Origin of the sequence: Enterococcus sp. C46, assembly GCF_040887565.1 — a bacterium.
GTDB lineage: Bacteria > Bacillota > Bacilli > Lactobacillales > Enterococcaceae > Enterococcus_B > Enterococcus_B lactis.
On record NZ_JBFOGA010000003.1, the window covers coordinates 229,099 to 286,769 of the forward strand.

53 protein-coding genes, 1 tRNA gene, 3 pseudogenes and 2 other annotated features (2 of these 59 only partly in view) are annotated in these 57,671 nt (G+C 36.9%); of the genes and pseudogenes, 9 read left to right on the top strand and 48 right to left on the bottom strand.

The window, feature by feature from the left end:
- The 5 genes in view from AB3I27_RS06765 to AB3I27_RS06785 are tightly spaced (at most 20 nt apart) and all read right to left on the bottom strand, a layout consistent with a single transcriptional unit that may run on beyond the window.
- Positions 1–486, bottom strand: the 5' end (the start) of a protein-coding gene (locus AB3I27_RS06765; RefSeq protein ID WP_047927414.1) for a V-type ATPase subunit. 501 nt of this gene lie to the left of the window's left edge; only the first 486 of its 987 coding nucleotides appear in the window; its start codon is at positions 484–486; its stop codon lies off the left edge, out of view.
- 14 nt (positions 487–500) lie between these two features.
- Positions 501–1,085: a V-type ATP synthase subunit E gene (locus tag AB3I27_RS06770; protein WP_002308528.1), complete on the bottom strand. Its 585-nt coding sequence runs from the start codon at positions 1,083–1,085 to the stop codon at positions 501–503.
- A gap of 20 nt (positions 1,086–1,105) precedes the next feature.
- Positions 1,106–1,576, bottom strand: coding sequence for a V-type ATP synthase subunit K (locus AB3I27_RS06775; protein WP_002292848.1), 471 nt, complete (start codon positions 1,574–1,576; stop codon positions 1,106–1,108).
- A gap of 18 nt (positions 1,577–1,594) precedes the next feature.
- A complete protein-coding gene (locus AB3I27_RS06780) occupies positions 1,595–3,598 on the bottom strand; it encodes a V-type ATP synthase subunit I (protein WP_047927417.1) in 2,004 nt (667 codons plus the stop codon).
- On the bottom strand, positions 3,585–3,917 hold the full coding sequence (locus tag AB3I27_RS06785) for a hypothetical protein (protein WP_002312205.1): 333 nt from the start codon (positions 3,915–3,917) through the stop codon (positions 3,585–3,587). Before AB3I27_RS06785 ends, AB3I27_RS06780 begins: the two co-directional genes overlap by 14 nt.
- A gap of 99 nt (positions 3,918–4,016) precedes the next feature.
- Positions 4,017–4,064 (bottom strand) — a sequence feature (sodium ion sensor (DUF1646 type); this cis-regulatory element may regulate processes involved in with the transportation of sodium ions).
- Positions 4,065–4,253: 189 nt separating this feature from the next.
- On the opposite strand from AB3I27_RS06785, the gene AB3I27_RS06790 reads away from it, so the two are divergent.
- Positions 4,254–4,973: a gamma-glutamyl-gamma-aminobutyrate hydrolase family protein gene (locus tag AB3I27_RS06790; RefSeq protein WP_002308521.1), complete on the top strand. Its 720-nt coding sequence runs from the start codon at positions 4,254–4,256 to the stop codon at positions 4,971–4,973.
- A 298-nt stretch (positions 4,974–5,271) separates the two neighbouring features.
- Here the strand turns inward: AB3I27_RS06790 and AB3I27_RS06795 are convergent, their stop codons facing one another.
- The 8 genes from AB3I27_RS06795 to zapA all read right to left on the bottom strand — a co-directional run bounded on the left by AB3I27_RS06795 (position 5,272) and on the right by zapA (position 15,537).
- Positions 5,272–7,170, bottom strand: coding sequence for a fructose-1,6-bisphosphatase (locus AB3I27_RS06795; protein WP_368022955.1), 1,899 nt, complete (start codon positions 7,168–7,170; stop codon positions 5,272–5,274).
- A 160-nt stretch (positions 7,171–7,330) separates the two neighbouring features.
- A complete protein-coding gene (locus AB3I27_RS06800) occupies positions 7,331–8,593 on the bottom strand; it encodes an ABC transporter permease (RefSeq protein ID WP_002308517.1) in 1,263 nt (420 codons plus the stop codon).
- The gene (locus AB3I27_RS06805) at positions 8,586–9,485 is read right to left on the bottom strand and encodes an ABC transporter ATP-binding protein (protein ID WP_002290805.1); all 900 of its coding nucleotides are present in this window, start codon (positions 9,483–9,485) and stop codon (positions 8,586–8,588) included. The genes AB3I27_RS06800 and AB3I27_RS06805 overlap by 8 nt, the downstream gene beginning before the upstream one ends.
- 143 nt (positions 9,486–9,628) lie before the next feature.
- Entirely contained in the window at positions 9,629–11,407 is a 1,779-nt protein-coding gene (uvrC, locus tag AB3I27_RS06810; RefSeq protein WP_047927420.1) for an excinuclease ABC subunit UvrC, read from the bottom strand.
- Between the two features lie 181 nt (positions 11,408–11,588).
- On the bottom strand, positions 11,589–11,903 hold the full coding sequence (gene trxA, locus AB3I27_RS06815) for a thioredoxin (protein ID WP_002290803.1): 315 nt from the start codon (positions 11,901–11,903) through the stop codon (positions 11,589–11,591).
- A gap of 86 nt (positions 11,904–11,989) precedes the next feature.
- The gene (locus AB3I27_RS06820) at positions 11,990–14,350 is read right to left on the bottom strand and encodes an endonuclease MutS2 (RefSeq protein WP_222897048.1); all 2,361 of its coding nucleotides are present in this window, start codon (positions 14,348–14,350) and stop codon (positions 11,990–11,992) included.
- 143 nt (positions 14,351–14,493) lie between these two features.
- The gene (locus tag AB3I27_RS06825) at positions 14,494–15,042 is read right to left on the bottom strand and encodes a CvpA family protein (RefSeq protein ID WP_002308513.1); all 549 of its coding nucleotides are present in this window, start codon (positions 15,040–15,042) and stop codon (positions 14,494–14,496) included.
- 57 nt (positions 15,043–15,099) lie between these two features.
- Positions 15,100–15,537, bottom strand: a complete 438-nt coding sequence (gene zapA / locus AB3I27_RS06830) for a cell division protein ZapA (RefSeq protein WP_002290800.1) — start codon at positions 15,535–15,537, stop codon at positions 15,100–15,102.
- 201 nt (positions 15,538–15,738) lie between these two features.
- Between zapA and rnhC the strand changes: the two genes are divergently transcribed.
- Positions 15,739–16,656, top strand: a complete 918-nt coding sequence (gene rnhC / locus AB3I27_RS06835) for a ribonuclease HIII (RefSeq protein ID WP_002308512.1) — start codon at positions 15,739–15,741, stop codon at positions 16,654–16,656.
- Between the two features lie 375 nt (positions 16,657–17,031).
- Here the strand turns inward: rnhC and AB3I27_RS06840 are convergent, their stop codons facing one another.
- The 13 genes and pseudogenes from AB3I27_RS06840 to AB3I27_RS06900 all read right to left on the bottom strand — a co-directional run bounded on the left by AB3I27_RS06840 (position 17,032) and on the right by AB3I27_RS06900 (position 30,520).
- A complete protein-coding gene (locus AB3I27_RS06840; RefSeq protein ID WP_002312200.1) occupies positions 17,032–17,946 on the bottom strand; it encodes an N-acetylmuramoyl-L-alanine amidase in 915 nt (304 codons plus the stop codon).
- Positions 17,947–18,068: 122 nt separating this feature from the next.
- Entirely contained in the window at positions 18,069–20,360 is a 2,292-nt protein-coding gene (locus AB3I27_RS06845) for a glycosyl hydrolase family 18 protein (protein WP_002346085.1), read from the bottom strand.
- Positions 20,361–20,792: 432 nt separating this feature from the next.
- Positions 20,793–21,371: a TetR/AcrR family transcriptional regulator gene (locus AB3I27_RS06850; protein WP_104771446.1), complete on the bottom strand. Its 579-nt coding sequence runs from the start codon at positions 21,369–21,371 to the stop codon at positions 20,793–20,795.
- 19 nt (positions 21,372–21,390) lie between these two features.
- The gene (locus AB3I27_RS06855; RefSeq protein ID WP_002308499.1) at positions 21,391–22,059 is read right to left on the bottom strand and encodes an ABC transporter ATP-binding protein; all 669 of its coding nucleotides are present in this window, start codon (positions 22,057–22,059) and stop codon (positions 21,391–21,393) included.
- A 14-nt stretch (positions 22,060–22,073) separates the two neighbouring features.
- On the bottom strand, positions 22,074–23,144 hold the full coding sequence (locus AB3I27_RS06860; protein WP_222897044.1) for an ABC transporter permease: 1,071 nt from the start codon (positions 23,142–23,144) through the stop codon (positions 22,074–22,076).
- A 196-nt stretch (positions 23,145–23,340) separates the two neighbouring features.
- Positions 23,341–24,705, bottom strand: coding sequence for an NAD(P)/FAD-dependent oxidoreductase (locus AB3I27_RS06865; protein ID WP_104771448.1), 1,365 nt, complete (start codon positions 24,703–24,705; stop codon positions 23,341–23,343).
- Positions 24,702–25,691 (bottom strand): annotated as a pseudogene (locus AB3I27_RS06870) (M protein trans-acting positive regulator); the annotation flags it as partial. The gene AB3I27_RS06865 and the pseudogene AB3I27_RS06870, both read right to left, overlap by 4 nt.
- A pseudogene (locus tag AB3I27_RS06875) lies at positions 25,685–26,305 on the bottom strand (hypothetical protein); the annotation flags it as partial. The pseudogenes AB3I27_RS06875 and AB3I27_RS06870, both read right to left, overlap by 7 nt.
- A complete protein-coding gene (locus AB3I27_RS06880) occupies positions 26,289–26,624 on the bottom strand; it encodes a hypothetical protein (protein WP_002308491.1) in 336 nt (111 codons plus the stop codon). The gene AB3I27_RS06880 and the pseudogene AB3I27_RS06875, both read right to left, overlap by 17 nt.
- Positions 26,625–26,634: 10 nt before the next feature.
- Positions 26,635–27,672, bottom strand: coding sequence for a DUF916 and DUF3324 domain-containing protein (locus AB3I27_RS06885; protein WP_104771449.1), 1,038 nt, complete (start codon positions 27,670–27,672; stop codon positions 26,635–26,637).
- Positions 27,673–27,762: 90 nt separating this feature from the next.
- Positions 27,763–28,442, bottom strand: a pseudogene (locus AB3I27_RS06890) (WxL domain-containing protein).
- Positions 28,443–28,725: 283 nt separating this feature from the next.
- Complete coding sequence (locus tag AB3I27_RS06895; RefSeq protein WP_002308487.1) at positions 28,726–29,829, bottom strand: alpha-hydroxy-acid oxidizing protein; 1,104 nt, start codon at positions 29,827–29,829, stop codon at positions 28,726–28,728.
- A gap of 268 nt (positions 29,830–30,097) precedes the next feature.
- Positions 30,098–30,520, bottom strand: a complete 423-nt coding sequence (locus AB3I27_RS06900) for a DUF4809 family protein (protein WP_368022956.1) — start codon at positions 30,518–30,520, stop codon at positions 30,098–30,100.
- 332 nt (positions 30,521–30,852) lie between these two features.
- Between AB3I27_RS06900 and AB3I27_RS06905 the strand changes: the two genes are divergently transcribed.
- Positions 30,853–32,493: a malolactic enzyme gene (locus AB3I27_RS06905; protein ID WP_002308484.1), complete on the top strand. Its 1,641-nt coding sequence runs from the start codon at positions 30,853–30,855 to the stop codon at positions 32,491–32,493.
- Between the two features lie 154 nt (positions 32,494–32,647).
- Complete coding sequence (locus AB3I27_RS06910) at positions 32,648–33,970, top strand: 2-hydroxycarboxylate transporter family protein (protein ID WP_002308483.1); 1,323 nt, start codon at positions 32,648–32,650, stop codon at positions 33,968–33,970.
- Positions 33,971–34,030: 60 nt separating this feature from the next.
- Here the strand turns inward: AB3I27_RS06910 and AB3I27_RS06915 are convergent, their stop codons facing one another.
- From AB3I27_RS06915 to AB3I27_RS06945, 7 genes are all read right to left on the bottom strand, one after another.
- Positions 34,031–34,465 (bottom strand): GNAT family N-acetyltransferase, encoded by a 435-nt coding sequence (locus AB3I27_RS06915; protein WP_222897041.1) that lies wholly within the window; start codon positions 34,463–34,465, stop codon positions 34,031–34,033.
- 63 nt (positions 34,466–34,528) lie between these two features.
- Positions 34,529–35,365, bottom strand: a complete 837-nt coding sequence (locus tag AB3I27_RS06920; RefSeq protein WP_002313455.1) for a sulfite exporter TauE/SafE family protein — start codon at positions 35,363–35,365, stop codon at positions 34,529–34,531.
- A gap of 555 nt (positions 35,366–35,920) precedes the next feature.
- Positions 35,921–36,226 (bottom strand): DUF1292 domain-containing protein, encoded by a 306-nt coding sequence (locus tag AB3I27_RS06925; RefSeq protein ID WP_002308458.1) that lies wholly within the window; start codon positions 36,224–36,226, stop codon positions 35,921–35,923.
- A 25-nt stretch (positions 36,227–36,251) separates the two neighbouring features.
- On the bottom strand, positions 36,252–36,683 hold the full coding sequence (gene ruvX, locus AB3I27_RS06930; protein WP_002290886.1) for a Holliday junction resolvase RuvX: 432 nt from the start codon (positions 36,681–36,683) through the stop codon (positions 36,252–36,254).
- Positions 36,680–36,946 (bottom strand): IreB family regulatory phosphoprotein, encoded by a 267-nt coding sequence (locus AB3I27_RS06935; RefSeq protein WP_002290885.1) that lies wholly within the window; start codon positions 36,944–36,946, stop codon positions 36,680–36,682. The genes ruvX and AB3I27_RS06935 overlap by 4 nt, the downstream gene beginning before the upstream one ends.
- Positions 36,947–37,199: 253 nt before the next feature.
- Positions 37,200–37,925, bottom strand: coding sequence for a DNA/RNA non-specific endonuclease (locus tag AB3I27_RS06940; RefSeq protein WP_002313453.1), 726 nt, complete (start codon positions 37,923–37,925; stop codon positions 37,200–37,202).
- A 235-nt stretch (positions 37,926–38,160) separates the two neighbouring features.
- A tRNA-Gly gene (locus AB3I27_RS06945) sits at positions 38,161–38,231 on the bottom strand.
- 116 nt (positions 38,232–38,347) lie between these two features.
- On the opposite strand from AB3I27_RS06945, the gene AB3I27_RS06950 reads away from it, so the two are divergent.
- Positions 38,348–39,100, top strand: coding sequence for a threonine/serine exporter family protein (locus AB3I27_RS06950; RefSeq protein WP_002308449.1), 753 nt, complete (start codon positions 38,348–38,350; stop codon positions 39,098–39,100).
- Between the two features lie 15 nt (positions 39,101–39,115).
- Complete coding sequence (locus AB3I27_RS06955) at positions 39,116–39,595, top strand: threonine/serine exporter family protein (RefSeq protein ID WP_002308447.1); 480 nt, start codon at positions 39,116–39,118, stop codon at positions 39,593–39,595.
- 260 nt (positions 39,596–39,855) lie between these two features.
- Here the strand turns inward: AB3I27_RS06955 and AB3I27_RS06960 are convergent, their stop codons facing one another.
- The 5 genes from AB3I27_RS06960 to AB3I27_RS06980 all read right to left on the bottom strand — a co-directional run bounded on the left by AB3I27_RS06960 (position 39,856) and on the right by AB3I27_RS06980 (position 42,676).
- Positions 39,856–40,128: a LytTR family transcriptional regulator DNA-binding domain-containing protein gene (locus AB3I27_RS06960; RefSeq protein WP_235688745.1), complete on the bottom strand. Its 273-nt coding sequence runs from the start codon at positions 40,126–40,128 to the stop codon at positions 39,856–39,858.
- Between the two features lie 5 nt (positions 40,129–40,133).
- On the bottom strand, positions 40,134–40,400 hold the full coding sequence (locus tag AB3I27_RS06965; protein ID WP_235688803.1) for a hypothetical protein: 267 nt from the start codon (positions 40,398–40,400) through the stop codon (positions 40,134–40,136).
- A gap of 32 nt (positions 40,401–40,432) precedes the next feature.
- Positions 40,433–40,630, bottom strand: coding sequence for a hypothetical protein (locus AB3I27_RS06970; RefSeq protein ID WP_002308443.1), 198 nt, complete (start codon positions 40,628–40,630; stop codon positions 40,433–40,435).
- Between the two features lie 263 nt (positions 40,631–40,893).
- A complete protein-coding gene (locus AB3I27_RS06975) occupies positions 40,894–41,736 on the bottom strand; it encodes a TIGR03943 family protein (protein ID WP_104771453.1) in 843 nt (280 codons plus the stop codon).
- A gap of 10 nt (positions 41,737–41,746) precedes the next feature.
- Positions 41,747–42,676: a permease gene (locus AB3I27_RS06980; protein ID WP_104771454.1), complete on the bottom strand. Its 930-nt coding sequence runs from the start codon at positions 42,674–42,676 to the stop codon at positions 41,747–41,749.
- 192 nt (positions 42,677–42,868) lie between these two features.
- Here AB3I27_RS06980 and AB3I27_RS06985 point away from each other — a divergent pair, with 192 nt between their 5' ends.
- Positions 42,869–43,222 carry a thioredoxin family protein gene (locus AB3I27_RS06985; protein ID WP_104771455.1) on the top strand — a complete coding sequence of 118 codons (354 nt, stop codon included), beginning with the start codon at positions 42,869–42,871 and terminating at the stop codon, positions 43,220–43,222.
- A 73-nt stretch (positions 43,223–43,295) separates the two neighbouring features.
- Here the strand turns inward: AB3I27_RS06985 and AB3I27_RS06990 are convergent, their stop codons facing one another.
- Positions 43,296–43,952, bottom strand: coding sequence for a redox-sensing transcriptional repressor Rex (locus tag AB3I27_RS06990; protein ID WP_002287746.1), 657 nt, complete (start codon positions 43,950–43,952; stop codon positions 43,296–43,298).
- A 225-nt stretch (positions 43,953–44,177) separates the two neighbouring features.
- Between AB3I27_RS06990 and AB3I27_RS06995 the strand changes: the two genes are divergently transcribed.
- The gene (locus AB3I27_RS06995; RefSeq protein WP_104869267.1) at positions 44,178–46,112 is read left to right on the top strand and encodes an ABC-F family ATP-binding cassette domain-containing protein; all 1,935 of its coding nucleotides are present in this window, start codon (positions 44,178–44,180) and stop codon (positions 46,110–46,112) included.
- Positions 46,113–46,305: 193 nt separating this feature from the next.
- The gene (locus AB3I27_RS07000) at positions 46,306–47,919 is read left to right on the top strand and encodes an FAD-dependent oxidoreductase (RefSeq protein ID WP_104869266.1); all 1,614 of its coding nucleotides are present in this window, start codon (positions 46,306–46,308) and stop codon (positions 47,917–47,919) included.
- A 225-nt stretch (positions 47,920–48,144) separates the two neighbouring features.
- On the opposite strand, the gene AB3I27_RS07005 is transcribed toward AB3I27_RS07000, so the two are convergent.
- From AB3I27_RS07005 to AB3I27_RS07045, 9 genes are all read right to left on the bottom strand, one after another.
- A complete protein-coding gene (locus tag AB3I27_RS07005; protein WP_235688743.1) occupies positions 48,145–48,903 on the bottom strand; it encodes a hypothetical protein in 759 nt (252 codons plus the stop codon).
- A gap of 205 nt (positions 48,904–49,108) precedes the next feature.
- Positions 49,109–50,239, bottom strand: coding sequence for a 5-methyltetrahydropteroyltriglutamate--homocysteine S-methyltransferase (locus AB3I27_RS07010; RefSeq protein ID WP_002308430.1), 1,131 nt, complete (start codon positions 50,237–50,239; stop codon positions 49,109–49,111).
- Positions 50,240–50,299: 60 nt separating this feature from the next.
- Positions 50,300–50,527: a binding site (T-box leader), on the bottom strand.
- A 378-nt stretch (positions 50,528–50,905) separates the two neighbouring features.
- Positions 50,906–51,028 carry a hypothetical protein gene (locus AB3I27_RS07015; protein ID WP_262389375.1) on the bottom strand — a complete coding sequence of 41 codons (123 nt, stop codon included), beginning with the start codon at positions 51,026–51,028 and terminating at the stop codon, positions 50,906–50,908.
- Positions 51,029–51,109: 81 nt separating this feature from the next.
- Positions 51,110–52,807 (bottom strand): ABC transporter ATP-binding protein, encoded by a 1,698-nt coding sequence (locus tag AB3I27_RS07020; RefSeq protein WP_265328427.1) that lies wholly within the window; start codon positions 52,805–52,807, stop codon positions 51,110–51,112.
- Positions 52,808–52,887: 80 nt separating this feature from the next.
- Entirely contained in the window at positions 52,888–54,177 is a 1,290-nt protein-coding gene (locus AB3I27_RS07025) for a sensor histidine kinase (protein ID WP_002312174.1), read from the bottom strand.
- 1 nt (position 54,178) lies between these two features.
- Positions 54,179–54,886, bottom strand: coding sequence for a LytTR family DNA-binding domain-containing protein (locus AB3I27_RS07030; RefSeq protein WP_104869265.1), 708 nt, complete (start codon positions 54,884–54,886; stop codon positions 54,179–54,181).
- A gap of 494 nt (positions 54,887–55,380) precedes the next feature.
- Positions 55,381–56,157: an ABC transporter permease gene (locus AB3I27_RS07035; protein ID WP_002312172.1), complete on the bottom strand. Its 777-nt coding sequence runs from the start codon at positions 56,155–56,157 to the stop codon at positions 55,381–55,383.
- Complete coding sequence (locus AB3I27_RS07040; RefSeq protein ID WP_065763699.1) at positions 56,154–57,065, bottom strand: ATP-binding cassette domain-containing protein; 912 nt, start codon at positions 57,063–57,065, stop codon at positions 56,154–56,156. Before AB3I27_RS07040 ends, AB3I27_RS07035 begins: the two co-directional genes overlap by 4 nt.
- 377 nt (positions 57,066–57,442) lie before the next feature.
- Positions 57,443–57,671, bottom strand: partial view of a radical SAM protein gene (locus tag AB3I27_RS07045; RefSeq protein ID WP_235688741.1) — the 3' end only. It continues 1,022 nt past the right edge of the window; 229 of the gene's 1,251 nt are visible here — the last part of the coding sequence; its start codon lies off the right edge, out of view; its stop codon occupies positions 57,443–57,445.

Sequence of the window (57,671 nt, forward strand, 5' to 3'; positions counted from 1 at the left end):
ATCATAGATCACATCGATTCCCTGAAGAATGGTAGACTCTTCAAAATAATCGCGGACTTCTCGTATACTATCCATAATACTTTCAGGGAGTTCATTTGAAACTTGCGTATGAATGGCATCCTTCAAGGTTTCTAATGAATAAAACCCATCGTCGATATACAAATGGTCCAGATTTTGATTTGTCATCTCAGCCTTTGTTAAAGCTTTCAGATTATGGAAAGTATAACGCATCGTATAGATCCAAACGATTTCAGGCTCCGGTGCTGATTCCTTTAACCAGCGAAATAGACGGCTCTGCTCCTTTAAAAGATTCTGTTCAAAGTCATATTCATATCCGTCATAGATATATGGACTGTAAATCGTGGATTTCAATATCTCACCAAGTGCTTCGACAGAATTGGTTTGAATCATCCGTTCAAATGTCTCATTGGACAAAAGTTCAAGCTCTCTTCCGCGAATCAAGGGATTTAGTTCGTGGTATTCCATACACTGATCCCTCCTTATTCGAATAATTGATTGGCAATCTCAAAACTCATCGTTCCTTGGATATCTTGTACAAGGCTGCTGAAAAGAAAATTATACTGAACTCCTTGATCGTTTATCAGAAACCCAGCTTGACCAGCAACAGATTCATCGCTTAAAACCATCGTAAATGGAAGTTCATTGTTCCATTCATCCAACAATGTCTGAGAAAGATAAGCTGCTGATTTTTCTCCAGCAATGAATGTTACTTTGCCTGTCAAAGGTAATGAATACAATGAATTTTTGATAAACTGGATTTGTTCAGATTCATCCCAATTCTCCATTTCAGCTATTGCATCTGCAAACAATCGACGTAAAAATTCCTGCTTCGCGTTCAAATTTTCTTGTCGCACTTCTACTTGTTGGCGATTCCTAAGCTGACGGTATTTTTTTTCAAGTAATTCGATTTGTTTTTCTTTTTGTTTTTGATGTTCTGTTTCGATTTGCGTACGTTTTTGTTCAAAGTTTTGATCGATCTTCATTCGCTCTTCTTGCTCTAACGCCGCTCTTTCTTGCTCTGCTGCTTCATTCATCTGAGAGATGATTTTTTCAATGGCGTTCATCTGGTTTTCCTCCTTTATGCTTAGGCATTCAATACTAATAGGAAGGAAATAACGAAACCTAAAATCGCATATGTTTCAACCATCGCAGCAAAAATGATTCCTTTTGTAGCATGTTCAGGTTTTTTCGCTAAAATTTGGATACCTGCTGCTGCAACTTTCCCTTGGGCGATACCTGAAAACAAGCCTGTAAAAGCAATCGGCAGAGAAGCGCCTAAAAAGTTCAAACCTTGTACAACTGACATATCATTTCCTAAGTTGATAAAAATCAAAAAGGCGATAACGAATCCATACAACCCTTGCGTACCTGGAAGCAATTGCAGAATCAGAGCCTGTCCGAATTTTTCGGGTTGACTTGTTGTTAACGCTGCTGCTGCCTCACCTGTCATTCCAACACCTTTAGCTGAACCGATCCCTGAAAAAATCGTCGCTGTTGCCATCGCTAATACTGCAAATACCATTCCACCATTTTGACTAATTAAGTAATCCATCATTGTATAAAAATCCTCCAATTATCTATTGTTTTTTTTCTTATGATTGATGTTGACGTATTTTTCCGCCGTTTTCAGCGGGTCAAAGGCACGTCCGCCTCCTGTATAAAATTTTCCAAAAAATTCGACATACTGCAATCGTGCGCCATGGACATAGGCACTCAACAGTGTCAAAAACATATTCAGTGCGTGTAAAGCGATGATCAAAAGGATCCCTACACTGAATCGAGCGGCTGGCGGCATGAAAGCAACTAGCATATTGAATGCCGCGCCAATACTTCCGCCTGAAATACCTAGTGCCATCAAACGTGTATAACTGACTAAATCACCGATATAACCAGTCAATCCATAAAGATTATACGCTCCTTTAGCAGCACCTTTGACTTTAGACGGCGATTGGATAATCGGCACGATTAAGATACATAAAGCAGCAATGATCGATAGCCCCGCGCCAAGATAAACAAATGCTGTATTTTTTATCAACATGGCACCAATCAATGCAATAACGATTCCAATTAGGATTCCTTGCCAGGCAAATCCATCACTGACAGCACTCAAGTAATCTTTTCTCCTGATATTTTCCTTTGCTGCCACAAATAATCCAACCAAGATCTGTATTAGACCGAAAATCACGGATAAAATCAAAATCGTATTGACGTCATCCGTCGTAGATAGGATTGGGAAAGGCAAGCGAATGCCAAACAGTTCTTTTGGTAATGCCTGTCCGAAAAATGAACTGTAGATCAATCCCCAGATGATCGATGGTACCGAGAGAATCTCAAAGAATTTTACGAAACGTTTCATCCCACGTGGTAAAACAAGTAGTTTTTGAGCTAGTATTGTCCCAATGAGCATCAGCAATCCGTAACCAACATCTGCGACCATCATCCCGAAGAAGACAAGATAAAATGGTGTCATCCAAGGTGTTGGATCTACTTCTTCATATTTTGGCAGACTGTACATTTCAGTCAGCAATTCAAAAGGTTCGATAAGCGGATGGTTTTTCAATTTAGTAGGGACTTCCTGCTGAATCTCTTCTGAGTTTGGTGTTTCGAAACTAACATATATATCTTCTTCTGATACAGTTTCGTTTAACACATGCATCAAATTCTGTTTTTCTTCTGCATCTACCCAACCTTGCAAAACGATCAGATAAGTGGCATGGATAAACCGTTCTTTTACTTTTTCCCGTTCTGCAACGGCAAGTGTGACTTCTTCTACCCATTCAAATTCTTGGATATAGCCGCTGCACTGACCTAACGCTGTTGTTATCTTCTTTTGGTGCTCGTGAACAATGGATAATTGCCGTTTGGTTTCTTGCAGTTTTTCTTTAGGATTTTGTTCATAAGGATACGTTTCTTTATTGAACCCGTATTTCCCAGCAATTTCTTCTATAGCAGCAGCTGATTTGTTTAAAGCAACATACGAAAGATAAACTTGTTTTGGCGTATAATCTATTTCTTCCATATAAACGTCATCAAGTTTACTCAGTTCTTCCTTGAAACTTTCAAAATTTGCTGCACTCACAGTCCCCATCTCAAAAAGGGTCGTCTTACTTGCATACATACTTGGAGCAATATCCAGCTGTTGCCAATGAAGAAGCCATTCTTCCTCTTCTTCTAAACGATCGCGTTTTTCAGTTAGCTGTTCCCACTTTTCTTTTAAATCAAGGACTTCTTCTAATTTGTTCATGAAATTTTCTTCGGAATAATTTGCTTCCAAATCTTGTAAGGAAAGTTCTTGACGTTTCAAATGGAGTTTCTTTTGACGGCTATCGCCGTGGTGTTGTATGAATTGGATAGCTTCTTGGATGTCTTTCAGTCGATTGCCTAAAGCGCTTAATTTTGCTTCTTTATCAATAATCGTGGTATCTGGAAAATATTTTTCTACCCACTGGTTATTTGTTCTATTTTGATACAGATCCCGGATTTCAACATTTTGGATTCCTTGTACTGCTTGTAAAATCCTCTCCTGATTTCTTTTATCTGAAATGAGGGTCACTTTTTCCATCTTAGTGACGGCCATAAGTTTCTTTCACCCTTTCAATGATTGCACCGATTGCTTGACTCTGATGCTTTTGATATTGGTCTTTCAAAGTAGCTTGCACCTTGTCTGCTTCTGCTTTCAATTTCATTTTTTCTTTTTCTAATTCTTGCTTTTCGAATTGTTCTTTTTCTTCTACCAACTGTTTCAGCTGTTGCCGATTGTTTATTTGGATTATCTCCAATTCTTGCTCTTTTTCTTCTGCATAGGTCTTCAACTGCTGTCGTAGGGTTCGGGCACGCTTCTCATTTTCTTCTTCTGCTTTTCGGATTTGTTCCAATGCTTCTAACACTTGCTTCACTTCCTTTCGATTTAAAAAAGAGGTACATGCTTTCTTTTTTCATTGAAAGTATGTACCTCTAAAGATAACTTAGTATAGGCAGGCCCCTTCAATAAAATGTCCTTCTCACCCCTTGAAGAACTAGATCCTTGAAGCTTACGCCCAACCTTTTTATTTCTGCTTACTTTTTATTATAACAAATTAAGCAATATTTTCAACTATCGTCATGAATTTCACACGAAAATTCTCTTTACAGATAGTAACACAGCAAGAACAGATAAGTATAGGGGCAAGTCTTACATAGTTTAAATTTTTTTAAATCCTTGTTACAATTAGTCTACTTTAGGGGGAATAAAAATGAAACCAATCATCGGCATTGCCGGGAATCAACTGATTCGAGCAACAGATATTTTCCAAGGAAATCAAGTAAGCTACACACCGCAGGGATTTGTGGATGCAGTTTTAGATGCTCAAGGATTGCCTCTTATTCTGCCAGTCATGTCTCCAGATTCAGCGCCTCAACTAATTGAGAAAATCGACAAACTTATTCTTGCAGGCGGTCAGGATGTTAGTCCGCAACTTTACATGGAAGACCCTCATCCAAAACTGACGGAAACAAATATTCAACGAGACCAATTCGAACAGGCATTGATTTTGGAAGCATTGAAACAAAGAAAACCGATTTTTGCAGTCTGCCGAGGACTTCAGCTATTGAATGTCGTGTTGGAAGGAACACTTTATCAAGATCTTTCATTATATCCAAAATGGTCCGTAAAACACGAACAACAGCCCACTGCCCCGCAGTTTGCGACTCACGAAGTCAAAATCGTTTCGGACAGTTTATTAAGTGACCTTCTCCCTGATTCATACTTTGTGAATTCCTATCATCATCAGGCAGTCAAAGATCTTTCTCCTTTGTTAAAAGCCATCGCCTTTTCCAACGATGGACTCATTGAAGCAGTCCAAAGTAAAGATAATATGCACAAAATTCTTGGTGTCCAATGGCATCCGGAACTTTCTCATCGTGTAGATTCATCTGAACAGCGTTTATTCGATTTCTTTGTGAATGAATTTTAACCGTTTTTCTGAGGAAGTTGTGAAAAAGCTGTCCTGCATCAAGTAATAAGAACAGTTAAACAAAAATAGCTTCTCATATTTTTCGTTTGGCTGGGCTTATTACCGCAGATGCAAGCTTTTGAACACCGTGAATCAGAGGTCGTGAAATCAGCGCCCTGACCTGAGTATTAGAGAAATAAAACGGAAAAATCGCTTCTTATATTTTACCGTTTTTTGAGCTAATACCGAAGGAGACAGTGGCACGCCTTTTGTTGCAGTCGCTTTTTAGTCTATTGAGCAATGTTGGCTAGCATTTTTCTCAATCGTCCTTTCGATAGTCCAACAGCCTTTGGAGCTGAGTAATCTGTTGCTGTAATTCCATTCCTTTTGTCGTATCTCGATTAAGTTTGCGTGGGAGCTGCTGCTCGATCACTTTTTTTACATTCGTTTGATCAGATTTTTTTGCAAATTGTTGTTCAATAGGCAAGAACGGATAATGTGTCACGATTTGGAAACCGTAAGAATTGCATAGTAGTGAGTAGCCAGCAATCCCGGTTGTTTTTTGATAAGCTTTGGATAGACCTCCGTCAATAACAAATGCTTTTCCGTTTGCTTTGATCGGTGACTCCCCTTTTTTTACTTTTACTGGCGTGTGCCCATTGATGATTGCTGAACCTTCTTCTTTTGCATCGAATTCTGCCAAAATTTTTTCACTGAACCACTCTTCATCTCGCAAGTGATAATAGGGATTGCTTTTTTCGACGTGCGTATGAGGCTCTGTGAGAAAATAGCGCTCAAAAGTTGCCATTTTACTCTTGCCGAATAAAGGCGAAAATGGCCCGCTCCACGCATACCAAATCAAATCGGTCGCCAAATCTTCTTTTGCAGTCAAATCTTTTGCGCTTTCAGTTATCTGTTTTTCAAAAAATCCCAGTAATTCTTTTCCGCGATAAGATTGGTCTAATTCAAATGCTAAGAGCTGCCCCTTTTCATCTACAGGTATACAGCCATGAAACAGTACATGCTGATTATTCGTGAGATACATTCCCCCTTTTTTGATCAAAAACGTCATGTGTTTTTGCATTCTTAACGAGTGCTGGAATGAATACACCAAACTATCGATCACTTTTTGTTCCTCTTCCAAGAACTTTTTAGGATCATCTGGCTGGATCGTTTGAAAACAAGTCCCTTTCAACTCATAGAGCTGACCTTCTAAATCGATTGTTGATTCCTCGTAGTTGATTTTTTCCAACAATTTACGATCGTCCATTTTAAATTCAGGTCGTCGATCCAACAACTGATGTTCTGATTTGAATTGGAGGATAGAAAGTGCTTGATGGATCTTTTCTAATTCTTCTTGTTCTCTTTCAGATAGATCTTTCCCGTTTTTAGGTGTAAATACAGGATTCTTCTGGTAAGTTTGATGGGCAAAAGAAAATAATGGACGTAAATTTAATCCATATTCTTTCTCTAATTCAAATAAATAGTTGTAGCGTGCGGCAATCCGTAAAAGCGTCAATAAACATGCCTCAGAGCCGCAATACGCACCAATCCACAAAATATCATGATTCCCCCACTGGATATCTACAGAGGAAAAATCCATGATTCGATCCATCACTTTGGCTGCTTGAGTTCCCCGATCAAAAATATCACCCACGATATGCAAATGATCGATGACAGATTTTTGGATCGTCTGCGCAAGTTTTGTTAAAAATTTTTCTTCTTCCTTCATCAAGACAAGCTGTTCAATGATTTTTTTTACATAGTCTTTTTTCCCGTTGATACGATCATCGATATACAAGAGTTCCTCAATGATATAGCTATATTCTTTCGGCAATCCTTTTCGAACTTTTGATCGAGTGTATTTGACTGTCGTAAACCGTAAAAGATCGATCGAACGATGGATCAGCTGGGATTTATCTTGTTTTTTGTACCACTCAGTCGTCAATGCATATTCTGGATAAGCCGTAAAAATAGTGAATTGGCTAATCTCTGTTTCCGTCATTTGTTCAGAGAAAAGGTCTTTGATCTTTTCTTTAAGATTTCCTGAACCGATACGCAGAATATGATCAAAAGCAGGAAATTCGCCATGTATATCGCTCAAAAATAACTCTGTTCCTTTTGGAAGCTGTAAAATTGCTTCGAGATTGATGATTTCCGTGATGACATCTTCCGTTGTGGGGAATTTCTCTGAAAGTAAATCTAAATAGCGGTCCATTAAAACGCCTCCAAAAATTGGTATACTCAATATTATAAAGTTGTTATACACTATTTTCAATGGATATATATCAAATATAATAAAAAAATAGAAATAGGTCTATACAAAAAAGAAGCTGAGAACAATAAATGTCCAGCTTCCTTCTATATTTTTTTATATTTTATGCTTTTTTTCGTTCATTTCTCATAATTGAAATCGATTGTTTCAATGAACTCCATAATCCGCCTTCGCTATACACGAGTACATTCGATTTGTACATGTTTGCAGACAAAATCATCAATAAGAATGTCACGGCTACAAGTACCAACAAGGAAATCAATGCTCCACCCATACCGACTGTCTCATTTGCCAAGCGAACCGGCATAATATAGGAAGATAAAAATGGAATATACGAAGTGATTCGAATAACGATATTATTTGGATCTGACGCACCTAATATCAACCCAAGCATGTATCCGCCTAAAGATAAATAAGTCACTGGCAAGATTGCTTTTGCTGTATCTTCTGCTTTGTTGACCAAAGAGCCACATAAAGCTGCCAAAACAGAAAAAATCAAAATGCCAAAGATCATAAATAGAAGAGAATACCACAAGAATGGTCCAATCAAATTATCTAATGAGATACCATCCAATATATTCTTGACCATTTCCATATCTTTGAATTGATTGTATCCTACACCAAAAATAATGCCGTATAATGCCATTTGCGTTAATGCAACAAGCAAAACACCAGTTAGTTTCCCGTAAAAATGCTTTTGTGCAGTCGTACTGGACAGGATCACTTCCATGATCCGCGTGCCTTTTTCAGAAGCAATCTCTTGTGCAATGATTTGTGCATAAGTCAGAATGATAATGAACAAGACAATCGTCGCCACATAGCTGACAACATATTGGACTGTCGAATTATCTTCTCCTACCGACATTTTTCCTTTTGAATCAAAGTTGACTTTTTGTCGAGTCAAACTTGCCTGTTGGCTCAAACTTGCTACTTCTTCTGGAGAAATACCTAATTCGCTTGCTCGAAGCATCGATTGCAAGCCTGTCAATTGTTGTTGTATCAGCAGTTGTGTACTTTGTCCCAATGAATTTTCACTATAAAGCGTCCCATTTACTTTATCTTTATCAGTTGAGACTACTAAATAAGCATCAATTTTTTCTTCCGAAAGGTCTTTTTGTGCGTTTTCTTCAGAATCCACTGCTTTGAACTCAAAATCATCTGTTTTGACTTGGCTCATTTGCTGACTGATTTGCTCATTATCAGCCAATACGCCGATTTTATTGACATCACTATTTTGCTGGGCAAAGTTTCCTGCTACATAAATAATACCTAGCATGATGAAAGGGACTAATATCATAATCAAGAAAGAAATCGACTTGACATTTTTTAAATAGACATCTTTGGTAATAATCCAAAACTTACGCATCGATTTCACCTGCTTTCAATTTGAAAATCTCTTCCAAAGTTGGCGGCTGCTGGTTGAACATAGGAATATAGCCGAATTGAGTCGCACGAGTAAAGATTTCTTTCCCTGCTTCAGGATCTTCTAATGTAATCTCTAACGTATTATCCTCACGAAGGATCACTTTTTTCACGCCTTCGATTTCTTCTACTTCCTGTTGGCTTAACCCAGATTCCAAGAATAACTTCGTACGGCCAAATGATTCACGGATCTCATGGACTTTTCCATTCAAAACCATTTTTCCGTTTCGCAGCATGATCAAATGATCACAGATTTTTTCTACATTATCCATATTATGGCTAGAAAAAATGACACACGAACCATGTTTCTTCAATTCCAATATTCCATCTTTCAGTAATTCCGCGTTTACCGGATCTAACCCGCTAAATGGTTCATCCAAAATGATCAATTTAGGTTCATGGATCAATGTGGCGATGAGCTGGACTTTTTGCTGATTCCCTTTAGACAAAGATTTTACTTTATCCGTCTTTTTCCCTTTTACCTGAAATTTTTCCATCCAAAAATCGATTTTTGGTTCAATTTCTTTTCTTGATTTCCCTCTAAGTTCTGCAAAATAAAGCAGTTGGTCTTGAATCGTTACTTTTGGATAAAGTCCTCGTTCTTCTGGAAGATAACCGATGATATCATAATCTTTCTCCCCAAGATGATGACCATTCCATAACACTTCTCCTTGGTCTTGTGTCAAAAAATCCAAGATCAAACGAAAAGTCGTTGTCTTCCCAGCACCGTTTTGACCAATCAGCCCCATGATTTTTCCGTCTGGGATTTGGAAAGAGACATGATCGACAGCTGTGTAGTTCCCAAAAGTTTTAACAAGATTCTTGACTTCTAACATTTCTTCACTCCTTCTTCAATAAATCCATATATCCTAAAACACCAGATGTAAGCGATTTATTATTTACCAACAAAACGTATACTCTCTTGTTGTTGTAAATAAAATGATAGGACACTTTACTTTCTTTGTAAAGTGCCCTTTTCTCATTCCTGATGTAATTTATCAAATACGTTTTGTGCGACATTTTTCGGTAGTCCGATTTCTTGTAATTCTTCTATCGTAGCTGCTGTGATATTTTTCAATGATTTGAACTCTTTAAGCAACATTTTTTTTCGTTTCGGTCCTAGCCCTTCGATTTCATCTAATCGGGAAGCAAAACTGTTTTTACTACGCAGCTGCCGATGGAAAGTAATCGCGAATCGATGGACTTCATCTTGGACCCTCTGGAGCAAGAAAAACTCAGGTGAATTTCGCTCAAGTGGTACTACAACCAAATCTGTACCGAATAGCAACTCATTTGTTTTATGTTTATCGTTTTTTGCCATACCAGCAATAGGAATATCGATTCCTAATTGATTTTCTAAGACATCTTTTGCTACATCGACTTGTCCTTTTCCTCCATCAATCAAGATTAAATCAGGTAAAGGCAACCCTTCACGAATCACTCGTGAATATCTGCGATAGATGACTTCTCTCATCGATGCATAATCATCCGGTCCGTTGACTGTTTTTATTTTATATTTCCGATATTCTTTTCTTGCTGGTTTTCCATCAATGAATACGACCATCGCAGCCACAGGATTCGTCCCCATGATATTGGAGTTATCAAAAGATTCGATGCGTATTGGGGTCGGGATATTCATTGCGTTTCCTAAACGTTCAACTGCTCCAATCGTCCGCTCCTGCTTTCTAGCAATCAAATCAAATCGTTCATTCAAAGCAACTGAGGCATTCTTATTCGCCAATTCCACTAATTTTTTCTTTTCGCCTCGTTTTGGTTGTAGAACTTTCGTATCCAACAAAGCTTCTACACTTGGTTTGTCGATCGTATCAGGAATCAAGACTTCTTTAGGAATGAAATGTTCATTTTCCTGATAAAACTGGCCAATATAAGTCAAAAAATCTTCTTCTGCTTCGTTATAGAAAGGAAACATTGAAACATCTCGTTCAATTAACTTTCCTTGTCTTACAAAAAACACTTGGACACACATCCAGCCTTTATCAATCGCATAACCAAATACATCTCGATCCAGTAAATCAGTATTTGTCATTTTTTGGCGAGTCATGATTGTTTCGATAGCACGGATCTGGTCTCGGTATTCTGCAGCTTTTTCAAATTCCATGTTTTCAGCAGCTTTTTCCATTTTCTGATGGATCTCTGACTCGATTTTTTCGTGTCCTCCGTTTAAAAAGTTTTTCACTTCATCAACGATTTTCGTATAGACTTTCGGATCTACATCGAAATAATAAGGACACAGACATTGCCCCAAATGATAGTAAAGACAAGGCTCCTTTGTCTGACTAGGTTTGCATTTTCTCAGAGGAAATAATCGGTCGAGAATTTTCTTTGTCTCATTCGCCGCACCGACATCAGGATATGGTCCAAAATACAGTGCTTTGTCTTTTAGTACTTTGCGAGTAATCACCAAACGGGGATATTTTTCATTCGTTATCTTAAGGAAAGGATAGGTTTTATCATCCTTTAACATAATATTGTATTTAGGATCATTTTTCTTTATCAGATTGATTTCTAAGAGCAATGCTTCGATATTCGATTCTGTAACGATGTATTCAAAGTCTTCAATTTCACTAACAAGCCGTTCCGTTTTCGTATTATGGCTGCCAGTAAAATATGAGCGGACGCGATTTTTCAATATTTTGGCTTTTCCGACATAAATGATCGTTCCATTTTTATCTTTCATCAAGTAACAGCCGGGCTGATCAGGAAGTAAAGCTAGTTTGTTTTTGATTCGTTCGTTCATCTGGTACTCCCCTTCATATTCAATTAAAGTTATTATAGCATGTCTGTCAAAAAAACAATCCAGCCTGACAACGTAATTATACTCAAAAAATGTTAATTTGAATAACCTTAACTCAACCGCAAAAAAACCGAGGACGGAACTGAATTCAGTCCCATCCTCAGCTTATTTTTGCTTTAAGCTTTTATAAATATTGATCGATCATTTGACGTAGTTGTTCTTTTGAATGAACACCAACAGCTTTTTCTACTACTTGACCATCTTTTTTCAACATTAATGTTGGAATACTCATGATTCCGAATTGTTGAGGAGTTTCTGGATTTTCATCCACATCCATTTTAGCAATTCTGAATTCTTCTTCATCATATTCTTGTTCCAATTGATCCAAAATCGGTGCTTGCATACGACATGGACCACACCAAGTTGCCCAAAAATCAATTAATACAAGTCCTTTGTCTGTTTCTTCGTTAAATGTCTTATCTGTAATTACTTGTGACATATCAAAGACCTCCATTTTTAAAATCTATGACCAGTATAGCATTTCTATCCTTGGATAGCGAACCATCTGCTTACCTTTAGTAAGCTTTACTTAAATTTAACAATTGTCGCACCATTTCCGCCTTGATTTGCCGGTGCAAACTCAAAGCTTTTGACGCTCCGATGGTTTTTAAGATAATCAGTAATTCCCTTGCGAAGTGCGCCTGTTCCTTTTCCGTGGACAATAGTCACTTGAGGATAACCTGCTAGGATAGCAGAATCCAAATACTGATCTACTTCACTTAGCGCTTCCTCATAACGTTTTCCTCGAAGGTCCAATTGATTCGGCACATGACTGCTAGATTCAGAACGTACAGCATGGACAACTCGTTGTGTCGGCTCTTTTTGAGGAGCGACAGGCATCAGTTCGTCTTCGGACACATTCATTTTTAGTATGCCGATTTCTACTTGCCACTGATTCCCGTTTTTACGTAAAAGCGTCCCTCTTTGGCCGTAAGTCGTAACCAACACTTCGTCTCCCGGTTTCAATATTTTTTGTTCTTTCGCCTTCTTCAATACTTTATTTTTCTTCAAAGTTTCTTCTTGATGTAGATTTGCTAATTGGGTCTTTGCATCGATCAACTGATGCTCTTTCACATTTCCTTGCCCGATCTGCTGTTGCATTTTACGAATATCAGCAATGATTTTTTCTGCTTTTTCTTCCGCCTCTGACACGACTTCATTTGCTTTTTTCTTTGCTTTCTCTATTTCTTTTTCACGTTCTTCAAAGAAATAGCTGTAAGCTTCTTTCAAATCATGATGAAGTTCTTGTGCCTCAGAAACAAAATGTCGCATTTCCAGATATTCGGTCTCTGCCATTTTCCGGCGATTCTCTAAATCTGTGATCATTTCATTTAAATCTTGGCTCTCATCATTCATCAACTGCTTTGCTTCATTAATAACATCTGTATCAAGGCCTAATCGACTGGAGATTTCAAATGCATTGCTTCGTCCAGGCACACCAATCAGTAAACGATACGTTGGACTTAGTGTATCCACATCGAACTCCATGCTGGCATTAATCGTATTTGCCCGATTGTATCCATAAACTTTCAATTCAGGATAGTGCGTAGTTGCCATCACATAAGCAGACTTTTTACCAAGATCATCTAAGATTGCGATGGCTAGAGCAGCACCTTCTTGTGGATCTGTTCCTGCACCAAGCTCGTCAAATAGTACCAGACTTTTTTCATTGACTTTTGATAAAATATCTACGGTGTTCGTCATATGAGAAGAAAAGGTCGATAGACTTTGCTCAATCGATTGTTCGTCACCTATATCCGCAAATACTTCTTCAAAAATACCGATTTGGCTTTCTTCTCCTACAGGAATCGGCAACCCGGCTTGCCCCATCAGCTGTAATAGACCTAAAGTCTTCAACGTGATCGTTTTCCCACCTGTATTAGGTCCTGTAATGACGATGGCTTGATAGTCTTTTCCAATTGCGATGTCATTAGGAACTACTTTTTCCTGATCAATCAGCGGATGTCTTGCTTGTTTCAAGACGACATGATTGTCTTCACTGATTCCCGGCACGATGGCTTTTACTTCTTTACCAAATCGTGCTTTTGCATTCATCAGATCCATTTTACCAATCACATAAGCATTGTGGATGATTTCTTGACGATGTGGAACAAGTTCTGCAGAAAGTTCACTTAAAATACGTTGAATCTCATTTCGTTCAGCGATTTGGTATTGACGCAAACGATTATTCAAATCTACCACTTGTTTTGGTTCAATAAATAAAGTCTGTCCTGAAGCACTTTGATCGTGAACTACACCGCCAAATACACCGCGGTATTCTTGTTTGACTGGGATAACGTAGCGGTCATTTCGCATGGTGATGATTGCATCGCTCAAATATTTTGCGTTCTTCCCACGGACGATTCCGTCTAACTGTTCACGAACAGCTTGTTCACTTCGACGAATGTTCTGTCTTATGATTTTTAGCTCAGGAGAAGCATCGTCGGTCACGCGTCCGTCTTCATCAATTGCTTCCTTTAAACGACGACTTAAAACAGGAATCGTGACTAGCTGATCTGCCCACATATACAAACGCGCAAATTCGATTTCACTGTCAGAAAGATCATCAATGAACCGATGCAATTCACTTGTCGTAGATAACACTCTGGAAACTTGTGCAAGCTCCACTCCATTCAAATCTGCCCTGATTTCGATCCGTTTCATATGAGGGCGGATATTTTCAAGTTTTGGTATAGGAACCCCGCCTCGCAGACGTTGTACTTTCAACCCATCCTCAGTTTCTTGAAGCCATTCTGTGATCGTTTGTTTCTCGCTCACTGGTACCAATTCTGCCAGTTCTTCTTTTCCTTGTGCAGTCACTACAAATTGTTTGACCATCTGTTTGACTTTTTCAAATTCCAATGTTTCAAGGATTCGGTTATTCATTTTATCACCTTATCTTTCACTATGAAAAAAGGGCTGTGCCGGACATACGTTGCGCAGCCTTCTTAAATAAACTACTGTGTACAAAAAACAAAACATTCTTGTAAAAGTTTTTCTAAAAAAATATTTTTCTAGCCCTATTTTCCTTAATTCAAAATATTCGTTACCCAAAGCTCATACATCTTGTTGGTAAGAAAGGGCGTTCTCTCAACGATAAGACGAGCGAAACTATGCTCGCCGAATTGGTTTTGGACCACATCTAATGGAACAAAGGCAAGTAACTGCAAAATCAAAAATATAGTAACGTAAGCCATGATTAGTGACAGGATACCTCCTGCAATCCAGTCTACCTGTCTCAAGATTGGCACATATGTCAATCCATGGACAAAGACCCCCACAAATCGGGTGATCAGCCAGCCAATCAGCAAAATGATCAGAAAAGCCGTTCCTGCATAAAAAGCTTCATCTAGGTGAAAGGCAAATACTTGATCAAAAAATGCTAACTTTGATGTCGGGGTGACAGCTGGGTATGGAATGTATAATTCCAAATGACTTGCTAATGGTTTGTAAAAATGCTGGGCAGCAATAAATGACAACACATATCCGATTGCGAATATGACTTGTAAAGCAAACCCGCGACGTGCTCCAGAAAAAAACGCAATTAGCAATAAAAATAAAATCAGCAAACTCAGCATGCTACGTTCCTTTCTCTTCTAACTTTTTTAAATTTTTCTTATTTTAATAAAAGGATCTTAATTAGAAGATTTTTGTTTGATTTGTCCTTTTCGTTTTTCATTTAAAATCTGTTGTGCTTCCACATGATTTTTAATAGTATAATCTGCTTGACCATTTTCTTTCAGTACTTCTCGAGCTTCATTCTCGATTGCTTCCATGCGTTTTACGCGATTTTCAAGCTCTGTAAATTTGATCATTTTTTTCTTTAATTCTGCTGTTTCTTCTTCTAGTTCCAAGATTCTTTCTTGTTTCTTCAATTGATCCGAAAGCGCATTGACAGCCATCAAGATCGCTGCTTGTTCATTATCCATTTGTGGTGATAATTGTTTCAATTCTGCTAACTGCTCATTAATCAGCTTCGTTACGATATCCATATGATGCTTGGTTTCCCGTCCGATAATAGTATATGTTTGGTTGGCAATCACTGCTTTGTAGCGTGTTTTTTCGTGCGCCATACGAATCATTTCCTCCTATTTGATGAAAGTTTTATTTAGTGTACCATGAAGTTGGTTCTTTCACCGTTCTCCACAAATATTTTTCACATACTTAACTATTATATGATAAACTTTAAAAAAATGCTATGTCTCGCAACCTCTTAGAAAACGAAAAGTCAGGAGTTGCGGTATAGATTTATGTATAAAAACGAGGAGAATTTTATGAGCAACGTCATTATCAAAGCAACGAACGACCAACTTAGTCAAATGAAAGCATACTATCGCTCTTATTTGTTAAATAAACAGATTCCTTATACTATCTTTGCTGCAAAAAAAGACGGGACGACCATCACTGCTTACACATCAGGAAAAGTGATGTTCCAAGGGGCAAACGCAGAAACGGAAGCTCAGCGCTGGGGACAGGCACAGGATAAACAGGCCAAACCAGCAAGAACGGTCTCTTCTTTGCCAAAAAATATCAGTCAATTATCCGTTTTAGGCAGCGATGAAGTCGGAAATGGTAGCTATTTCGGTCCACTAACAGTATGTGCTGCTTATGTGAAACGTGATCAGCTTGCAGAATTACGTAAACTTGGTGTTCGAGATTCAAAAGAGTTAAAAGATAGCCAAATCATCCAACTTGCTGATATCTTAAAAGAAACTATCCCTTACAAACTACTTGTCTTGCCCCCAGAAAAATACAATGAGATCCAGCCAAAATACAATGCCGTTCGGATGAAAGTCGCTTTGCATAATCAAGCAATCCATTTGCTGCTAAAAAAAATCGCACCAGAAAAACCAGAAGCGATTTTGATCGATCAGTTTACGCCAGAAGCAAATTTTAAAAAATATGCGCGTTTAGAAAAAAATCACTTGCAAGAAAAACTGTACTTCGTTACTAAAGGTGAACAATATCATTTAGCTGTTGCTGCTGCTTCTATCATCAGTCGTGCCAGCTTTTTAGAAGAGTTAGACAAAGCATCAGCTGAAGCTGGAATCACCCTTCCCTCAGGAGCTGGAACGAAATCTGATCAAATAGCGGCAAAACTATTAGAAAAAGGCGGCATGCCTATGCTTGAAAAATATGCCAAACTTCACTTTGCCAATACAGAAAAAGCGTTGAATCTACTAAAAAAATAAATGGTGTTCAAAAACTTGCATCTGCGGTAATAAGTCCAACCAAACGAAAAATAGGAGGAGCTATTTTTGTTTGGCTGTTCTTATTACTTGATGCAGGACAGCTTTTTCACAACCTCTTTCCTTAAACGGTGTTCTCCTGCCAACTCCTCGGTCACAAGTCACAATATTCATCAAACATGAGAAGCTGTTTTTTGAAATTGCTCCTTGTGACTCGGAGCTGAACGGCAGGCTCACAACCTCTTTCCTTAAACGGTGTTCCAGAAGTAGCTTCTTCGAAAAATAAGCCGAAATTTCACAAAAATTTGAGAAGCAAATTTCGTCAATTCCTTCTTATTTCTTGAAGCTGACCACTTCTGTCACAACCTCTTTCCTTATTTATTGCTGAAAATAGGTGGTCAATGCTTGTGTCAAACTTGCAGCGATTTGCTGCTGATAACTGTCTGTTACTAATTCCTCTAAATCACTATCATTATTCATATAACCCATCTCGATTAAAATAGAAGGTTGAAGATTTTCTCGAAGAACTTGATAGTTCCCAGTGGAGATTCCTCTTGAATCCAGAGGCAGATCAGTGAAGGAATCAGCGATTGTTTGTGCTAATGTTTCCTCTTGTCCATAGTAATAATATGTCGTGATCCCAGTTGCTTCATTCGCATATTCCGTAGAGTCTGCGTGTAAACTGATAAAGACATCTGCCTTTTTTTCTTCACTGTAGTCGCATATATCTCCAAGCTGTACTAATTCATCTGTAGTGTGGGTCAAATAAACCGTTGCTCCAGCATCCTCTAGCGCCTTTTTTACTTTTATGGCTGTACTTAATGTTATATCCTTTTCTTCTGTTTGTTCATCATTGCTTAATGCCCCAGTATCATTTCCGCCATGCCCAGGATCTAATACAATCACTGCATCAGATAACTCTTTCGGTTTTGTTTGTATATTCTTTGTGACTTTGGTTCCATCTACGAGGGCTAAATATCCAGTATAGCCATCATTAGTCTTAATCTGATAAGCATTTTTTGTTTCGGAAAGAAACTCCGTCAGTTCTCCGCCGTTTATAGTTGCTAATGGGGTCGTTAGCGAGTCATCTGTATATAGTGTACGGTCATTTTTTCCGATTTTGACTAATGTCTCTTGTTCTGTGTCATCAGATGATTCCTTTGTCTTTGTAACCGTGCTGTTCGTACTGTTGACCGTTTGTTCAACTATCTTTTTTTGACCAAAAACATCTATTCGAAAACAGATAATAATGATAATGATTGCACATACAAAAGCTCCAATTATTTTTTTCATGTTTGACTCTCACCTCGTAGATTCAGACTAAGGGGCAAAACTTAAAATCAGCTTAAGTACGCAAAAAAGGAGCTGCGACAAACATTTTGTCACAGCCCCGTGTTTTCAAATAAACAGCAAATTTAACCAATCAGTTCCCATGCGCCCCACTCATTAGAACCTGGTTCTTCTCCTTGATTCCACCACTTTGCCTGATAAACTTTCCCTTGATAAGTGACGATGTCTCCCTTGACATAAGCTTTTTCTGGATTCCATTCTTCATATCCTGGAGCAGGGTCTTCGCTTTCCGTTGTGATCGTTATCGGCAAGCTTTTCTCAGATACATTTCCAGAAGCGTCAAATGCACTGACTGTATAAGTGTACGGTGTATTTGTCTCCAAACCTGTATCTGTATATCGAGTATGAGTTGTTTGTGCTACACGCTGACCATCACGATAGATGTAATAACCTGCCACCTGATTATTGTCTGTTGATTCTTCCCAACTCAAAGTAACTTGTGTTCCTTGAATATCTGAAACAGCTAGATTTTCGGGTACAGATGGGGGCTGCGTATCGGATGGATCTGGTATCAGTTCTTTTCCATAGATGACTTGCCGATTGATTTCCGCTCCTTCATCTCCGATTCTTTGGACTAACGCAATATGGCCAATTCGATCGACTGTTGGATTCTCATCACTTGATCTTAATCTAAATTCATAAGAAGCATCTGGCTCGATATGTTTACCATCATATACAGAAGCTAAATCAATCACGACATACCCATTTTCTATCGTTACTGTTCCAGCTTTGTAATCTCCGGCACTTAGACTTTCAGCTGAGTGGATTGGAATATACAGTTTAGGGAATTTGATTGTTTCTTGGGCTAATTCCACTGCACTCAATACACTAGAAGTTTCGTTAAGCTGCTCGTTGTTCTTGATAGTGATGTTATAACCATTCGCACCATATTCACTATAAGTAGAAATATCCACATCAATCGCTAACGGGGAGGAAACTATTTCTTGTTCTGACAGTTTTTCGTCACCGAATAATCCTTGTTTGATCGCATTAGTCAGCTCGTCTCTCTTACTACTGTTGGTTTCCTTATCTTGTGATTGCATCCAGGAGATTACTCCACCTAATTCATTTTCTTTTACATATTCTGCTTTGTAGCTGACAGATTTGACATTGTCATAAGTAAAGAATTCTCCTGTTGTTTTACTGTACATATAAGGTGCTTTCGCTACATCATCCCAATATTCTTTTAAGTCTGCTGTTTGATCAATCAAATCAGCGATATTCCGATAAGGCCAGACACCGCCAGCTCTACCACCATTTCCTGAAACAAGATCGTTTTTGTTTTTGGCACCGTAAGAAGGTGTTTGATCGGCATCTTGGTTGCTTGCTTTTGCTGATTGGAACAAACCAGGTAGCTCTTTGTTATCCCCGCTTTCTACCTCATGCCAGCCGCGTGTATAAAAAGCTGCACCAATCACGATTTTGTCGGAAGGAGCTCCTTCTTTTTGTAAAAATTTGACTGTCTGATCAACAGAAAGACCTTCTTCATAATTAGGATCAGCTGGATTACCATAAAGTGCCGTATGATGAGCACTGTTTGGACTCCATGCCCCATTCAAATCATAGGTCATGATATTGGCAAAATCTACCACAGAGAATAATTTAGGAATGTCAATCCCATCATTTAATTTTTCTCTTGAAGAAGGAAGCGCTACAGATAATTCATATGTTTTCCCTAACTTTTCTCCTTGTTGATCAATTGACTCGCGAATCTCTTTTAAAAGCGTGATGTAATTCTCTTTATCTTCCGGTTTTGCATGTGGTGTTCCTTCATCGTTTACATTATCTACTAGATCTGGCTGACGGACATCAGCTGGATATTCCCAATCGACATCGACAAAATCCATATTGGTATACTTAATAAATTTCGTGATATTTTCTACTAGATTTTTACGTTTTACTGGATCAGCTGCAACTTCTGAAAAGTCTCCTGATTTTGACCATCCACCTAAAGATACGCCTATTTTTAGATTTTTATTTTTGCCGCGTAAATCTTGGATTGCATTCAAAATCCCGGAACTTGGTGTGTTCCATCCTACGCCAGGTTGTTCTAAAGAAGCACCTACAGCAGCATCTGCATCTGTAAATTTCAGATTCCCCTCGCTATCAAAATCTAAAAAGGCAAAGTTCAAATGTGTTAGCTGATCCGCTGGAATATCTTGAGGAAGAAATTTCCCTTCACCATCCCAGATGGACCAATCTCCATAATACATGACATTCCGGTATTCTTTTGCTTGAACAACTTGAGCTGTTTCTTCGGCATAGACAGAGTCTTTTTGTCCTAATAACGGAGATGTGACAGACATCACCGAAGAAAATAACATTACGGCTAAACTGATTTTTTTCATTTTTGACATATTTTGAAACCTCCTTTTGTCTATTCGTTGTGATTCATCCACCAAATAAATAGTTTCTTTCATCCTACAAATAATTAATTATTTATGTTATTAAATAAAAACACCTCCTAGATAACCGACAGAACAAACGAACCAGAAACATTGACTTTATAATTACAACTAAATAGTAACATTCTGAAATTACGTTTGCAATCGTTTTCTTTTATGTTTCATACGTTATTTATAAGCAAACAAAAACTACTTTTTAGTTAAATCTCTTTTGATAACGATTCAATTAGAATGAAATAATAAATAAAATATCCCTTGATAATTATGAGAGAATAACAAAGTTCTATACATGAAAACCTAGCCGTATAAAAAAGAAACAAGATACAACGATTTTCGTCATATCTTGTTTCTTTACCTAACTATTTTTCTCAACATATAACAGCGTTACGTTTGTCCTAATACACCATTCAAATATAAATCGATCAATTGTTCCACATTCAACGGTTCTTCTACAGATCTTTTTGATCGAGTGATGTACGGTGCCAACACTAAGAAAAAATGCCTTGCTGCAATTTCTTTGGAAATCCCACTTCTTAACACGGATTGGTTTGTTGAAAAAATTTCTTCAAATGGTTCACGATAATTTTTCTTCCATAGAAAGAAAAGATAATCTCTCGTTTCATTGGAAAGATTGCTCTCAAGGTCGTGAAGCATCAGAAATAAATCAACAAGATGCGTCTCAATCAAAAATTGAGCCATTTTTGTCAACATCACTTGAAATGTCGTTTCGCTTGTTTGGACGATTTCTCTCAACGCTTTCCCAACATCTTCTAAGTGCTTTTCTAATACTGCTGTATATAACTTTTCTTTATCACTAAAATAGTGATAAAGATTGGGCTGGGTGATCCCAACTTTTTGTGCGATCTCTCTTGTTGAAGTACCAAGATAGCCCTTGGACATGAACAAGTCAGTCGCTTCTTTTAAAATTTTTTGTTGCGTGTCTTTATTGTATCGATGGACCATTTTTCCACCTACTTTTTGGTTATTCTTTTTCTTTCAATACACCATCTTCCATCATAAATATTCTATCGCATTTGTCAATCAACCGTGTGTCGTGCGTCACCATGATTGTTGCTTTATTTTTTTCTTTTGATTCTTTTGCCAAAATATCGACTACTTCTCTTGCCTTTTCTGAATCCAAACTGGCAGTTGGTTCATCTGCTAGAATAATAGACGGATCATTGTACAATGCACGAGCAATTGCCACCCTTTGTCTTTCACCACCAGATAGTTCTTCTGGATACTTGTTGATTAGCTTATCCACGCCAAGCTGCTCAAATAATTCTTTTGCTTCTTTTTGCCGACGTTCATGTTTGATTTTATCTACTAATAATAACTGCTTTTTTACTGTCAGAAAAGGAACCAGATTTGATGCTTGCAAGATAAAACCAATTTCTTTGAAGCGGAGTTTAACACGTTCGCTTTCTTTTTGATTACTGAATTCCTGATCATTGATAAATACAGATCCGCTGCTAGGTGTCTGCAATCCACCTGCTAAAGTCAAAAAGGTACTTTTTCCTGATCCCGAAGGACCGATGATTGCAACAAATTCCCCCTTATCGATACTCATTGTTGTTTCTTTCAATGCTTTTACTACTTGGTCGCCATCTTGGAAACTTTTTTCTACTTCTTTAAATTCTATTGCTTTCATGTTCTTCCTCCTTCTTATCCAATGGCCTTCAGCGGATCGATTTTCACGATCGTCCGAACAGAAAATAGTGCGCCTAACACAGCCACTACCAACATCAACAAGCTAATGACGCCAAAAAATAGCCAATTGCTTTGGAATGGAACCGCATCAGGTAGAACAAGAGATGTTCCCACTGTTCCCACTAGACCAAGAAGAATACCAACAAAGGATAAAATGAATGTTTGTGCCACTACAGAGCGTGCAATAAATCCTCCCGTGATTCCTTGGGCTTTCATTACACCAAAGATATTGATTTTTTGCATCGTCAGTACATAAATAAAAATCCCGATCACGATAGCCGCAATAACAATCAAAAAGCCAATCATAAACCCAAAAGTCAATACTTGTGCATTGTATCCAGGTAATTCATTGATGAATTTAGAAATTTTGATCTGTTCCAAGTCTTCAGGTAAATCGTTGATTTTTCCTCTGACAACTATTGCATTGATCCGTGCATTCTCACTTGTGTCTTCTTTTTCGAAGCGGATTTGTTGGTAAGCATTGATGGTCATATAAAGAACCGGTGAAACATTAAACTTGGCATGATCCGTAAAACCAGTTAGTTTAAACGTCTTATCACTACCAGATAACTTAACCGTATCTCCTACGGCTAGACCATATTCTTCCTTCAGGCTAATATCGCCTATTGCCTCATCATCGTTATTAAAAGCTTTTCCTTCAACAAGATTCGGCATGATGAACTGATCTTTATCGATACCAAAGAAGCTAACATTGATTTTTCCTTCTTCTGTACTGTCTTTACTAGTCACGACTCCTGGAGTTTGGGCAAGATAGGCCACTTTTCCACCTTCAACTTCTTCTGCGGTCTTCTTAGTAATCATGGACATCCCTAGATTTGAATTTGCATCTTTCGATAGAACGATCGAATCTGCCTCCCACTTGTCAACCGCCGTTCGATTGTCTTGAGCTAAGCCATAAGCTAACCCGGTCAAAAAAAATACCAAGTAGGCGATTAAAAACATCACCCCTGCAACTAATGCGTAACGTAACTTTGAATGCATAATTTCATTTAATGCTAAAAACATTTAATTCCTCCTCTTGAAATAATTATTTTATACAATAATTTTATCACTTGATAAATTTTTGGCGAATATTATGCTCAAAATACATTTTCGCTTTTTTATTATATCTCCTTATGATGTCTAAACGCTTTTTAGTTAGTATTTTCAGTTTTTTTATTATAAAAATAGCATTTCACATAATAAAAGACCGTGATGTTTCTCACGGTCTTTTTTCTACTCTATTGCGATTGGCTCTCTTAGCTAGTACTTTAAAAGCTAACTCATTGAGATAGTGAAAACGTGGGGTATATTCAGCCAAAAATCCAAAGTTTTCAACTGCTAACTGTGGAATCGTGTTTTTTTGTTTCACGATATCAGCAAGCAAGTTCAAATCTGATAATAAAAATTCTTTGCTTATCAGCTGTCCACCAATGATTTCTAATGTATCTGGATGATAGATCAGCTTTGCATTTACTGTTTTATTTTCTTCATAGTATTGTGGAAATAGGTCAAACTCTCCTGAACAAGAACAGGCACTTTGTTCCAAAAATGGTGCTTCGTCTTCTGTCAACCCAACAGTTCCTAAAAAGTGGTCGGTAATGACCGTTGCTGTTATTTTTTGTTTGAGATCATAAGCAGTCGGCTGCTCGCACAAAGTCAACGCTACCGCTCTCGCCATATGTACAGCTCGAGTAACTAAGGGCAAAAAGAGATGCCGTTCTTTTTTGTCAAAACTGACTGGAACGATATCGCCAATCGCATAGATATCCGAATCACTTGTCTGCAGGTATTCATTGACCATCACAGTGTCGTCCTCATACAATGCCACTTTGTCTTTTAACAATGACGTATTTGGACAAGTTTGAGCAGAAAAAATGACGATATCTGCCTTCAGTGTTTGAGACAAAAGTTGTACGGATACTACTTCTTCTCCTGATTTTTTCCAATCAATCAAAAATTCATTTGGATGAAAGTTGATTTGCTTGGTTTTCAGCTGATTTTGAAAACTGCCAATCATATCTTTATCGAAATATCTTGATAAAACATTCGGCATGTAATCAACTAAATGAATCATATGTCCCTTATTTCTCAAAGCATCTGCTAATTCTAACCCAATATAACCAGCACCAAAAATTACTACTTCTTTTGCTTCTTTCAAAGCGGCAAGTACTTGTTTAGATTGCACTAGATTTTTATAGGTGTAGACATTTTCAGCTTCAATTTGTTTATATAAAGTGGCAGGAGATGAACCTGTTGCCACGATTAGTTTATCATAGGTTAGGGTTTCTTTTTTTCCTTCCTCAGAAGTGAGGATGAGCTGATGTTTGTCTGGATCAAGTTCAGTTACTCTCCATTCGGTGATCAGTTTTGCACCACTTGCTTGAAGAGTCTGCTCGTTGTTTGCAGCTTCAGCTAAACTATGTATCTTTCCTTTTAAATAAAGATTGATCCCATTTGAAACATAGCCTAATCCATCTTTGTGATTTTCATCGATCAACAGAACTTCTGCCTCCGGTTGAAGTTTGCGTATATTTAGGGCAGCGGTGATGCCTGCATGGGAAGCACCAATGATCACGATTTTCATGTTTTATTCATCCTTAAATTCAATTTTTCTAAATAGCATTCTTTTAAAAATTGGTTCAAATAGGGAAAATCATAGTTAAATTCATTACTCGTAAATACAAAAACTTTAGCGGACTTCTGTGACGGGTATTCTTTCAATTGGCTAGTCAAAATGACATCATATTGCTTGTCTTTCTCGTATTCCACTAAATCATATTTGATCGTATTCAACAACTGTTCTTGAATGATTTCTTTCACGATATCCGCCATTAGCCTTTCGTACGGAAGATCATAAGCAATTTGCAAGCGCAATTCCAATTGCTTGATTAGCGTTCGTAAAATAGATGCATAGCGAGCAAATAATTCAAAACGGGCATTTCCCTCGTCTGCTTCAGTAAAATCCACAATAGCAAATGTTTGTCTGACCAGCCTTTCACATAAAACAAGGAATTGTTTATCTTCTACTTCAGTTAACCGTTGTTTCAATCCTTCTTGACCAAAAATATTCATCCATCCTCTAAAATAGGCAAAATGAGCGTGATTTTGCATCACTGTCAACGCAATCTTTTGCGAAATCTCTTCTGGAAAAGCATAGAAAGAAAAATATTCTTCTATCGATTGTTTAAACGTTCGATTCAATTGAGCCACTACGTCATCTTTGTATTTTTCGCTTATCAAAAATTCCTGAACATGTGAATTATGTGTATCTAATGTAAAGTTACTGATCATGAAAAGATAAAAAACCAACGTTTCGTTTTGATCCCAAGGAAAGGCATATTGAAAGAAATAACGAGTCAAAAATGTATGGAGCTCCAATAAAAATTGTGTCGTTTGAAACAATCCAACAGGAAGATTACTATAATCTGGTTTGGCTTTTTTCGTACAGCGCATCCGTTTCTTCATAATGGAAAGCCATATTTCAAATTTCAGTCGCCCTTCTTCTGTAATGGCAAAACTGAACTCTTTTTGTAGCAGATCTAAAAAAGTGTTTCCTGATAAATCGCTGTAATATCAAATTGAAGCGGGACATCGTCAACATTGAACTCGCCTCGCGTAATAATAGCGATGATATCTGGCAGGAGAGTATTTGTATCCCACGAACCCATCCCGAAACGTAAGGTATGGCTTCCTGCTGATAATAAACTCCCGCTAGTAACCTTGATGGGGGCACCGGCAATATACAAGTAGGCGTTGTTCCAGTCAATTGCTTTTAATACATCACTGCTTGATACATGTTCCGGTAAATTGATGATTGCAACGAAGGCAAAACCTTGTGCAGTGATATTCACCAAATCAAGTACATTTGTTAGTTTCACATGACTTTCCCAATGAAAACGGACCGTGCCACCTTTCCAAGGATCATTTGAACCATCGTTTAAATAAGTAGCAGTCAATTTAGGCAACTGGTTAGCCCCAGTTAGTTGGACAAGCTTCCCGCCATTCACTGCACTACGTCCACCATTTGGAGGTACGATGTTTTCGTATGTGGACGGATCATAAGAAATGGTAGGAGGCGTTGCTCCAACAGCTTTTGCCGAAGGTGAAAAGATAAATATACTTAAAACAAAAAGTGAAGTAAAAAAGAAGGAGCGAAAAAATGTAAATTTATTTTGTAACAACATGTTCATCCTCCTTTTCCTTTCTTCTCCATAACAACAACCACGCAAGAAGCCATAATTCTATACCAATAATCAAATAAAGAACACGGATCCTTTGTTCATTCGTCTCTGGGAATACGCCATGTTGATTAGCTTCTTTATAAATCGATGGCTGTGTCTGTTGTTTTGAGGCGCCATTGACTGAACCACTTGGATGAGGAACTGGACTTAGATCATAAAATGTAATCGTGCCTGAACTTTTGGTATCTGCTTGGACTGGCTCTTGCCAGCTGAAGAACAGCAAACTTGCAATAATCCCTCCTAATAAGATTGATGTTTTCAACGAAATCACCTCATCGTATTGTTTCTCCTTTTTTCTTTTTCTTGTGGAACCACAAAAACAGCAAAATCAACAGTAACACTAGAACTGCAACAACCAATCCTACATAAAGCCATGGGAAAGATTGTTCTTGTACTTCAAAAACGGAATTTTCATTTACTTTCTGTGCTTTTTCTTTTTTGATCGTAAAGTTTTGTGTAAATCGCCATTCATTACTGTCACCTGATTTTGCTATGATTTCTGCGCGGTAATCACCGGCTTTTGCTTTATCACCAGCTAAATCAAGATTCAAGTGAAAATTCGAATTTGGTGCAACTAAAAATGCATTAGACGTATTTTCAATATAAAGCTGATTTTCATAATAGATCTTGCTCGTAAATATCAAATTACTGATAATCGTAGGCTGAGGATTTTGGAAACGAAGCTGGACAGTGGGCTTTGCATTGACCTCGTTCAAATCTCCTGATAAAAGTTTCAGATCCGGTTCTATCGTCTCTTGACTTTCTTGTAAAACGACTGCGAGATTATAAGCAATACGATTTTTGATTTGTGCTCCTTCTGTAGCATTTTCTGCTTCAGCTTCTTCTTTAGGTGAAACATGAATACCCGCTAATACACGTCCCTTAAAGCTTTTAGCTGGGATTTTTACTTCTACAGGTACAGTTGTTTCAGCATGCGCTGGTACATTGACTTCCTTTTTGGCAACGGTCAAAACGTCACGGACATCAAACGGCAAGGTCCCATCTAGCGTTGGATTTTTTTGACTATAATCGATTGTTCCACCATCACTCGTTACCGCCGGATTAACAGAGACCTCAAATGTTCGTTCTTGATCTAAAGAATTGCTGATAATTACTTCCAGTGTCTGATTTTGGTCCGGTGCCACTAATAAATCAAAATAACCGATTGCTTTATCTATTTGATTCTCTGGAAATACCGGTTTGATCCCAAAGTCTCCTGCTGAATCCTCTGCTTGACTGATTGACGGAAAAATGAAAAATAGACTTAAAATAGAAAAAAACGAAACAAACAGTCGTTTACTTTGATTCATTGTCCACCACATCCTTTCAACAACAACTGCGGTAAAAAGATTCTTCATCCATAGTATTTTCACCGCAGTTTGTTGAATTTATTTCATATTCTATGCTACTGGGCCAGCCACGAGGTTCCAAGTCAAATCAGCCGTGAATGTTCCAGCTGCTGCTTTAGGTACTTTCAGCGTGATATTTGCTGGATCATAAACAGAAAGCCATGTTCCTAGACCTTGGTCTTTTGCTGCTGTAAATATTGGTGTCGCTGCACTTGCTTTACTTAATCCAGTCACAGCTTGACTAGTTGGTGCAGTGGCTTCGTTATCTGAGGTACTTTTCACAGTGGATGTCCCAAAATCCAATTCAGCCCCTTGCAAAACTTGTGAACCGTTTACAAAATCTGAAACCGAAACTGTCACGTTCCATCCTTGCGCTTGCCCGTCTGCACCTACACCTCGACGATCTGATACTTGAAGATAAGGTGTATCATTTTTTGAAGCGTCTATTTGATATGTCTTTGTTCCACTTTCAATCTCGTGTGTACCAAACGGCAATTCGGGAACTACATCCAGTGTTAAAGGACCTGTCTGGCCAGTTCCTGGATTTTCCGGATCTGCCGGCTCTACTGGTTTAGAAGGATCAGTAGGGTTAAGAGGCTCCACGGTATTTGTTGGTTCAGTAAAGGTAATATCTCCTTTTGAAGTTGCTTGACCTTCAGCAAAAGCTGGGGTTGCCAAGCCGCCTAGAAGAAGTGTTGAAAGTAATAATGTCCAATCATGTTCTTTTTCATAATAAATCACTCCTTTTTCTTAGTGACCTAAGTATAGTAGACACAGCATGCAAAAAATCCTCATGAATTCATACGCTTACTTGAAATTCTGACCCTTTTTGTATAAAAGAGAAAAAAGCAATAAAATCGTTTACATGAATATTCTTCTTTTTTTATTAAGTTTGAAAAAACATTTCAATTTTCTTTTTTTCGTTTCAACTTATTCTATTAATGCATCTCTGACCCATATAAATAGGAGTACGGCATCAACTGCCGCACTCCTATTGTTTTCGTCATTTGTATCTTAAATAAAACGATTCTCACGCAATTTTATTTTTTTGATATCTTCTACTGTTTGCGTTCCAGCTAATTGCATGACCATTTCCAATTCTGTTTTAAAGAAATCAAACACTTGACGGACTCCTGTGCTTCCTCCTAAAGACAATCCATAAATAACGGGTCTGCCAATAGCAACAAGATCTGCACCTGATGCGATTGCTTTGAAAACATGCTGTCCGCGTCGTACACCGCTGTCAAACACGATTGGTACACGTTTATCTACTGCTTCTGCCACATATTGCAACGAATCAAACGCTGCAGGACCACCATCTAGTTGACGGCCACCATGATTAGATACCCAGATTCCGCCAGCACCAGATTCTAATGAACGATAGACATCTTCTTCTGACTGGACACCTTTCACATAGACTGGCAAATCAGAATGAGCAGCAATAAATTCTACATCTTTTGGACTAAGCTTCTGTTTGGAAGATTTGTACACAGCATCCATCGTTTGGCCTACTCCTGATTGATAAGCCTGAACGATCGGCATTGGCAGTGGGAAGGTAAACCCATTTCTGCGGTCTGTTTCACGGTTTCCGCCAACTGTTGCATCCGCTGTCAATACGATTGCTTTTGCTCCATTGCGTTTGGCCACTTCAAGAATATCCAAATTGATTCCATCATCTTTACTCATATAAAATTGAAACCATTGCGGTGCTTTCTCCCCGCCTGCTTCTCTTATTTCTTCTAAAGTACAAGAAGCGTAAGAACTTGCTGTATAGATCGTCCCAAAATCTGCTACACCTTTTGCAGAAGCTTTCTCCGCCTTCACATGAGCTAAGCCATGAGCAGCAACTGGTGCCATGATGATTGGTGCAGTCAGCGTTTCTTCGTCAAAATGTGTAGTTGTATCGGGTAATTCTACATCTCTTAATATATGAGGAATAATCAGCTGATGATTGAATGCCCGTTCATTTTCTTGATAAGTAAATAAGTCGCCAGCCCCACTGCTGATGTAACCATAACCACCAGCCGGAATCACTTGTGAAGCCGCTATTTCTAAATCTTCCATATTGATAAAATCCACTATTCCTTCATTTGTACCTGCTTGATACGTTTTTTCCATTTCAATGCCTTCCCTCTATAAAAAATTGAATGAACAATATGATAGCGTTTACACATTTTATATTACTCTTCCGTATTGATACAGGCAAATAATCTGTTTACATTTCAATCATTCCAGTTGTACTACTCTGAAAGAAATGTTTAGAACACAAATAGATAAAAAACGATGGGACTTTGACAAAAGTCGTGTCAAAGTCCCTTTTACGAAATACTGTGGATGCCTATTGAAATAAGTGCGGGTTGTTTCTTTGTGTTTCAATCGTTTCTTGCTATTCTTCGTTTAATTTTGGATTACCGTTTTCTTCCTTGAACGCATAAGGTCCCAATCCAAAAAGCTCAGTTAGTATTTGATTCACGATTTCATATAGCTCGGTGTGATTGGACACATGATTATTGAAAATCATCTCATTATCACCACGTTTAAATCTCACATTCGGGCTCTCATGATGAACCTCTATGCAGTTTTCCTCTTTTTTTAACTGACGGACTTCTGAAAACATCTCATAAATATCTTCTCCAATAAAACCTTCAGCAAGCGCCAGACTGTCCACAAGACCGCCTACTGTCAACTCAGAGATTATCGCTTTGTTGGAACCAAGCTTTAATGTATAGCTTGTTGCTTCTACTACGCCGCATGCATTGCAACCGCCTTCTGATAGTTCACTTTTTCTGATCAATTGAACTTCTTTCATTTTCTGTTCCTCCTCTTAGTTTTCTACTTATGTATTTTTTATCACCTGACATAAGTGAACTTTATCGTCACGATCACGTGATTTATTCTTCAGAGATTCTATTTATCTATCTAACATATCTTTTAATCTTCTACTTTTCTTTCTTTAGCATATAAGAGATACGCATAGTAATCAAGCAAGGATTGTTGATATAAAAAGAACAAATACCGCTATTTTGATTTCTTTTGACTCTATTACTCATATAAATAAAATTTATTATACCTGCTCTTTTTGACTATATCCTCATCTGACTCCTATACTTCGTTTGTATTAAAACTTAGGAGGAATCATTCATGCTTACAGGGTTAAACTTATTAAATAATCCTTTTCTAAATAAAGGAACAGCTTTTACAAAAGAAGAACGGGCAAAATACGGAATCACTGGTATGCTTCCAAGTACTGTCCAAACATTGGAACAACAATCTGTCCAAGCTTACGGTCAATACTTAAGCAAACAGACCGATTTGGAAAAACGTATCTTCTTAATGAATCTATTCAATACGAACCGGACATTGTTTTATAAATTGATGGGCGAACATTTAGTTGAATTCATGCCTGTCGTTTATGATCCTGTCGTTGCGGATTCAATCGAACAATACAACGAAATTTTCTTGAAACCACAAGATGCTGCATTTCTTTCAATCGACGAACCAGAAAACATCAAAGCAAGTTTGAAAAACGCAGCAGATGGACGCGACATTCGTTTGATCGTTGTGACAGATGCAGAAGGAATCTTAGGTATGGGTGACTGGGGTGTGAACGGTGTTGACATCGCTATCGGTAAATTGATGGTCTATACTGCTGCGGCTGGTATCAATCCTGCACAGGTCTTACCTGTATCGATCGACGCTGGTACTAATAACGAAGAATTATTGAATAATCCATTATACTTAGGGAATCGTCATGCTCGTGTAGAAGGCGAAACTTACTACGAATTCATCGATCAATTCGTTCAATCAGCTACTGAATTATTCCCAGAATTGTTATTACATTGGGAAGATTTTGGACGAGGAAATGCTGCAACGATCTTAGAAAAATACGAAGATAAAATCACTACTTTCAATGATGATATCCAAGGCACAGGAATCGTTGTACTAGCTGGTGTATTAGGTGGATTGAATATATCAGGTGAGCAATTGAAAGATCAAACAATCTTGACATTTGGTGCTGGTACTGCTGGTGTAGGTATCGCAAACATCCTTTTAGATGAAATGATCCGTCAAGGTGTACCTGAAGAAGAAGCACGCCAACATTTCTATCAAGTAGATAAACAAGGTTTATTGTTTGAAGATACAAAAGGATTGACTCCTGGTCAAATCCCATTCGCTCGTAAACGCTCAGAATTCACTAATGCTGATGAATTGACAAACTTAGAAGCAGTTGTAAAAGAAATCCATCCAACGATCATGATTGGTACTTCTACCCAACCTGGAGCATTCACTGAAGAAATCGTGAAAGAAATGGCGGCTCATACCCCACGTCCAATCATCATGCCTTTGTCTAATCCAACAAAATTGGCAGAAGCAAAAGCAAAAGATTTGATTGAATGGACGGACGGAAAAGCTTTAGTTGGAACTGGTATCCCTGCTGCTGATGTGGAATATAACGGTGTAACTTACCAAATCGGTCAAGCAAATAATGCGTTGATGTACCCAGGATTAGGGCTTGGTTTGATTGCTTCAACAGCTACACGAGTAAATGCTGAAATCATTTCTCAAGCTAGTCGAGCATTAGGCGGAATCGTTGATGTAACAAAACCAGGAGCAGCTATCTTGCCTCCAGTAGCAAAAATCACTGAATTCTCTCAAACGATTGCTGAAACTGTCGCAAAATCAGTTGTTGCACAAAAATTGAATCGTGAAGAAATTACGGATATCAAAGAAGCAGTTGAATCTGCTAAATGGGTTCCTGAATATAAATCTTTAGAAGATTAAGATTGTTATAGTAAAAGAACATACAGAAACTTTGTATGACGTCTAAAAAGAAAAAAGCGACTGCGGCAAAAGAGCAGCCAGCCAACTACTGCTCTTTTGCCGCTTCTCTTTGGCCTTTTTTCATACGATACAGAATAAGAAAGGATCTGTAAAAATGGCACAAAAAACAACAACTGCAACTGCAGTTGAGGAAAAGAAAAAAGAAGGATTTTGGTCAACAAAAATTACCGGCGTAAGTTTGCCCCTTTATTTGATCATGGTCCTTGTCCTGATCATTGCAATGGCTTTAGGAAAATTACCGACGAATATGATTGGCCCAATCGCTGTTTTGGTCATTTTCGGTAATTTATTTCATTTTATCGGGACAAAAATCCCTATCGTCAAAAGTTATTTAGGTGGTGGCTCCGTCTTTGCGATCTTTGCCTCTGCTGCAATCGCTACATTTGGGATCTTACCTGAGTATGTAGTGAAATCCACAGAAAACTTTGTCAGCAATATGGGCTTTTTAGACTTTTATATTGCTGCCTTGATTACTGGTAGCATCCTTGGTATGAACCGTAATCTATTGATGAAAGCTTCTGTTCGTTTTATTCCTGTTGCACTTATTTCAATGGTCGTCTCCTTTTTTGCCGTAGGACTCGTAGGTATGCTTATCGGAAATGGTTTTGCAAATTCCGTTTTATATATCTCATTGCCCGCAATGGCTGGTGGTGTTGGAGCCGGAGCTGTACCTTTATCAACGATTTATGCAAATGTTTTAGGTACGGACGCTTCTTCTATCATTTCCCGCCTGATTCCTGCGACAGCAATGACAAATGTCCTAGCTATCATTGGTGCAGCGTTAGTTGCTCGTGCGGGACAATCAATGCCAAAATTCAACGGTAATGGTAAATTAATGGAAAAAGGCGACCTTGGCGATGGAAAACCTAGAAATGTAAAACCTTCCATTCCACAATTAGGTGTTGGTCTGATGGTATCATTGACTTTCTTCATCTTAGGACAAATCGGTAACTATTTTGTTCCTAAAGTCCATGCGTACGCATTCATGATCATTATCGTTGTTATCTGCAAAATCGCAAACCTATTACCAGAATATTACGAAGATGCAGCTATCATGTTCAACAACTTGATTGTCAAAAACTTGACAGCAGCTGTTCTTGCCGGTATCGGTATTGCGTTATTGAATCTGAATGTATTGGCTTCTGCTTTGACATGGCAATTTGTTGTCTTATGTTTGACAAGTGTTATCGCGATTTCAGTGGTTTCAGGATTTGTCGGTCGTTTGTTTGGTTTATATCCAATCGAATCAACTATTACTGCTGGCTTATGCAACAACTCGATGGGTGGTACAGGAAATGTAGCTGTCTTATCTGCAGCTAATCGGATGGAACTTATTGCTTTTGCTCAAATGGGCAATCGGCTTGGTGGTGCCATCGTTTTGATCATCTCAGGTTTCTTGATGCAATTACTTTCTTAGTCAAAAAAATACCTGATCATCAAGTATCGACTTGATGACCAGGTATTTTTTGATAAAAATTTACAGGATTTTCAAAAATCTTTTTTGCATTTTATCGGAATGATAACCGATGTGTTCATAAAATCGGTGTGCTTCTACTCTGTATTTTGCAGAATTAAGTCTTATTGCTGATATTCCTCGTCTTTTCGCTTCTTCTTCTACGCCAGTCATCAAGGCCTTTCCGATTCCTCTTTTTTCAGCATGTTTAGACACAGCAAGTGCCATAATATTGAACATCGGATCGCTGAAAATCGCTTCATAGGACTCCGCATGTACATAGCCAGCTGCTTTTTTAGAAATAGGATCTTCATAAACCAAAAAAAAATTTTTTTCTGGCTCCTTCAACAGTTTCTTCATTTGTCTCACCGTAACGGTTAATGGTACATCATACCCTAATTGTTCCGCATTGATTTCTCGTAGTGCTTCTGCATCTCCTAAACGCATTTCCCGCAACATCCAAATCACCAGCCAATTTTTATTTTTTTAAATGAATTTTTTTATCACAGTATACTCCTTTTTTCATTTAAAAAAAGACTTTTCAGTGATTTTGACTTGCTTGAATCCAGATCCTTCTAATGTTTGCAAGATGACGAAAGCATTGTAAAGATTGATCAAAAGAACCACGATGACAATCGCTTGAAAAATAAAGGTCACTTTTTTTGGAGACAAAATCCTGCTAAATCTTGCTCCCCACAAACCTCCAATAACAGCAGCGGGGATAACATAAAACAACATAGATAAATCAAAGCGCATAAAGCTACTTGTTAAAGCAATCGTTACCAATTTTGCCAGTTGAGAAAAGAAAATCGTAGATAGAGAATATAGTGTTGCTTCTTTTATTGGCAATGCAAACATCAGCATCAACAAAGAAACATTGACTGGTCCACCACCAATACCTAAAAAGCTAGCTAAAAAGCCCAGAACCACCCCACATATAAGGTACCAAGTCCATGACGTCAAATGAAATTTTGGCTGATGATGCTTGGTGTAGAAGAACGCAAAAACCAAGGTCAATACCGTCAAAAAAATTTGGATCAGCTGCACATGCTTCTCGTTTTCAAATAACTGTAAAAAAACTTCGAATACAATGTTGCCGACTACTCCTCCAACAACAGCTCCACTAGATACCCAACCGACAATCTGCCAATTCAGTGATTTCCCGCTTGATACTTGTCGCACAGTCGAAACAATGGACATCGTGAATACCGCAACTGTTGAGTAAAAAGAAATCCCTGCAACAGAATGGGCACCGATAAGATCAAGGATCGGTTTGATCAACACGCCTCCACCCATCCCGGAAATAGCGCCAACTGTATTCGCCAGAACGATCACCACAAAATAAATCAGACCAATCATCTTGTATTTCCTTTCTCTTGTTTATTTCTTTTGGCGATTTTTACTCTTTTCTTTTATTATACAGTAAAAGAAACAAACGAGGCTTCGAAAGCTTTTCTACTTTTTAAGGAAATTTAGTGCTAAACGAAAAGAGGTTCTGAAAAAGCTGTCCTGCATCAAGTAATAAGAACAGCCAAACAAAAATAGCTCCTCCTATTTTTCGTTTGGTTGGGCTTATTACCGCAGATGCAAGCTTTTGAACACCGTTTAAGAAAGAGGTCGTGAGCCTGCCGTTCAGCTCCGAGTTACAAGGAACAATTTCAAAAAAAGCTTCTCATGTTTGATGAATATTGTGACCGAGGAGTTGGTAGGAGAACACCGTTTAAAGAAGAGGCTGCGAAATCAGTGTTTTGACCTGATTATTAGAGAAACAAACGGCAAAATAGTTCTTCATATTTCGCCGTTTTTCGAGCGAATGCCGAGGAGCAGCTGATTGAACATCGTTTATTTGGAAAAAGGGATTGTGACAAGACGTTTGTCACAATCCCTTTTTTATATCTTATTCATTCTTTCGTTCTATTCTTCTTCTTCCGCCATGAATGTATTGAATACTTCTTCGATCATATCCCATTCTGCGTCTGTTTCGATTTGTTCTAACTCGCCTTCTGTTCCATCTTCGTTTTCGATGTATGCATAAGCTTGTAATTCTACATCTTCATCTTCTGAAACACCAGCTGGATATAAAAGAACATAGTTACGTCCAAATTCTTCTTGTCCGTCAACTGTTAGCAAGATTTCGTATAATGTTTCATTTCCTTGGTCATCCACCAATGTGATGTGTTCGTGTCCTTCGTGTTCGTGGGAATGGTTATGTTCTGTCATAAGATTACCTCTTTTCTTTTTATTATTAAAATAATTGCTTACCTGAGCCGTCTAAATAATTTTGTAAAATCATCACAGCTGCTAATTTATCGATGACTTTTTTTCGTTTCGCTCTTGAAGTATTTGCCTGCTCTACTAGCATACGTTCTGCCTGAACAGTGGTTAGTCGTTCATCTTGATAATCAACCGGCAAGGAGAATAGTTCTTTGATCTTCTCTCCATATGACATGGAAGCTTCTGCCCTTGGTCCGATGGAATTGTTCATATTCTTAGGTAATCCAACTACAAAACGGTCTACTTCGTACTGCGCCACTAATTCCTTCAACCGATCAAAGCCAAACTCTTCTTCTGCTTCATTGATTCGAATGATTTCTACACCTTGAGCTGTCCAGCCAAAGGGATCGCTCACAGCAACGCCTACTGTCTTAGAACCGACATCCAAGCCCATTACTCTCATAAATTCACTCCATGATTTGAGAGGTAGTCTTTGACAATTACTTCCATGATTTCATCGCGTTCGTGACGGCGAATCAAATTTCGTGCATCACGATAACGAGGAATGTAGGCCGGGTCTCCAGAAAGCAAGTAGCCGACAATCTGATTGATTGGATTGTAGCCTTTTTCTTCCAAAGCCCGATAAACAATCGCTAATGTTTCGCTCACTTCTTTTTTGCGACTATCGTCAAAACCAAAACGTACGGTTTCATCTGTAAAACCCATGATTCTACACCTCTTTCCCGCAAGGTAATTCCAGCTTACCTTCTACACCCTTATTTTACTCGAAGAAAGGGAAAACTACAAACAAATATTCCAAACTTCTGAATAAATTAAGAAACATGATTTGTCTGATTTTTCCTTTTTTCTGTGGCTTTTTCAAAAGCCCTCTTTCCATAAAGTATACGCTATATTTCTTTGAAAGTATGTTTTTACACATTTTTTTCATAAAGTTCATAAAAAATTCGAATTGCTGCTACTAGTTTTTCGTTTTCATTGCTTGCCCTGTCTCATAATTGATGGTGTAGCCATCTTGAACATTGTAGATAAAGACATTGAATTCAATTTTTTTGTCTTCAATACTTTCTGCTTCCAACTGCACACCTCTTGCTACCAGTTCATTTCCCTCGAAATGAGGAGTGACACGATAGCGTACATGATGATTTGTTTCTTTGATATATGCCGCAATATCATTTTCGTGGGCAAGCATGTACGGAGCATTCAACGAACGTGTCCCTGTCATTAAGTTTTTAATGTTATTATTTTGACCAGTCAACTGGAAACCAATCAAATGGCTGCGGTTGTATAACCATTGTCCGTCACTTAATTTCTTTTGTTTCCAACCTGTCGGATCAATATACAAAGGTTCTCTCTTTTCAGTAGGAAACAAGTCTTTTCCCAACATCGCATTGGCTTGTCCTACTCTGTTCAATTTGTCTATATTTGAATAGCTTTCCCATGTCCCTTTGGAAAGACTAAGATCCTCTTTTGTAAACTCCGGCTGATTCCCATTGATTTCTATTTCTTGATGTTTTCCATCATATTCTGGTACATCCGCTACTTGAGAAGCTTGCGGTGTGGAATCAAAAATAGTTGTAATTTGTTGGAAGATATCTGAATCTTTTTGTGTGGTGGAAATACCGAGTGCCCCTGCAATGACAGCAGCGACGATCCCCACGATCGCCTTGGTTGTTTTTTTGCTCATTTCTTTACTCCTTTACTAACAGCTCCCTAAATCTTAACATATGTTCCCCTATAAATAAATACTGGAAAGAAATAGAAACAGTAAAAAAATAAAACCAGTTTTTAGACGGCTTAAAACACAAAAAAGAGACGGATTCCTCGTCTCTAATCGTTCACAACTCTATCTGTGAGGTATTTATTATCATTAAAATTTTTTTCATAATCAAGACAATACGTTGATTTCACACCCTCTTTTAAGCGGGTGACGGGAATCGAACCCGCGACATCAGCTTGGGAAGCTGGGATTTTACCACTAAACTACACCCGCGATACAAAAATAGTATACGCCTCTTTTACTCCTTCCTCAAGTTTTTTTATTCTTTACGCTTCCGATATGTTTTGTAGTAAAATAAAACTAATCAATCAATTATTGGAGAAGATGCTATGACGGGAAAAGAATTAGATCTGCTGCTAGACACTTGTCTACTCGCTGGGAAAATCATGATGGAAAGCAATGCAGAGATGTATCGAGTAGAAGATACGATGAGTCGAATTGCTTTAGCTTCTGGAAATTTCCGTTTGGTCAGCTATGTCACGCAGACTGGTCTCTTTATTGGTCTTGATCGTACCTCGACCATTCGAATGGAACAAATCACCAACCGTTCGATCAATTTAGAAAAAGTAGTAAAAGTGAATGATCTTTCACGTAAGTATGTTGCTTCAGAACTAACATTAGAAGAACTTTACAGTGAATTGCAGGCAATCGACCGAGACCGTTCGTTCTTTCCTGTCTGGTTGCAGATCGTTAGTGCGGCAGTTATCAGTGGAACAATCATGGTGTTATTCGGCGGAAAGATGACCGATTTGCCTGTGACTTTAGTTATTGGTGGATGGGGATACGCAGTTTATCTGTATAGTTTGAAATTTTTTAGAATCAAATTTTTATCGGAATTTTTATCTTCTTTATTGATTGGCATAGCTGCTATCTACAGTGTTCGTTTTGGCTTAGGAAGCAATCAGGATTTAATTATTATCGGATGTGTGATGCCTTTGGTTCCTGGGGTTCAAATTACGAACGCTATCCGTGATTTGCTAGCTGGCCATTATGTGTCAGGGGTTTCTCGCGGAACAGAAGCGATGATGACTGCTACGATGATTGGTTTTGCGATTGCTTTTATTTTCCAGCTTTTTTATTAAGAAAGGAGCACGAGTATGGGCACGTTATTTATTCAATTTTCTTTTAGTTTTTTAGCGACTGCGGCATTTGCCATTGTTACAAATGTCCCTAGGCGTTCATTGATTTGTTGTGGTCTTTCTGGTGCTTTCGGCTGGATGATTTACTGGATCTGTGTTCAAATGGGCGGATCTGCTGCTTTCGGATCATTGCTTGGCTCTTTAGGAGTCGCATTCATCAGTGATCTTTTCTCTAAACGTTTGAGAATGCCTGTAACGATTTTCAATATTCCTGGGATGGTTCCTTTAGTCCCTGGTGGTTTGGCTTATCAAGCGGTTCGAAATCTCGTTACTGAATCCTATCAAGAAGCAGCTCATTATGCGGTCCAAGCAATCATGATAGCTGGAGCAATTGCTTTAGGTCTCGTATTATCGGAAGTCTTTAACCATAACATCCGCAACTTCAAAGTAAAGCGCGATGCCATCATGTTGAAACGAAAAAAACGGCTTTTTAAATAAACGAAATGTAACAAAGAAAAGGATATGACAGAAATAATTAGCTTCACGAAATAAGACAGGATTCACGAAAAAGGTTTCTTAAATTTTTGTGAATCCTATCTTATTTTTCGAAGAAACTACTTCTGGAACACTGTTTAGTAGAAATGGTGAAAGCAGCGTCTTGGTCTGAGTATTAGCAAACAAAATGGAAAAAGGAACTTGCATGATTAACTTAAGTCTGTTTACTAAAAAGTGAGATATGATCCTTTATTTTTAATTGTTTAAAATGATTCATTCCTTATCTTTTCTTGAATAAATTTCTTTAGTTTATCAATACTTCTCTTACCCATCTCTAGTTGTTCTCCATTCGTAAACGTTACTATTTCATTTACTCGGTTAATAGATGCAATGTTTTCAGTATTAATGATGTAGGCTTTTAAATCTTTACATAAATACTCATATTCCAGTGTTTTTTTATATTTTTTTATTGTGCCGTTTATGAGTGCCTCTTCGTCTTTCAATACCAAGCCTATCTTATTTTTATAACCTGGCATACTCATTAGATAAAGAATTTCATCGTAATGGATATAATGATCGCTATTGCCATAACGAACAGACGTCCACTTTTTTTGTTTGCTTGTTGAACAGGCTCGTTCTCTTTTTCTTTCAATAAGTAACTTTGGATGTTTTTTTTATTTTTTTCATAAGTGAATTCTTTTATCAAATACCCGCTAGGCGTAATATTTCGGTTAATAACAGCTATTGCTTTATTCGGATGAGAGGTCAAATAAACAATTCTACACTTCGCATTCTTTTCTCTAAGCATTTCTCCTAGTTCAATCCCGCTGTAATAAGCGTTCAAATCGATATCAAGAAAAAAATATCCGATGAACGAATATCATTGTTTTTGACAAATTCAACAAACTGCATGACGTTCAATCCCTTGATTATCTCGAAATTCCAAGGAATCAGTAAATTTCTGGATTCTTCTAAAATATCTTCTATCATTTTTTCAAAAACCAAACTGTCATCCAAAATAAATATACGTGTTATCATACAAAGTACCTCCACTTGATATTTTACTATTTAAATTATTGCATACCATTTTTCTAAATACATTTTAGGAATAAATTGTAATTCTCTTCACAATCTTTTCCAACACCTTTGAAACCGCTATTAACTACATTCAGCATGCAACTTCTAAAATAAATATCATTTTACAAAACATATCAAATAGCCAAATATCTCATACAAAAAAAGCCAGACAACCAACGTCCTTACACGTCAACTGTCTGAGCTATGTTCATTTATTTTTTCTTTTAAAAAGAACGATACACATACTGATTTTTCGGAGCAGAGACTTTCTCAGCGTTTGTCACAACTACAGATGGAATTTCACGCTTGAATGGTTGATAATAGTCCGATTGGATGGTTCCTTCTATTTTATACCACTCATCGTTTTTAACCGTTACTCCTTCCGGCATATGTGTTAACAATCCAAAGACTCCTGAATCTGCCACACAATGGATAATACCGAATCGGAACAAGAAGATATCTTCATTGCTATCGTTTGGTGTTTGGTAAACAAATCCTTCGTAGCTGATTTTTTTGCCAATGAATTCGCTAGGGTAATTATAGATCAGCTCCATGACTTCTAAATAATTTTCATCTGTGATCTCGATAGTCTGCTTATCCCCATACTTCTCTTTCAGTTCATTCATTTGGTCTAAATAGTCTGATTTGTTGAAATAAATACTTGTATCTGGCTTTAGGTATTGCGTCTGCATCTCCGGGTCCCCTACCGATTCTTTGCTTACCGGAAAATTAAATCCTTTGGCTTCTACGATCGTAGTATCCAGACTAACTGTTGGAAACAACGTACCAACGATTACTGGCAAAGCAAGCAGTACATAGGCGATTCCACGTTGATAAGGTTTCGATAACCCATGGTCGTGATCATGATCATGCTCGTGCGTCTCTTCCTCTGCTTTTCCGTTTTTGACCCACAAATACAGCTGAACTAAAGCCAAAAGAGCAGATAAAATCATTGAAAGAATAGCTAAGTAGCGATAATGGACATTGATATATTGATCAAGTTTACCAGAAACTTGCAAATACATCATCAATTCGAAATAGCCAGATAAAAACAAAAACCGCAGCATATTTTTCCTCCTAGATAAATAATGTGAATCCAACAACGCTAAGGGCAATCAGTCCGATCAGCGATAAAATAAAACGTCCTGTAAAATATCGTTTCATCATCAATAGATTTTTGATATCGACCATTGGACCAAAAACCAAAAAGGCAGCTACAGGTGCTGTGCCGAACAGACTTAACAAAGAAGACCCGATAAACGCATCTGCTTCTGAGCAAAGAGACATCGTAAAAGCTAATAACAGCATGATAATGATGGCTAAAATCTTTGTTGAGCCGAGCGTTAGCATCATTCTAGTTGGTAAATAAGTCTGCATCGCAGCTGCGATTAACCCACCAATGATCAAATAACGACCTGTATCAAAAAATTCATCGATTGAATGTGTCAACACATGCCCCGTTTGATGGATCAGCCGATTTTTTGGTTCATTCTTATCACTGTGTTCTTGTTCATGCACATGATGATGGTGATCTTCTGCTACTTTAGAGGAGATTTTTTCTTTCAATACAGCGTCTTTTTGAAAATAGGCAAGCCAGACACCAATCACAAGGGCAACAAAAAAGCTGCCCATCACCCGCCAGCTTGCCATCTGCCAAGAATTGCCAAATGCGATAAACGTGGAAAAAATCACAATGGGATTAATGATTGGCGCTGTCAGCATAAAAGCAAATGCTGTGTGGACCGGCACGCCTTTTTTTACAAACTGATGAACGATTGGTACGATGCCGCATTCACATGAAGGAAAGAAAAATCCTAAGATCGAACCAATAAAAATAGAGAATATACGATTTTCAGGAAGCCATCGCTTCACACGTTCTGGGGTCAAAAATACTTGTAAGGCGCCTGAGATAAGACAACCTAATAGTACAAAGGGCAATGCTTCGATAACAATTGATAAGAAAATCGTACTCATCTGCAAAACCGAATTGGGAATAAAAGAAAACATGAGTTTCCTCCTTTTCATTTCTAGTTCATTCGCTTTGCAAATATACGCTTTTATTCAAAAAAAAACAAGTTGCTCTGTAAATTTTTACACAACTCTTATTTTTTATCGAAGCAATTCAATTGACTTTTTCTATTATTCCCATTAGATTAAGGTCTCGTACATATCACTGCTATCACAAAAAGGAGAATGAAAATGAAACAAACCACTAACTTGACTGAAGTTCAATACATACTGCAACAATCATCCGTTGCCATCGTTTATCTTTCGATGCCTAATTGCAGTGTTTGTCACGCTGTTCGTCCACGATTGGAGGAGCTGCTCACCCATTATGATATTCCGGCACTTCATTTGGATGCATTCGAAACACCAGAAGTAGCTAGCAGATTTGAAGTATTGACTGCGCCAGTTGTTCTGATTTTTCATCAAGGCAAAGAGGTCTTTCGGCAAGCGCGGTTCATCGACTTTAAAAAAATCCGTCATTTACTAGATGAACTGACAGCAGAAGATGACTCTCTTTCTTATGAAGAAATCTTTCGAACAGAATAATCATTATCCAAACAGAAAAAAGCGATTGAACAAGTGAAAGTTTCGCCTTCATTTGTTCAATCGCTTTTTATTTTTATTCTGCTGTATTTTCGGAATGCGCATTTGCGTCAGAATGCAAGAAATAGATCAAGGTTTGCAATTCATTCGTCAAATCAACATTTTGGATCAATACATCTGACGGAGCATTCAATCGAGCAGCGGTAAAGTTCAAGATTCCTTTGATTCCTGCTTCCGTTAACTGATTGACTACTTCTTGTGCTCTTTCAGCGGGAATCGTTAAAATCGCTACTTCGATTTGCTGGATCTTGATTTGTTCCGACATATCTTCCATTGGATAAACGGGGATACCGTCTACGATGCGTCCAACGATTTCTTCATTCACATCAAAAGCACAACTGATACGTATGCTATTACTTTGATGGAATTTATATTTTAGTAAAGCACTTCCCAAGTTCCCTACACCAATCAGCGCAACATTTGTCAATTGATCATCATTTAATGTCTTCGCAAAAAAGTGCATAAGATCTTCTACATCATACCCATACCCACGTTTTCCTAATTCGCCAAAATAAGAAAAATCTCGACGGATCGTTGCGCTATCTACTTGAACGGCTTCACTTAATTCAGTTGAAGACACTTTTTTCTTTCCAGCATTATTTAAAATCCTTAAATAACGATAATACAAAGGCAGTCTTTTAGCTGTCGCCTTTGGAATAATATGATCTTTCACGAAATGACCTCCACGTATTGTCTAATTACATCTTTGATTTCTCCATCATAGCAGTATTTATAGGAAAAAATCAATTCCATTGCTCAGATATTGTGAAATTTTATTCTTTATTCATTTATTTATCATTTCTGCAAATCTCGCAGTATAATGGAATTTATGGTAGACTACTAATTGAAAAATAGTTTTTTATTTGAGGAGAATTCACAAAGTAGAAAAGAGGATTCCATGATATTATTACAAGCCAATCAGATTGCTCGCCATTTTGGTGCAGAAGTCTTATTTGAAAACATACATTTAGAAATCAGTACAGGCGCTCGTGTCGCTTTAGTTGGCAGAAATGGCGCCGGAAAATCAACTTTATTGAAGATCATTGCTGGAATTGAAGCGCCAGATGAAGGAAAGATCGCTAAAAATAAAACAGCGACTCTCGGATACCTCGCTCAGGACACAGGACTTGATTCCAATGAAACAGTGTGGAACGAGATGCTGAAAGCTTTTGAACAAGTTAGACAAATGGAACAGCGGATGCGCGAACTAGAGATTTTCATTAGCGAAGGTACGCCAGATACACCCGCTTATACTTCTTATTTAAAAGAATATGATCGACTGCAACACGATTTTTCGGATCGAAACGGCTATGGTTATGAAAATGAAATTCGTTCCGTATTGCATGGGTTTAAATTCGATTCTTCCTTTTATGATCAGAAAATCGATACTTTATCAGGTGGACAGCGTACACGTTTAGCTCTAGCTCGCATGCTTTTACAACACCCTGACATTTTGATTCTAGACGAACCCACGAACCACTTGGATATTGAGACACTTTCTTGGCTTGAAAATTATTTGCAAAGCTATACCGGTGCATTACTGATTGTTTCCCATGACCGTTATTTTTTAGATAAAGTAGTCAATGAAGTCTATGAATTAAGCAGAAGAAAAATGCGCCATTACAAAGGCAACTACTCGAAGTATCTAGACTTGAAAGCAGAACAGCTGACAAGTGAATGGAAGGCTTATGAAAAGCAACAGACAGAGATTCACAAATTAGAAGACTTCGTTGCTCGGAATCTTGTTCGTGCCTCTACCACTAAACGGGCGCAAAGTCGCAGAAAGACATTAGAAAAAATGGAACGTCTGGATCGTCCTCAAGGGGATGAGAAACAAGCAAACTTTCTTTTCAGTATAGAAAAACCTTCTGGAAATGTTGTCTTGCAAATCGAAGATGCCGCTATCGGATATGATGATGTCACCTTATCTGAACCAATCAATTTGGATATCCGTCGTCAAGAAGCGATTGCTCTAGTTGGTCCGAATGGTATCGGAAAATCAACGTTGCTGAAATCGATCATCCACCAGATTCCTTTTATCCGTGGCAAAGAAACGCTAGGGACAAATGTCACCATCGGCTATTACGATCAAGGGCAAGCTGATCTGCATACAAACAAGACGATTCTAGCAGAATTGTGGGATGAGCATCCTACCACTCCAGAAAAAGAGATTCGAAGTGCTTTAGGTGCTTTCTTATTTTCTGGCGAAGATGTAGAAAAACCAATCCCTTTGTTAAGTGGCGGTGAAAAAGCACGGGTTGCTTTAGCCAAATTAGCGATGAACAAAGAAAATTTTTTGATTTTGGATGAACCAACAAACCATTTAGATATTGACAACAAAGAAGTATTAGAAAATGCATTGATCGATTATGACGGCACACTGCTTTTTGTTTCCCATGACCGATATTTCATCAATCGGATCGCGACAAAAGTCGTCGAACTCTCTGAAAATGGCAGCAAAGTCTATCTAGGAGACTATGATTATTATTTAGAGAAGAAACAGGAAGAAGAAGAAATCGCCGAATTATTGGCACAAGATGAGCCAGAATCCGCTCCTGCTCCTACGAATAAATCCGATTATTACCAAAGCAAAGAACAGCAAAAGCTTATCCGTAGCCTTCAACGAAAAATCACTCAGGTTGAAGAAGAAATGACGCGGATCGATGAATGGATCGATCGGTTGGAACAAGAAATGGTCGCACCAGAAAATCTGGAAGATCACGTAAAACTCAATGAGCTGAATCAAGATTTAGAAGCTGCTAGACAAGATCAAGAAACAAAATTGACGGAATGGGAAGAACTAAGCTTGGAATTAGAAGAATACGAGAATTAAAAGCCAATGGAAAGAGGTTGTGACAGCACTGTTGTCATAGCCTCTTTCTTTTTTATGCAGAAACATAGCGAAACCGTTCTCTTTTTCTTACTATTTTTCTCTACTGACAAAATAAACAATAATTTTCCGGCACAATTATTTGCTGTTTTTTACCATAACATAGTACGATCAACGTAGAAAAGGAGATGTTTTTATGAAAGTTGTTGTCATTGGCGGTGTAGCTGGCGGTCCTTCGTTTGCCACTCGTTTCCGTCGATTGAATGAAGCGCACGAAATCATTATCTATGAACGCGGAGAAAATATTTCTTATGCAAGTTGTGCTTTGCCTTATTATTTAGGAGGTGTGATCACTGACCGTGACTCGCTGATCGAACGTACACCAGAAATATTGAAAACAAAAAACAACATCGATGTCTTTACTAAACACGAAGTAACAGCAATCGATCCTTCTACTAAGCGATTAACAGTTAAAGACCTATCCACAAATGAAGAAACAAAAACAGATTACGATAAGTTGATCATCTCTTCTGGTGCTAGACCAGATTATCCGGATATTCCCGGAGTTTTTGAAGCAGAAAACGGCTTTGTCCTCCGTAGTGTGACAGATGCGGATCGAATCAAATCGTTTCTTGAAGAAAAAAAACCACAACATGTTGTCATCCTTGGCGCAGGTGTTATGGGTCTGGAATTAGCTGAGAATTTCAAGCATCGCGGCTTAGACGTGACTTTAATCGATCAATTGCCACAAGTCGCTTTCCCTTATGATCCAGAAATTGCTGATTTAGTTTATGACAAATTGCTGAAAGAAGGATTAGCCGTTCATTTAGAAACAAGAGTTACTGAGATCCGTGATAAAGGTCGAGAAATAGTATTATCAGATGGCTCCGTCCTTTCTGCTGATATGATAATCTTTGCTGTTGGTGTTTCTCCGAATAATGAAGTAGTGAAAGCAGCCGGCATACAATTATCAGATACAGGCCAGATCATTGTTGATGACCAGTTACAAACCAATCTGCCGGACATCTATGCGATTGGCGATATTATCGAAACGACTAGTGTAGTGACTGGTCAGCCGATCCAAAGTATGCTTTCCAGTGCGGCCAATCGTCAAGGACATATGTTGGCAGATATTTTAAATGGTACGCCTATGCGCTATCGCGGATATATTGGTGCGGGTGTCGCAAAAATCTTTGATCATACAGCAAGTTATGCGGGAATGACAGAACATGCATTAAAAGCATCAGGCATAACAAATTATAAAACTGTTTTTATCACTCCTTTTGACCATGCCTATTTCTATCCAGAAGCTACAAGATTAAATCTAAAGCTGATTTTTGATGCAGATAGCGGTCGGATTTTAGGTGGACAAGCATTTGGAGAAAAGGGAGTCGACAAACGGATGGGAGAACTTTCTGTAGCGATCACCGGAAACTTGACAGTCTTTGATTTGCCTGATTTGGAGTTGCCTTACTCTCCACCGTATTCTACTACCCGTGACCCGTTGAATATAGCTGGTTATGTCGCAATCAATCAAATGACAAATATCGTAGAAACGATCAAAGCAAGTGATATACCCGAAAACGATTTGAAAGAAGCGTTCTTTTTAGATATACGTGAACCTAATAAAGTACCTTCTGGCAGTATCTCGGCAACAAAAAATATTCCAATGAATGAGTTACGAGATCGAATCAATGAAATCCCAAAAGATAAAAAAGTTTACATTACTTTTAGAAGAGGATTGAATACTTATACTTCTGCACGAATCTTGTCAGGTTTGGGTATCAAAGCGATTTTGATTGAAGAATAAAAAAAACGACCGCGGTGGGTGGCCGCGGTCTAGGAGTTATTTTTACTTGAGGAGTAAAAATGAAAAAGTATATAGGGTTGTTGGTTGGTATGTATATAGAATAGAAGATAAATGTGAAGAAATTGTGCATTATTTCTTCACATTTATTAGGTTATAGTTTAAGAAAGTTTAAATATTCCACAGTTTGGTTATTTTAGGCGTTTCTTTTCATAAAATTATCAGGCATCATCTTAGTTTCTCAGCACTAGGAACTAATAAAACACTCTTTTTGGATTTTTCTTCTGTTTTTCTCTTATCTGATAAAGTTTGTTTTAATTCCTCTAATCTCGCTAAATCGATTGGTTTACGTTCCGTGATACTAGGAACTGGTGTGCTGAGAACCGCTTTTCTATATTTATAATATTTTTCCACCATCTCGTTGATTTTATAATGACGAGGGGCTATTCGACTGATTATTTCTTCTATAACTTCGTCATTCAATTTTCTATTTGGGAGATTTCCATCAAGGCAACTGATCAAAAGATTATAGCGTATTTGGACTTTTCTTTCTAATTCTTCAACGAATGGTCCACTAGTATTTGATACTTTTAAGAAATTTAATTTTTCTAATTCTATATTCAACCAATAATGAAGATAATCAGATAAATATAATTTATTTTTCAGTTTCTTAACCATCTCCTCTCTAAAATTCCCCACACATTCGTCTGGTACAGTATCGATAGAATAGGGCATCAAGGTCACTTGTGCTGATTCTACTATAGCGCCTAACCGATTATATGATTCTTCTATCGAATTAGACTGACTAGTTTCTTTCGCGTAGTATTTCCTGTAAGGTTCTAATTTTTTTAACAGATCCATATTCACATCAAATCCCACTGCTTGAAAATGAGCATTTGGCTTCTGTTGGCTTTCGTTACTTTGACTCACAAAATCATATCGCTTATTTTTTTTGAAAAATCTCGATAATATTTCATATCTATTCATACAGTCTTCTCCCTTTCTTTTGTCGATTACCATGTCATTTTATTGAAAAGAGGGAAAGGTCATTTTTTTCCTTTTGGTTTATAGAAAATGAAAGATATAGTGAAGGATTTATCGGATTCGATTGGTCATACATGTAGGATCAGGAAATAAAAAAAGTGGATTTCTCCACTTCATAAAAATCTAGCTTTTTGGAACACTACATTTTTTATAGCCAAACTTCTTTTGCGACTTGCTGCAATAATTGGATTTTCTTCCATTGTTCTTCTTCTGTTAAATGGTTTCCTTCTTCTGTTGAAGCAAACCCACATTGAGGACTGATACTTAGATTTTCCAACGGTACAAATTGTTGTGCTTCTTTTATTCGTTCTTTTATCTTCTCCGTATCTTCCAAATCTGGAAACTTAGAAGTGACTAATCCTAAAACGACTTTACTTTCTTTATTATTCCAATGTCTTAAAGGGGTAAAATCACCTGCTCGGTCAGAATCGTATTCCAAAAAGAAACCATCATAATTCGTTGAAAATAACTCTTCTGCAATGGGTTCATATCCACCGGAGAACAGCCACGAAGAAGCGTGATTCCCGCGGCAGATATGTGTCGTGATCGTCAAATCTTCTGGTTTGTCTTCCAGTGCGTTATTGATAATCTCTGTACAAATATGAGCCATTTCTTTCGGATCAATTCCTTTTTGAAGAAGTGTTTCTCTTTTAGTTTGATCAGCTAGAAACGCCCAATTTGTATCATCGAATTGCAGGTAACGGCAACCTTTTTCATAAAAAGCATGAATCGCTGCTTTGTAAGTAGATGACAAGTCCTCATAAAAATCAGATAGATCAGGATAGATCTCATTGATTTTTGAAGAACCATCGTTAGATAGAATCTCTTGTCGTAAAATCATCGTGGGACTAGGGATCGTTGCTTTTGCAACAAAAGTATCATCTGTTTCCACTACTTCTTTCAGAAAAGCAAAATCTTTTAAAAATGGGTGGTTTGGATTGAAAGATAATTTATCTACTACTCGAATATTATAAGCTGGTGCTGCTTTCCCGTGGAATGTTTGATTATATCCAGTTTCTGGAACATAACCTTCGATACCATTTAGTTCTTCTAAAAAATCTAGATGCCAAAATCCGCGCCGAAATTCGCCATCCGTAATTCCTTTGATGCCCACTGCTTTTTGATCTTCTACTAATCTCTTTATCTCCTGATCTTCGATTGTACGAAGTTCTTCTTTTGAAAGTAAGCCTTCTTGAACTTTTTTTCTTGCTTCTTTGATTGATTGCGGACGTAAGAAACTTCCGACATGATCTACTGTAAATGGTTTGTTTTTGCTCATTTCACTCACTCTTTTCTTTGTTTTTTTGTAAAAAAAAATCCTTTTACTAGCAAATACTAGTAAAAGGACGACTATACTCGTGGTACCACCTTTTTTCAGAAAAAACATTCTTTCTCTCAGCCTGACAATAAAATCAGTGGTCTTGGTAACGAAAGACTGTTCGTTTTTGCCTACCTTTCGACAAAAAATCCTCTAAGGCCATTTTCGACAGTCAACTTCTAGCTTTTTACACCAACCAAAGCCTCTCTTGAACCATTTCCTGTCTACTTTCCTTCTCATCGGATACTATTAGAATAAAATTAGAATAGCATGTTTGAAAGAAAAGTCAATAGGGGATAAGAACAAACAAAAACTAATTTGTTATCTTTAGACTACTTCCTTAAAATAATTATATCCGTTTTAACTACATAAAAAGGACTTAATTTTGGAAAAATTCCCATCAAAACTAAGTCCTTTTTATTATAGTTATGCAAATTTGCTGATTTCATCATTATTTCCGATACATGAATCTATAATACGCTTTTCTTTACTAGTTTCTCAAGTTAGTTTAAAAATTTGGAAAACAACTCCTGTATATGTCACAATTCCAATAAATTATAAAAAAGTAGTGCGGTAATAACAGCTACCACACTACTTCTCGCTCAGTACCATTTTAAAGAATAAATATTAGCATAATAATCCACAGATTACACCTAAACAAATCCCCCCACAAATTGCTCCAATACCAATTCGTTTATTAGGGGTATCTTGTTGTTGCGCAACGCTAGATTGTACCGTTACTTCTTGCATTGTTTTAGCACCTCCATATGTTTTATTAGTTATATCAAGTTACGGACAATAAACTTCGTAATTCAACATAAAATTTGTTTTTTATCCAACATTACTCACACTGATATTACTTTTAGATAAGAATTGATTATCAACATATCTCTTGTAGGTATCATGATTTTTAAGTAAATCATAGTGGTTACCTTTTCCGGTTATTTTTCCATGTTCAAGAAATAATATTTCATCTGAATCCATGATCGTTGAAAGTCTATGGGCAATAATAATTGTAATTTTATCTTTAGATAACTTTTTAATTGCACTCTGAATTATCTTTTCAGAATCAGCATCTAAATTAGCAGTAGCCTCATCAAAAATTAGGATAGGTGCATCTTTAAGAAAAGTTCTAGCAATCGCTACTCTTTGCTTTTCTCCGCCAGATAAATTTTTTCCTCTTTCTTCAATTTCCAATTGTAAATTACCTGTATTTTCGGTAAGCCTATTTAATAGATTGGTTTGGATTAGTGCTTCCTTACACTCCTGAATAGTTACTTTCCGATTTATCCCATAGGTGAGATTTTCATACAATGTTCCAGAAAGAACTGGCGTATCTTGTGAAACATAGGCTAGATTATCTCTCCAATTTTGAAGTGGGATTTCGCTAATGTCCCCTGATTGAGTTGCAATTTTCCCTGAGTTTGGAACATAAAATCTTTCAATTAGTGATAATATAGTTGTTTTTCCTGCGCCGCTGGGACCAACAATTGCGATTTTTTTTCCTTTTGCAGCTTGAAAAGATATGCTATCAAGTGTAGGTTTTTTATCTTCTTGATAACAAAAAGTAACCTCAAAAAATGATAGTTTTTCAATCTCTAAAGTTGCTAAATTTTCACTAGTTTCATACGGTTCTATCTCACATCGTAAAATTTCCAAAACTCGTTGTACTGCTCCCCGAGTACTCTGCATAGCATTAAAAAAAGAAGAAATGTTAGACAATGGATTTATCAACTGAAACATATATAAAAGGAATGCCATCAACGTTCCACTGGTGAGTGTTTCATGTACGACACGATATTGTCCAAATGCAAGTACACCCGTGAAACTAACCATCAATAATAGTAATATTACTGGCGTAATTAACGCTTGAAGTTTAGAAACTGCAAAACCTGTTTTAAACAAGCTTTTAATTTTTTCATCTCCTCGGTCTTCTTCAAATTTTTCGGCATTTGCTGATTTAACTAATTTTATTTCACCTAATATCTGATTAGAAAATCCTGTCAAGTTAGCAAGCTGATCTTGATTCTTTCTGGATAGCTTAGACATTCTTTTACCTATAGGAATTGTTACTAATGCTATTGTTGGGACTACTAACAGAATAAGCACTGTCATTTGTACATCCATAGCAATCAAAATAATCACAGAACCAATTAACGTAATACAACTGTTTAAAAAAAGTGGTATTTGTACTGTAATCATGTTTTTGATTGAAACCGAATCATTGATCAAGTAGCTAGTCAGTTCCCCAGAGCTTAGGCTATTAAAGTAGTTGACTTTCAATCTTAATAATTTATGCCATATTGTGATTCGTGTGTCTGAAACAATTTTTTCTCCCTGAAAAGCTAAGATGATACTGGAAATATAACTGAATACTAATTGAACTATCAATATCATTCCCAGTATGAAGAAATCTTTCATTCCAATGTTCTCATAAGAAAAACTATCAATAACATTTCTTATAATCAATGGAAGCATTAAACTAGCAATTGTTCCAACGATACTTAAAAAAAATGCAATTCCAACCAGAAGACGAGAAAAATTTGACTATCTCAGCAGATAAACTATTCCTTTTTTTTCGATCAAGTTTTCCATTGTGCTACCCTTCTCTAAAATTTAATAAAAAATGAGATTTTGTAAATATTAACTTCTTTCTTTATATCTAGTTCACCATTGTATTTTTCAATTGCTCGTCGAACATTAGTTAAACCAATCCCATGTTTCTCCGTTTTATTTGATTTTTTACTTTTTAAGGACTCTTTGGAATAATTATTTATACAGCTAAATACTAAATAATTATTTCTAGTTTGTATTTTTACATCAATATAAGGACTATCTAGAAATTTTGATGCTTCAATTGCATTATCAAAAATATTGCTAACAATAATAGTTAAGTCAACATCATCAATCCTCAGCTTAGGAAGTTTAACCACATCCACAATAAGTCTTATATTTAGTTCCTTACATGAGGTGTCTAACTGATTCAAAAAGTAATCAATAATAAGCTGACCTGTATATTTTTTTCCTCCCTTATCATATTCCATATTAGAAATCAGCTTACCAATATAAGTATTTCCTTCTACAGCACTTTTTTCGTACAGATGGCGAATCATTAGTAGCTGATTTTTCATATCATGTTTAACTTTATAAATTTCTTCGTTACTTTCTTTAATTGCCGTTACTTCATTTTGCTTTAATTGATAAACATGTTTTAAATACTTACTTTCAATCTGTGTTTCAATATTCTTTTTTCTAATTTCTACGTAATAAAATAGGAATGCTATACTCAGTAACAAGGACAGGACAGTCACATTAAGAGAGATTATCAAATAATCCTGATTACTCTCACCAAATACCACGCTAATAACAAATACCACAAAGCTATTAGAAATATAAAGTACTAGCATTACTAGGATCATACCGATAAAAGAAATTGGTTTCATTTTTCTATTTCTTATAAAGAAAAGACAGAAAAAGACTGTCAAATCAGATAGATAAACATCAAAAATCTGTTGCTTTATTTCTTTTTGAATTGACGATTGAGTTAGAAGTGAGTAGACGTTTCCAACACCATTAACAATAATTCCACTCATCAGCACCACCAAAAAGAATAAGAGGACAATACCAAACTTATCTCTAAGTCTATTCTCAAATAAAAATGTACAGAAAAACAAGAATAAAAAAAGTACAATTGAAGAAGCCTCAAAAATCTGGGTTACTATTATCACAAACATACTACCAACAAAGATAATAATTATAGTTGTCTTCCACGAAAACTTACTGTTTTCAAAAAACGTTTGTAGGAAATAAAAAATGAGTAATGCTTCAAATACAGTTGTTAATATATTAAATAAAGATAATAATGAGGTATCTTTGAAAAAATGAATGATTGTCTCCATATTAACTTCCCTCAAATATATATCTTTTAAATTTTTCTAAACACGATTTTTTAAACCTTCTACTTATTGGAATGATGTCTCGCCCACGCAATAAATAAACCTGATTAGAAGAAATAACATCTATGTATTCCATATTTACGATGAAAGATTGATGACATTGAACAAAGGTTTCTTTTAAATATTCTTTTGAGAAATCTTTTAGTTTAGCGTAAGTTGAAATTTCAGATTGATTATTAGGATGAATAATCAATTGTCTTTTACTGCTTTCAACATATAAAATATCCTTTTTTAGTATTCGATGAACTTCATAATTACTATGGATAACCAAGTAATCCTTTTTATTCTGTTTTTTGATACGATTTATAATCTTTTGAATCTGGGTTTTTTCAATCGGTTTAATTAGATATTGTAAAGCTTGCACATCATATCCATCGAATACGTATTCTTCAGAAGTAGTCAAAAAACATATTGGGACCTTTGTATCAAATTCTCGAATGGATTTGGATATCTCAACCCCTTGAGCTTCATCAGTAAAATAAACATCCATAAATATTAAATCAAAATGTTGGTTATTTTTTAAGTCCTTCAACAATTTTTCACCTGTTGAATAGTATTCAATCCAAATTTCTTCTTCATCTTCCAAAGTACTAATGACACTTCGGAGGTAATCAAAATAAATTTCTTCATCATCACAGATTGCAAATTTCATTTTCTCGTATCCCTTCTCTATATATCTTCTACAAAAAATATACCACAACCGTATCTTTAATTAGATTGAAATAAAGACTTTCAATAAGAAAAGTACATATACCAAAATTAAAATTACGGTATTAGAAATTTTCCCAGTACTACTCAGAAGCACCATAATAATGCTATTAAGCAGAAAGAAAAGTATTATCGACATAATAGTTGGTAGTTGCAGCAATGATAAAAAGCAAAAGATAGTTAATAGAGTAGAGTACAGAGAAATTACGTACAATAAAAAATTAGAATAGCCTTTACTAAGATAAACGTTATTGAGAATCCCTACCACTCGACCACAACTATAAATTGCAAAAGCCATAGGGAAAATATACAACAATCGAATATAAAATACTGAATCGTTCCAAATCAGTCCGACTGAACTAATCAGTATCAAACAAGCTAATAAAATATGAAAAATCTTATTTATCCAAAACAGAAATAAACACGACCTGAGAATACTCATCTCAATTCACTTCTTCTAAAAAGAAAGTTTCCAATAATTAGAAACGTAAAAATTAATAATAGACTGAAGCTTGAAACCTGAATATAACTCAGCGATTGATTGATTCCAAAACTACTAAAAAGAACAAGTGGTTCAAATTCCGCTATTTTATTGAGGATTCCTTCGTTGACTAACGGTTTTATCAGAATAAAAAGTAATTGGATTACCACCGGATATAGAAATAGACAAGTGATAATAATATGGGTATTTTTCAGAACAAATATAAGCGGAAAAGAAATACTTAAAAGCAAAAAAATGATTATCAATTGGAATGCTATTGTTCTTATGATTTCTAAAATAGATGTTGATACATGAACACCAAAAATAAAATAAGTACAAACAAACGATGCAATTAAATACATAAAATAAAAAACTGTAGTCATTAAAAATATAGTTACTACTTTTCTAAAATAAATTCCAAATCGATCTCCAGAGGCCAAAAATAATTGTTTAACCCTACCATTATCAAAATCACTTAACCAAAACGAATAGATTAAATACAGCATAAACAGTAATACCATATCAGCAGAATGTAACATCTCTAAAAGAGCATTTTTAGATGAAGTTGGATAGCTCCTGTTGGTTGCTAAAAGATTCTGTATTACTACAGTTATTGGTCGTTTGGCGTTACTACTGACCATGAAAGTTAACACTGCAAAAAAAGAACTAAGAGCCAATAAGAACAAATTTATTTTATTTTTAAGAAATCTAAAGAAATCTGCTTTTATATTCATTTAACAGCCTCCACTCTGTGTAAAAAATACTTTTCCATATCCATCACGTTTCGTTTCAAGAAAAAGGAATTTTTCATTTCCTGGTCAAGCATTGTTTGGAGCCGTTCTTCCTCATCACTCGCTAAATCAATAGATATCTCTTTTTGAGCATCAAAAGTAATTTGATTTTTAGGAAAATGTTGTTTTAAAAATTGTAGTGTATCTAGTGGTTTTGATGATTCAATAGTGAAGCCTGTAAACCCTAAATCTACGTACTCAGAAATAGAAAATTCTTCAATCAGTCGCCCCTCATGCATAATTCCATATTTAGTTGCAACTTGCTCAAGCTCACTCAAAATATGACTTGAAATCAAAAAAGTAATCCCATGTTCTTGGTTTAATTTTAATATTAGGTTTCTTATATCCTGAATTCCTTGTGGATCTAATCCATTTAGTGGTTCGTCTAAGATAATCAACTCTGGATCAGGAATTAGTGCGATTGCAATACCTAAACGTTGTTTCATACCAAGTGAGAAATTTTTAACTTTTTTCTTTCCAACTTTATCTAAATTCATCAATGCTAATATATGATCAATGTTTTCCACATTTCTATTAGTTAAAAGAGAAAAGTACTTCAGATTGTCATAAGCTGTCAATTCAGGAAAAAATACTGGATTTTCGATTAATGCACCGATTTTTTGTAATGAGTGTCTATTTAAAGGAAAACTTTTTCCAAATAACTTAATTTCACCAGAATTGTATTTAACTAATCCTGTTATAGTTCTCATAAAAGTTGTTTTTCCAGCACCATTGTTACCAATAAACCCATATATGTCTCCTTGAGAAATAGACATATTAACCTTATCTAAAACTAATACACCTTCAATCTGCTTTACTAAATCTTTTGTTTTTAATACTTCTCTACACATCGACAGCCTTCCTTTCTAAAATTTTTATTCAAAAAGGACTCACTACACAAGCAAGTCCCTTTCTTGTTTTTTGCAGCTTTACAAGATTAACAGAAAATCCCGCACACGCCACCATCACAACCAATTCCACAAATGACTCCACCACGAGGGTCTTTTGGTGCTAGCTCTTGCTGTGATTGAACTTGAATTTCACTCATGTTAATTCCTCCGTTATAATAAGACATATTTATCATTAACTAACTAAACTTAATCGCTCAGCTAGTTTTGACCAAAGTAATGGATCCGACTGAATTCTAGCAAACTGATATAGAGTTCTCTTTAAAGTTGTTATGATCGTAACACAAGTCATATCCACAACTTTTTCCTGATGTTCAATATCAAAAGTACCCAAACATGAGGAACAAATTTCTCTTGCCAGACCCTTCACAAGCAGTATATTTAGATTTATTATTTACTGCATTAGTAAACTGCAATATTGAATCCACTATATTCTGTGGATCGTCACCAATCTTCCCAAGTTTTGCAGATTCATTAGCTGTGTACATAAAACAAGGCTGTATGACTAAGTCTTCTGCTACAGACAAGGTTCCTGCACCCGCTGGACAA

Bases quoted from the DNA above. Each gene is read 5' to 3' on its own strand.
- AB3I27_RS07035 (WP_002312172.1), bottom strand. From the start codon at position 56,157: ATGAATATAAAAGCAGATTTCTTTAGATTTCTTAAAAATAAAATAAAT.
- AB3I27_RS06985 (WP_104771455.1), top strand. From the start codon at position 42,869: ATGAAACAAACCACTAACTTGACTGAAGTTCAATACATACTGCAACAA.
- AB3I27_RS06895 (WP_002308487.1), bottom strand. From the start codon at position 29,829: ATGGAAAAAACGTATCAAGCAGGTACAAATGAAGGAATAGTGGATTTT.
- AB3I27_RS06820 (WP_222897048.1), bottom strand. From the start codon at position 14,350: ATGAATAACCGAATCCTTGAAACATTGGAATTTGAAAAAGTCAAACAG.
- AB3I27_RS07010 (WP_002308430.1), bottom strand. From the start codon at position 50,239: ATGAGCAAAAACAAACCATTTACAGTAGATCATGTCGGAAGTTTCTTA.
- AB3I27_RS07005 (WP_235688743.1), bottom strand. From the start codon at position 48,903: ATGAATAGATATGAAATATTATCGAGATTTTTCAAAAAAAATAAGCGA.
- AB3I27_RS06905 (WP_002308484.1), top strand. From the start codon at position 30,853: ATGCTTACAGGGTTAAACTTATTAAATAATCCTTTTCTAAATAAAGGA.
- rnhC (WP_002308512.1), top strand. From the start codon at position 15,739: ATGAGCAACGTCATTATCAAAGCAACGAACGACCAACTTAGTCAAATG.
- AB3I27_RS06860 (WP_222897044.1), bottom strand. From the start codon at position 23,144: ATGTTTTTAGCATTAAATGAAATTATGCATTCAAAGTTACGTTACGCA.
- AB3I27_RS06915 (WP_222897041.1), bottom strand. From the start codon at position 34,465: ATGTTGCGGGAAATGCGTTTAGGAGATGCAGAAGCACTACGAGAAATC.
- ruvX (WP_002290886.1), bottom strand. From the start codon at position 36,683: ATGAGAGTAATGGGCTTGGATGTCGGTTCTAAGACAGTAGGCGTTGCT.
- AB3I27_RS06780 (WP_047927417.1), bottom strand. From the start codon at position 3,598: ATGGCCGTCACTAAGATGGAAAAAGTGACCCTCATTTCAGATAAAAGA.
- AB3I27_RS06800 (WP_002308517.1), bottom strand. From the start codon at position 8,593: ATGCGTAAGTTTTGGATTATTACCAAAGATGTCTATTTAAAAAATGTC.
- AB3I27_RS06845 (WP_002346085.1), bottom strand. From the start codon at position 20,360: ATGTCAAAAATGAAAAAAATCAGTTTAGCCGTAATGTTATTTTCTTCG.
- trxA (WP_002290803.1), bottom strand. From the start codon at position 11,903: ATGTCACAAGTAATTACAGATAAGACATTTAACGAAGAAACAGACAAA.
- AB3I27_RS06935 (WP_002290885.1), bottom strand. From the start codon at position 36,946: ATGGGTTTTACAGATGAAACCGTACGTTTTGGTTTTGACGATAGTCGC.
- AB3I27_RS06920 (WP_002313455.1), bottom strand. From the start codon at position 35,365: ATGATTGGTCTGATTTATTTTGTGGTGATCGTTCTGGCGAATACAGTT.
- AB3I27_RS06770 (WP_002308528.1), bottom strand. From the start codon at position 1,085: ATGAACGCCATTGAAAAAATCATCTCTCAGATGAATGAAGCAGCAGAG.
- AB3I27_RS07040 (WP_065763699.1), bottom strand. From the start codon at position 57,065: ATGTGTAGAGAAGTATTAAAAACAAAAGATTTAGTAAAGCAGATTGAA.
- AB3I27_RS06885 (WP_104771449.1), bottom strand. From the start codon at position 27,672: ATGAATCAAAGTAAACGACTGTTTGTTTCGTTTTTTTCTATTTTAAGT.
- AB3I27_RS06970 (WP_002308443.1), bottom strand. From the start codon at position 40,630: ATGATAACACGTATATTTATTTTGGATGACAGTTTGGTTTTTGAAAAA.
- AB3I27_RS06790 (WP_002308521.1), top strand. From the start codon at position 4,254: ATGAAACCAATCATCGGCATTGCCGGGAATCAACTGATTCGAGCAACA.
- AB3I27_RS06940 (WP_002313453.1), bottom strand. From the start codon at position 37,925: ATGAGCAAAAAAACAACCAAGGCGATCGTGGGGATCGTCGCTGCTGTC.
- AB3I27_RS06960 (WP_235688745.1), bottom strand. From the start codon at position 40,128: ATGCCAGGTTATAAAAATAAGATAGGCTTGGTATTGAAAGACGAAGAG.
- AB3I27_RS07030 (WP_104869265.1), bottom strand. From the start codon at position 54,886: ATGAAATTTGCAATCTGTGATGATGAAGAAATTTATTTTGATTACCTC.
- AB3I27_RS06975 (WP_104771453.1), bottom strand. From the start codon at position 41,736: ATGCTGCGGTTTTTGTTTTTATCTGGCTATTTCGAATTGATGATGTAT.
- AB3I27_RS06965 (WP_235688803.1), bottom strand. From the start codon at position 40,400: ATGCTTAGAGAAAAGAATGCGAAGTGTAGAATTGTTTATTTGACCTCT.
- AB3I27_RS06900 (WP_368022956.1), bottom strand. From the start codon at position 30,520: ATGAAAGAAGTTCAATTGATCAGAAAAAGTGAACTATCAGAAGGCGGT.
- uvrC (WP_047927420.1), bottom strand. From the start codon at position 11,407: ATGAACGAACGAATCAAAAACAAACTAGCTTTACTTCCTGATCAGCCC.
- AB3I27_RS06805 (WP_002290805.1), bottom strand. From the start codon at position 9,485: ATGTTAGAAGTCAAGAATCTTGTTAAAACTTTTGGGAACTACACAGCT.
- AB3I27_RS06850 (WP_104771446.1), bottom strand. From the start codon at position 21,371: ATGGTCCATCGATACAATAAAGACACGCAACAAAAAATTTTAAAAGAA.
- AB3I27_RS06865 (WP_104771448.1), bottom strand. From the start codon at position 24,705: ATGAAAATCGTGATCATTGGTGCTTCCCATGCAGGCATCACCGCTGCC.
- AB3I27_RS06775 (WP_002292848.1), bottom strand. From the start codon at position 1,576: ATGATGGATTACTTAATTAGTCAAAATGGTGGAATGGTATTTGCAGTA.
- zapA (WP_002290800.1), bottom strand. From the start codon at position 15,537: ATGGCGCACGAAAAAACACGCTACAAAGCAGTGATTGCCAACCAAACA.
- AB3I27_RS06795 (WP_368022955.1), bottom strand. From the start codon at position 7,170: ATGGACCGCTATTTAGATTTACTTTCAGAGAAATTCCCCACAACGGAA.
- AB3I27_RS06980 (WP_104771454.1), bottom strand. From the start codon at position 42,676: ATGTTTTCTTTTATTCCCAATTCGGTTTTGCAGATGAGTACGATTTTC.
- AB3I27_RS07015 (WP_262389375.1), bottom strand. From the start codon at position 51,028: ATGCAAGAAGTAACGGTACAATCTAGCGTTGCGCAACAACAAGATACC.
- AB3I27_RS06955 (WP_002308447.1), top strand. From the start codon at position 39,116: ATGGGCACGTTATTTATTCAATTTTCTTTTAGTTTTTTAGCGACTGCG.
- AB3I27_RS07000 (WP_104869266.1), top strand. From the start codon at position 46,306: ATGAAAGTTGTTGTCATTGGCGGTGTAGCTGGCGGTCCTTCGTTTGCC.
- AB3I27_RS06840 (WP_002312200.1), bottom strand. From the start codon at position 17,946: ATGAAAAAAATAATTGGAGCTTTTGTATGTGCAATCATTATCATTATT.
- AB3I27_RS07025 (WP_002312174.1), bottom strand. From the start codon at position 54,177: ATGGAGACAATCATTCATTTTTTCAAAGATACCTCATTATTATCTTTA.
- AB3I27_RS06825 (WP_002308513.1), bottom strand. From the start codon at position 15,042: ATGCTGAGTTTGCTGATTTTATTTTTATTGCTAATTGCGTTTTTTTCT.
- AB3I27_RS06995 (WP_104869267.1), top strand. From the start codon at position 44,178: ATGATATTATTACAAGCCAATCAGATTGCTCGCCATTTTGGTGCAGAA.
- AB3I27_RS06925 (WP_002308458.1), bottom strand. From the start codon at position 36,226: ATGACAGAACATAACCATTCCCACGAACACGAAGGACACGAACACATC.
- AB3I27_RS06855 (WP_002308499.1), bottom strand. From the start codon at position 22,059: ATGAAAGCAATAGAATTTAAAGAAGTAGAAAAAAGTTTCCAAGATGGC.
- AB3I27_RS06950 (WP_002308449.1), top strand. From the start codon at position 38,348: ATGACGGGAAAAGAATTAGATCTGCTGCTAGACACTTGTCTACTCGCT.
- AB3I27_RS06910 (WP_002308483.1), top strand. From the start codon at position 32,648: ATGGCACAAAAAACAACAACTGCAACTGCAGTTGAGGAAAAGAAAAAA.